The 55685-nt window shown below is 72.3% G+C and carries 55 protein-coding genes and 1 tRNA gene (2 of these 56 cut by a window edge); 34 read left to right on the forward strand and 22 right to left on the reverse strand.

Features of this window, described 5'->3' with window-relative positions:
* The 4 genes from ABEE00_RS18010 to ABEE00_RS18025 form a co-directional block, all read left to right on the forward strand.
* A protein-coding gene (locus ABEE00_RS18010; RefSeq protein ID WP_345746550.1) for a M18 family aminopeptidase crosses the window boundary here: on the forward strand, positions 1-1070 show its 3' portion. Its footprint begins 244 nt before the window's first position; the window shows 1070 of its 1314 coding nt (coding positions 245-1314); the start codon falls outside the window, past its left edge; its stop codon occupies positions 1068-1070.
* Between the two features lie 180 nt (positions 1071-1250).
* On the forward strand, positions 1251-1472 hold the full coding sequence (locus tag ABEE00_RS18015) for a hypothetical protein (protein ID WP_345746551.1): 222 nt from the start codon (positions 1251-1253) through the stop codon (positions 1470-1472).
* Positions 1473-1826: 354 nt separating this feature from the next.
* A complete protein-coding gene (locus tag ABEE00_RS18020) occupies positions 1827-2783 on the forward strand; it encodes a C40 family peptidase (RefSeq protein ID WP_345746552.1) in 957 nt (318 codons plus the stop codon).
* A gap of 140 nt (positions 2784-2923) precedes the next feature.
* Positions 2924-3808 (forward strand): helix-turn-helix transcriptional regulator, encoded by an 885-nt coding sequence (locus tag ABEE00_RS18025; RefSeq protein ID WP_345746553.1) that lies wholly within the window; start codon positions 2924-2926, stop codon positions 3806-3808.
* A 23-nt stretch (positions 3809-3831) separates the two neighbouring features.
* Here the strand turns inward: ABEE00_RS18025 and ABEE00_RS18030 are convergent, their stop codons facing one another.
* On the reverse strand, positions 3832-5688 hold the full coding sequence (locus ABEE00_RS18030) for an NHL domain-containing thioredoxin family protein (RefSeq protein WP_345746554.1): 1857 nt from the start codon (positions 5686-5688) through the stop codon (positions 3832-3834).
* Between the two features lie 236 nt (positions 5689-5924).
* Between ABEE00_RS18030 and ABEE00_RS18035 the strand changes: the two genes are divergently transcribed.
* The 3 genes from ABEE00_RS18035 to ABEE00_RS18045 all read left to right on the forward strand — a co-directional run bounded on the left by ABEE00_RS18035 (position 5925) and on the right by ABEE00_RS18045 (position 8093).
* A complete protein-coding gene (locus tag ABEE00_RS18035; protein ID WP_345746555.1) occupies positions 5925-6167 on the forward strand; it encodes a hypothetical protein in 243 nt (80 codons plus the stop codon).
* A 210-nt stretch (positions 6168-6377) separates the two neighbouring features.
* Positions 6378-7514 carry a Nickel transporter NicT gene (nicT, locus tag ABEE00_RS18040; protein WP_451918609.1) on the forward strand — a complete coding sequence of 379 codons (1137 nt, stop codon included), beginning with the start codon at positions 6378-6380 and terminating at the stop codon, positions 7512-7514.
* Positions 7515-7865: 351 nt separating this feature from the next.
* Positions 7866-8093 carry a hypothetical protein gene (locus ABEE00_RS18045; RefSeq protein WP_345746556.1) on the forward strand — a complete coding sequence of 76 codons (228 nt, stop codon included), beginning with the start codon at positions 7866-7868 and terminating at the stop codon, positions 8091-8093.
* A gap of 58 nt (positions 8094-8151) precedes the next feature.
* On the opposite strand, the gene ABEE00_RS18050 is transcribed toward ABEE00_RS18045, so the two are convergent.
* The gene (locus ABEE00_RS18050) at positions 8152-8349 is read right to left on the reverse strand and encodes a DUF397 domain-containing protein (RefSeq protein WP_345746557.1); all 198 of its coding nucleotides are present in this window, start codon (positions 8347-8349) and stop codon (positions 8152-8154) included.
* Positions 8346-9167: a helix-turn-helix domain-containing protein gene (locus ABEE00_RS18055; protein ID WP_345746558.1), complete on the reverse strand. Its 822-nt coding sequence runs from the start codon at positions 9165-9167 to the stop codon at positions 8346-8348. The genes ABEE00_RS18050 and ABEE00_RS18055 overlap by 4 nt, the downstream gene beginning before the upstream one ends.
* 103 nt (positions 9168-9270) lie before the next feature.
* Here ABEE00_RS18055 and ABEE00_RS18060 point away from each other — a divergent pair, with 103 nt between their 5' ends.
* On the forward strand, positions 9271-9495 hold the full coding sequence (locus ABEE00_RS18060; protein ID WP_345746559.1) for a hypothetical protein: 225 nt from the start codon (positions 9271-9273) through the stop codon (positions 9493-9495).
* A gap of 237 nt (positions 9496-9732) precedes the next feature.
* On the opposite strand, the gene ABEE00_RS18065 is transcribed toward ABEE00_RS18060, so the two are convergent.
* On the reverse strand, positions 9733-10158 hold the full coding sequence (locus tag ABEE00_RS18065) for a hypothetical protein (RefSeq protein WP_345746560.1): 426 nt from the start codon (positions 10156-10158) through the stop codon (positions 9733-9735).
* A 509-nt stretch (positions 10159-10667) separates the two neighbouring features.
* Here ABEE00_RS18065 and ABEE00_RS18070 point away from each other — a divergent pair.
* Positions 10668-11498 (forward strand): maleylpyruvate isomerase family mycothiol-dependent enzyme, encoded by an 831-nt coding sequence (locus tag ABEE00_RS18070; protein WP_345746561.1) that lies wholly within the window; start codon positions 10668-10670, stop codon positions 11496-11498.
* Positions 11499-11743: 245 nt separating this feature from the next.
* On the opposite strand, the gene ABEE00_RS18075 is transcribed toward ABEE00_RS18070, so the two are convergent.
* From ABEE00_RS18075 to pdhA (ABEE00_RS18100), 6 genes are all read right to left on the reverse strand, one after another.
* The gene (locus tag ABEE00_RS18075) at positions 11744-11965 is read right to left on the reverse strand and encodes a hypothetical protein (protein ID WP_345746562.1); all 222 of its coding nucleotides are present in this window, start codon (positions 11963-11965) and stop codon (positions 11744-11746) included.
* A 278-nt stretch (positions 11966-12243) separates the two neighbouring features.
* The gene (locus ABEE00_RS18080; protein ID WP_345746755.1) at positions 12244-13542 is read right to left on the reverse strand and encodes an MFS transporter; all 1299 of its coding nucleotides are present in this window, start codon (positions 13540-13542) and stop codon (positions 12244-12246) included.
* Positions 13543-13589: 47 nt separating this feature from the next.
* Positions 13590-14276, reverse strand: a complete 687-nt coding sequence (locus ABEE00_RS18085) for a GntR family transcriptional regulator (protein ID WP_345746563.1) — start codon at positions 14274-14276, stop codon at positions 13590-13592.
* A gap of 90 nt (positions 14277-14366) precedes the next feature.
* On the reverse strand, positions 14367-15872 hold the full coding sequence (locus ABEE00_RS18090) for a dihydrolipoamide acetyltransferase family protein (protein ID WP_345746564.1): 1506 nt from the start codon (positions 15870-15872) through the stop codon (positions 14367-14369).
* A 15-nt stretch (positions 15873-15887) separates the two neighbouring features.
* Complete coding sequence (locus tag ABEE00_RS18095; protein WP_345746565.1) at positions 15888-16904, reverse strand: alpha-ketoacid dehydrogenase subunit beta; 1017 nt, start codon at positions 16902-16904, stop codon at positions 15888-15890.
* Between the two features lies 1 nt (position 16905).
* On the reverse strand, positions 16906-18207 hold the full coding sequence (gene pdhA, locus ABEE00_RS18100; RefSeq protein WP_345746566.1) for a pyruvate dehydrogenase (acetyl-transferring) E1 component subunit alpha: 1302 nt from the start codon (positions 18205-18207) through the stop codon (positions 16906-16908).
* A 394-nt stretch (positions 18208-18601) separates the two neighbouring features.
* Between pdhA (ABEE00_RS18100) and ABEE00_RS18105 the strand changes: the two genes are divergently transcribed.
* Positions 18602-19279 carry a response regulator transcription factor gene (locus ABEE00_RS18105; protein WP_345746567.1) on the forward strand — a complete coding sequence of 226 codons (678 nt, stop codon included), beginning with the start codon at positions 18602-18604 and terminating at the stop codon, positions 19277-19279.
* 51 nt (positions 19280-19330) lie between these two features.
* Here the strand turns inward: ABEE00_RS18105 and ABEE00_RS18110 are convergent, their stop codons facing one another.
* Complete coding sequence (locus tag ABEE00_RS18110) at positions 19331-20383, reverse strand: phosphotransferase (protein ID WP_451918610.1); 1053 nt, start codon at positions 20381-20383, stop codon at positions 19331-19333.
* A 159-nt stretch (positions 20384-20542) separates the two neighbouring features.
* Positions 20543-22159 (reverse strand): protein kinase domain-containing protein, encoded by a 1617-nt coding sequence (locus ABEE00_RS18115; protein ID WP_345746569.1) that lies wholly within the window; start codon positions 22157-22159, stop codon positions 20543-20545.
* Between the two features lie 531 nt (positions 22160-22690).
* Between ABEE00_RS18115 and ABEE00_RS18120 the strand changes: the two genes are divergently transcribed.
* A complete protein-coding gene (locus ABEE00_RS18120; RefSeq protein WP_345746570.1) occupies positions 22691-24331 on the forward strand; it encodes a protein kinase domain-containing protein in 1641 nt (546 codons plus the stop codon).
* An 88-nt stretch (positions 24332-24419) separates the two neighbouring features.
* Here the strand turns inward: ABEE00_RS18120 and paaN are convergent, their stop codons facing one another.
* Entirely contained in the window at positions 24420-26120 is a 1701-nt protein-coding gene (gene paaN, locus ABEE00_RS18125) for a phenylacetic acid degradation protein PaaN (protein ID WP_345746571.1), read from the reverse strand.
* Positions 26121-26262: 142 nt separating this feature from the next.
* Between paaN and ABEE00_RS18130 the strand changes: the two genes are divergently transcribed.
* A complete protein-coding gene (locus ABEE00_RS18130; protein ID WP_345746572.1) occupies positions 26263-26871 on the forward strand; it encodes a TetR/AcrR family transcriptional regulator in 609 nt (202 codons plus the stop codon).
* Positions 26872-27019: 148 nt separating this feature from the next.
* On the opposite strand, the gene ABEE00_RS18135 is transcribed toward ABEE00_RS18130, so the two are convergent.
* Positions 27020-27511 (reverse strand): Lrp/AsnC family transcriptional regulator, encoded by a 492-nt coding sequence (locus ABEE00_RS18135; protein WP_345746573.1) that lies wholly within the window; start codon positions 27509-27511, stop codon positions 27020-27022.
* Between the two features lie 189 nt (positions 27512-27700).
* Here ABEE00_RS18135 and pdhA (ABEE00_RS18140) point away from each other — a divergent pair, with 189 nt between their 5' ends.
* The 11 genes from pdhA (ABEE00_RS18140) to ABEE00_RS18190 all read left to right on the forward strand — a co-directional run bounded on the left by pdhA (ABEE00_RS18140) (position 27701) and on the right by ABEE00_RS18190 (position 39830).
* Positions 27701-28861, forward strand: a complete 1161-nt coding sequence (gene pdhA, locus ABEE00_RS18140; RefSeq protein WP_345746574.1) for a pyruvate dehydrogenase (acetyl-transferring) E1 component subunit alpha — start codon at positions 27701-27703, stop codon at positions 28859-28861.
* Between the two features lie 53 nt (positions 28862-28914).
* A complete protein-coding gene (locus tag ABEE00_RS18145) occupies positions 28915-29916 on the forward strand; it encodes an alpha-ketoacid dehydrogenase subunit beta (RefSeq protein ID WP_345746756.1) in 1002 nt (333 codons plus the stop codon).
* Positions 29916-31250 carry a dihydrolipoamide acetyltransferase family protein gene (locus ABEE00_RS18150; RefSeq protein ID WP_345746575.1) on the forward strand — a complete coding sequence of 445 codons (1335 nt, stop codon included), beginning with the start codon at positions 29916-29918 and terminating at the stop codon, positions 31248-31250. Before ABEE00_RS18145 ends, ABEE00_RS18150 begins: the two co-directional genes overlap by 1 nt.
* 3 nt (positions 31251-31253) lie before the next feature.
* Positions 31254-32258: an NTP transferase domain-containing protein gene (locus ABEE00_RS18155; RefSeq protein ID WP_345746576.1), complete on the forward strand. Its 1005-nt coding sequence runs from the start codon at positions 31254-31256 to the stop codon at positions 32256-32258.
* A 488-nt stretch (positions 32259-32746) separates the two neighbouring features.
* Positions 32747-34129, forward strand: a complete 1383-nt coding sequence (locus tag ABEE00_RS18160) for a molybdopterin molybdotransferase MoeA (RefSeq protein WP_451918620.1) — start codon at positions 32747-32749, stop codon at positions 34127-34129.
* A 58-nt stretch (positions 34130-34187) separates the two neighbouring features.
* Entirely contained in the window at positions 34188-35252 is a 1065-nt protein-coding gene (locus ABEE00_RS18165) for a potassium channel family protein (RefSeq protein ID WP_345746758.1), read from the forward strand.
* A gap of 44 nt (positions 35253-35296) precedes the next feature.
* A complete protein-coding gene (locus ABEE00_RS18170; protein WP_345746577.1) occupies positions 35297-36475 on the forward strand; it encodes a helix-turn-helix domain-containing protein in 1179 nt (392 codons plus the stop codon).
* A 77-nt stretch (positions 36476-36552) separates the two neighbouring features.
* Positions 36553-36771, forward strand: coding sequence for a hypothetical protein (locus ABEE00_RS18175; protein ID WP_345746578.1), 219 nt, complete (start codon positions 36553-36555; stop codon positions 36769-36771).
* Positions 36772-37026: 255 nt separating this feature from the next.
* A complete protein-coding gene (locus ABEE00_RS18180; protein WP_345746579.1) occupies positions 37027-38004 on the forward strand; it encodes an NAD(P)H-quinone oxidoreductase in 978 nt (325 codons plus the stop codon).
* Between the two features lie 111 nt (positions 38005-38115).
* Positions 38116-39081, forward strand: coding sequence for a hypothetical protein (locus ABEE00_RS18185; protein WP_345746580.1), 966 nt, complete (start codon positions 38116-38118; stop codon positions 39079-39081).
* Between the two features lie 164 nt (positions 39082-39245).
* The gene (locus ABEE00_RS18190; protein WP_345746581.1) at positions 39246-39830 is read left to right on the forward strand and encodes a bacterial proteasome activator family protein; all 585 of its coding nucleotides are present in this window, start codon (positions 39246-39248) and stop codon (positions 39828-39830) included.
* 74 nt (positions 39831-39904) lie between these two features.
* On the opposite strand, the gene ABEE00_RS18195 is transcribed toward ABEE00_RS18190, so the two are convergent.
* From ABEE00_RS18195 to ABEE00_RS18205, 3 genes are read right to left on the reverse strand one after another with little or no spacing between them, the layout of a single operon-like run.
* Positions 39905-40624 (reverse strand): TrmH family RNA methyltransferase, encoded by a 720-nt coding sequence (locus tag ABEE00_RS18195; RefSeq protein WP_345746759.1) that lies wholly within the window; start codon positions 40622-40624, stop codon positions 39905-39907.
* 49 nt (positions 40625-40673) lie between these two features.
* The gene (locus ABEE00_RS18200; protein ID WP_451918611.1) at positions 40674-42032 is read right to left on the reverse strand and encodes an HTTM domain-containing protein; all 1359 of its coding nucleotides are present in this window, start codon (positions 42030-42032) and stop codon (positions 40674-40676) included.
* The gene (locus tag ABEE00_RS18205) at positions 42029-42718 is read right to left on the reverse strand and encodes a DUF5819 family protein (RefSeq protein ID WP_345746582.1); all 690 of its coding nucleotides are present in this window, start codon (positions 42716-42718) and stop codon (positions 42029-42031) included. The genes ABEE00_RS18200 and ABEE00_RS18205 overlap by 4 nt, the downstream gene beginning before the upstream one ends.
* A gap of 236 nt (positions 42719-42954) precedes the next feature.
* Between ABEE00_RS18205 and paaA the strand changes: the two genes are divergently transcribed.
* The 6 genes from paaA to ABEE00_RS18235 all read left to right on the forward strand — a co-directional run bounded on the left by paaA (position 42955) and on the right by ABEE00_RS18235 (position 47897).
* Positions 42955-43983 (forward strand): 1,2-phenylacetyl-CoA epoxidase subunit PaaA, encoded by a 1029-nt coding sequence (gene paaA / locus ABEE00_RS18210; RefSeq protein WP_345746583.1) that lies wholly within the window; start codon positions 42955-42957, stop codon positions 43981-43983.
* Entirely contained in the window at positions 43980-44270 is a 291-nt protein-coding gene (gene paaB / locus ABEE00_RS18215) for a 1,2-phenylacetyl-CoA epoxidase subunit PaaB (protein ID WP_345746584.1), read from the forward strand. The genes paaA and paaB overlap by 4 nt, the downstream gene beginning before the upstream one ends.
* Positions 44267-45031: a 1,2-phenylacetyl-CoA epoxidase subunit PaaC gene (gene paaC, locus ABEE00_RS18220; RefSeq protein ID WP_345746585.1), complete on the forward strand. Its 765-nt coding sequence runs from the start codon at positions 44267-44269 to the stop codon at positions 45029-45031. The genes paaB and paaC overlap by 4 nt, the downstream gene beginning before the upstream one ends.
* Complete coding sequence (gene paaD / locus ABEE00_RS18225) at positions 45025-45516, forward strand: 1,2-phenylacetyl-CoA epoxidase subunit PaaD (RefSeq protein ID WP_345746586.1); 492 nt, start codon at positions 45025-45027, stop codon at positions 45514-45516. The genes paaC and paaD overlap by 7 nt, the downstream gene beginning before the upstream one ends.
* Before the next feature lie 45 nt (positions 45517-45561).
* The gene (locus ABEE00_RS18230; protein ID WP_345746761.1) at positions 45562-46623 is read left to right on the forward strand and encodes a 2Fe-2S iron-sulfur cluster-binding protein; all 1062 of its coding nucleotides are present in this window, start codon (positions 45562-45564) and stop codon (positions 46621-46623) included.
* 149 nt (positions 46624-46772) lie between these two features.
* Positions 46773-47897 carry an acyl-CoA dehydrogenase family protein gene (locus tag ABEE00_RS18235; RefSeq protein WP_345746587.1) on the forward strand — a complete coding sequence of 375 codons (1125 nt, stop codon included), beginning with the start codon at positions 46773-46775 and terminating at the stop codon, positions 47895-47897.
* Between the two features lie 18 nt (positions 47898-47915).
* Here the strand turns inward: ABEE00_RS18235 and ABEE00_RS18240 are convergent, their stop codons facing one another.
* From ABEE00_RS18240 to ABEE00_RS18255, 4 genes are all read right to left on the reverse strand, one after another.
* Complete coding sequence (locus ABEE00_RS18240; RefSeq protein WP_345746762.1) at positions 47916-48260, reverse strand: rhodanese-like domain-containing protein; 345 nt, start codon at positions 48258-48260, stop codon at positions 47916-47918.
* 37 nt (positions 48261-48297) lie between these two features.
* A complete protein-coding gene (locus ABEE00_RS18245) occupies positions 48298-49191 on the reverse strand; it encodes a J domain-containing protein (RefSeq protein WP_345746588.1) in 894 nt (297 codons plus the stop codon).
* Positions 49192-49215: 24 nt separating this feature from the next.
* Complete coding sequence (locus ABEE00_RS18250; RefSeq protein ID WP_345746589.1) at positions 49216-50616, reverse strand: DUF2252 domain-containing protein; 1401 nt, start codon at positions 50614-50616, stop codon at positions 49216-49218.
* Positions 50617-50792: 176 nt separating this feature from the next.
* Positions 50793-51185, reverse strand: a complete 393-nt coding sequence (locus ABEE00_RS18255; RefSeq protein ID WP_345746590.1) for a winged helix-turn-helix transcriptional regulator — start codon at positions 51183-51185, stop codon at positions 50793-50795.
* A gap of 133 nt (positions 51186-51318) precedes the next feature.
* Between ABEE00_RS18255 and ABEE00_RS18260 the strand changes: the two genes are divergently transcribed.
* On the forward strand, positions 51319-51972 hold the full coding sequence (locus ABEE00_RS18260; RefSeq protein ID WP_345746591.1) for an FMN-dependent NADH-azoreductase: 654 nt from the start codon (positions 51319-51321) through the stop codon (positions 51970-51972).
* A gap of 216 nt (positions 51973-52188) precedes the next feature.
* On the opposite strand, the gene ABEE00_RS18265 is transcribed toward ABEE00_RS18260, so the two are convergent.
* Positions 52189-52275: transfer RNA gene (locus ABEE00_RS18265), tRNA-Leu, on the reverse strand.
* Positions 52276-52604: 329 nt separating this feature from the next.
* Between ABEE00_RS18265 and ABEE00_RS18270 the strand changes: the two genes are divergently transcribed.
* From ABEE00_RS18270 to ABEE00_RS18285, 4 genes are all read left to right on the forward strand, one after another.
* Positions 52605-53408 (forward strand): DUF3662 and FHA domain-containing protein, encoded by an 804-nt coding sequence (locus ABEE00_RS18270; RefSeq protein ID WP_345746592.1) that lies wholly within the window; start codon positions 52605-52607, stop codon positions 53406-53408.
* A 10-nt stretch (positions 53409-53418) separates the two neighbouring features.
* On the forward strand, positions 53419-53937 hold the full coding sequence (locus ABEE00_RS18275; RefSeq protein ID WP_345746593.1) for an FHA domain-containing protein FhaB/FipA: 519 nt from the start codon (positions 53419-53421) through the stop codon (positions 53935-53937).
* A gap of 67 nt (positions 53938-54004) precedes the next feature.
* The gene (locus tag ABEE00_RS18280) at positions 54005-55591 is read left to right on the forward strand and encodes a Stp1/IreP family PP2C-type Ser/Thr phosphatase (protein WP_451918612.1); all 1587 of its coding nucleotides are present in this window, start codon (positions 54005-54007) and stop codon (positions 55589-55591) included.
* A 16-nt stretch (positions 55592-55607) separates the two neighbouring features.
* Positions 55608-55685, forward strand: partial view of an FtsW/RodA/SpoVE family cell cycle protein gene (locus ABEE00_RS18285; protein ID WP_345746595.1) — the start only. It continues 1347 nt past the right edge of the window; 78 of the gene's 1425 nt are visible here — the first part of the coding sequence; its start codon is at positions 55608-55610; its stop codon lies beyond the right edge, outside the window.

A 55685-nucleotide genomic window follows, 5' to 3' on the forward strand; every position in this document is an offset into this window, starting at 1 on the left:
CGACGCCCGCCACCCCCTTCCGGATCGTCGGCGCGCACACCGACTCCCCCAACCTGCGCGTGAAGCCGGTCCCCGACACCGGCGCGAACGGCTGGCGGCAGCTCGCCGTCGAGGTGTACGGGGGCACCCTGCTGAACACCTGGCTGGACCGCGACCTGGGCCTCGCGGGGCGGCTGTCGCTGCGCGACGGCAGCACCCGGCTGGTGAACGTGGACCGCCCGCTGCTCCGCGTACCCCAGCTCGCCATCCACCTGGACCGGCAGGTCAACGACGGCCTGAAGCTGGACCGCCAGCGCCACATGCAGCCGGTGTGGGGCCTCGGCACCCCGCGCGAGGGCGACCTGGTGTCCTTCCTCGCCGAGGAGACCGGCCTGGCGGCCGGGGACATCGCGGGCTGGGACCTGATGACGCACAGCGTCGAGCCGCCCGCCTACCTGGGCCGCGACCGCGAACTGGTCGCCGGGCCGCGGATGGACAACCTGCTGTCGGTGCACGCGGGAGCCGCGGCCCTCGCCGCCGTGGCCGAAAGCGGCGGCGGCTCGTACATCCCGGTCCTCGCCGCCTTCGACCACGAGGAGAACGGCAGCCAGTCGGACACCGGCGCCGACGGGCCGCTGCTCGGGAACGTGCTGGAGCGCTCGGTGTTCGCGCGCGGCGGCGGGTACGAGGACCGGGCGCGGGCCTACGCGGGCACCGTCTGCCTCTCCTCCGACACCGGCCACGCGGTGCACCCCAACTACGCCGAGCGGCACGACCCCGGGCACCACCCGATGCCCAACGGCGGCCCGATCCTGAAGGTGAACGTCAACCAGCGGTACGCCACAGACGGCCCGGGCCGCGCGGTGTTCGCTGCGGCCTGCGAGCGCGCCGACGTGCCGTGGCAGAGCTTCGTGTCCAACAACGCGATGCCGTGCGGCACGACGATCGGGCCCATCACCGCGGCGCGGCACGGCATCACGACCGTGGACATCGGCGTGGCCATCCTCTCCATGCACTCCGCGCGCGAGCTGTGCGGCGCCGAGGACCCGTGGCTGCTGGCCAACTGCCTGACCTCGTTCCTGGGCGGCTGAGAAGCCGGACGGCCGGTCCCGCGGGGCGCACGCCGGTGGTGTGTGCCAAGTGGGCGCGTGCTTCCGGCCGTTGCGCGGCGCAGGGGATGTGCGGCCGATTGCCTCCCCTCCGGCCGGGTACCCGGTGCGCCGTACGGGCCCGCAGAGCCAACCGGCGACTCCGGCAGGGGAGGCCATTCGATGGGCATCGTCATCTGCATCGGCATGATGGCCGTGGGCGCGATCCTCACGTTCGCCGTCGACTTCAACACCAGCGCGGTCAACCTCGACGTGGTCGGGATGATCCTGCTGCTGGTCGGCACGATCGGACTGTGCTCCTTCATCAGCATCTTCAAGCGCCGCCGCATGCAGCCGCCGTCCCCGGCGGCCAAGGTGGAGGAGGAGATCCACCGCATCGAGTGAGCGGAGACCTTCACCGAGCCGAGGCGCACCCGTGCCCCGCACCGCATGGTGCGGGGCACAGCCGTGTGGGCGTCCGGGCGCGCGTACGGGTGTGCCGCGGGACGGTCCGTACGTCCCGACACGTCCCGGCAACTGCCGCCGTACGTCTCGCCGTTGGCGTCCCATGTGTACGTCTCAGCAGGTCAGAGCCCTGAGACGTACGGGCTTGTCCCATGGGACGGCGGAGCGCCGGAAACCCCCTGATCCGGCTCACAGGATGGTTCACGTCGCCGAGGAGGCCGGTCGCCGCACCGGCCGGGCGGCCCCACCATTCGCAGGCCGACGCCCGTCGGCCGGACCTCAGGGGGAAGTCCCATGCGCACCACCCAGACCTCACGTATCCGACGTACGGCGCTGAAGCGCGTGCTCCCGGCCGTCGCCGCCGCCTCGGTCGGCATCACCGGACTCGTCGGCTGCTCCTCGGCCGGCGCGGCGGGCACCGACGACGCGAAGGCGGACTCGGCGGCCAAGTCGACGGTCACCAGCCGGGACACCAAGGCGGACGCCGGGAAGCAGAAGGCGGCGCAGGGCGTCAGGAAGATGGCGGCCGGTACGGAGTTCCCGACCTGGGGCACCGACTGGGTGGTGCACCAGACGCCGGACACCAACTCGCCCAAGGTGGGCACGCTCAACGCCGGAGCGCCCGGCAAGGACAAGATCGTCGCCGATCACCAGGTGGACACCGGCAAGAAGGTCTGCGAGGGCGACGCCTGCTCGACCTTCATGGCGCACATCACCGGACCGGTCAACGGCTATGTGACCGTCGTCGCCGCCGACATCCCCGAGGACCGGCTGCCCGGCGTACCGGTGCAGGGCGGCGGCCAGCAGCCCCCGCCGCCGGCGCCCGCGCCCGGCGACCGCGGCGAGGCGCTCAAGCGCGCGGCGACCTGGCTCACCGCCAACAACGGCCGGCAGGTCCCGTACTCGCAGACCGCGCGCTGGAAGGACGGCTACCGCCAGGACTGCTCCGGGTACGTGGCGATGGCGCTCGGCCTCAAGGCGCCGGGCCCGAACACCGTGGGCCTGACCGACCCCGCGTTCACCAAGCCCATCGCGCTGAACGACCTCAAGCCCGGTGACCTGCTCATCGACGCGGCGGGCGACAACAACACGCGGCACGTCGTGATGTTCGAGAAGTGGGACAACCCGCAGCACTCCTCGTACACCGCCTACGAGCAGCGGGGCGAGCACGGCACGGACCACCGCAGCCTGACGTACGGGCTGAAGAACCCGGAGTACAAGCCGGTCCGCCCGGTCGTCTTCAAGGACTGACGCCGGGAACGAGGAGAAGGGGACCAGCGGGCCCGCCGCGCCATCGGGGGAGCGGCGGGCCCGCTTCCGTGTGCGCGGACTTCTTCACTTCACGGCGATGACCGCACGGCGCCGCGGCGACTGTGCTGAAATGCAGTGTTGTGCATGACAAGTCGAACCGCGATGCGGCACCCTCCCGAGCGTCCTCGCGCAGGAAGCCGCTGAGCCCGCTTCCGGACGATCTCGCCCCCGAGGTACGGGACTTCGCGACAGCCCTGCGCCGGATGCACGGCGAGCTGGGCTACAGCCTCAAGGCGCTGGAGGGCCGCCTGCCCGCCAGCCGCTCCTCGCTCTCGCGCTATCTGCGCGGCGAGAGCCTGCCGGACGAACGGCTGCTGGTGCAGTGGTGCAAGCAGTCCTTCACCGGCGAGGACCGCCTGCCGGAACTGGTGGGGCTGCTGCACAGGGCGAACGCGGCGAACGAGGCCGGTGCGGCGAGTGCGGCGGACCAAGCGCCGGTTGAGGAACCCGCCGCCCCCGAACCCGTCGTGCTGAATGCCCCGGAGAGCGCAGGCGGTACGGGCCGTACGCACCGACCCCGCCGCTCCCGCGTCCTGCTGGCCACCCTCGGCGTGGCCGCCGTCGCAGCGGCGGCGGCCGGCACGGTGTACGGCCTCAACCACGGGGACGACGGCGCCGGTTCGGACAAGGGCGCCGAGGGCCCCACCCTGCAGCTCACCGTCTACAACGTGGAGACGAGCTGCCAGCGGAGCCACCGCCGCGAGTGCGCGCTCGGCCTCGCCAAGGACCCGTACGTGCCCTACCGGCCCTCCAACATCGCGGGCCGTGTGTGGCACGACGACCATCTGCGCGCGCTGTGCCGCATCTCCAACGGGACGACCGTGACCAGCGAGGACGGCGGGCACAGCAGCATCTGGTTCAAGGTGGGCTGGAAGGGCGGGAAGGACGGGCACGCCTGGATGCCCGGCATCCGCGTACGCCCCGAGCACCTCAAGGACACCTCGCTGCGGCGCTGCGACACGTGAGCCACGTAACCGCTCTGGGGCCGTTACGCGTCCAAGCCCGCCAGCACCAGCGGCAGCCGGGCCGTCCCGTCCTCCGTCACGCGCACAGGGACGCCCCAGTCCTGCTGGTGGACGTGGCAGGCCGGGTACTCGTTGTCGGGGTCGTCGTCGCAGCTCGCGGCCATCGCGGACACGTGCAGCACGCCCTCCGTGACGCCGTCGGCGAGAGTCACGTCTCGTGCGAGGTCGGTGCCCTGCCCCTCGCCGTCCGCGAGGAGTTCCGGCGGGGTGGCGCTGACCAGGAGGCGGGTCGAGGGGCCGTACCGCTCGTCCAGCTTCTGGCCCGCGGGCGCCTGGAAGACCACGTCCACGCGCAGCTTCCCCGGCGCGACCTCGGTCGCCGCGCGCTGGGTGCGGTGCGCGACGGACTCGACCTCGACGGCCTCCTCCGGCAGCTTGAGCCGGGTCAGCCGGTGCCGCGCGGACTCCACAACGACGATCTGTGACGTGCCGTCCTCGGCGAGCACCGCGTCCGAGGGCTCCCGCAGGTCGGTCGCGAGCGTGGTGACGGCGCCGCTCTCGGGCTCGTACCGGCGCAGCGCGTGGTTGTACGTGTCGGCCACCGCGACCGAGCCGTCCGGCAGCGCGGTGACGCCCAAGGGGTGCTGGAACAGGGCCTGACCCGCGTCGCCGTCCCGGTGCCCGAAGTCGAAGAGCCCGGTGCCGACGGCCGTACGGACGGCGAAGCCCTCGCCGTCGCCCTCGCGCTCGACCCAGCGCAGCGCGCTCGTCTCCGAGTCGGCGATCCACAGCCTCTCGCCGTCGGCCGAGGCGGAGAGCCCGGACGGCTGCGCGAACCACGCTTCCGCCGCCGGTCCGTCGACCAGCCCCTCGTTCGTGGTCCCCGCGGCCGCCGCGACCTCGCCCGTCTCCGGGTCGTACGTCCACAGCTGGTGCACACCGGCCATCGCGATCCACAGCCGGCCGGCGAACCAGGCCAGGTCCCACGGCGAGGACAGCGCGACCTCGCGCGCGGGTCCCGCGTCGGGCGAGCCCTGCCACCACTGCTCGCCGGTGCCGGCCAGGGTCGTGGTCTCGCCCGTGGCCGGGTCGAAGCGGCGCAGCAGGTGGTTCACGGTGTCGGCCACGGCGACCCCGCCGTCCGGGAGCAGCGCGAGGCCCTGCGGCTCGCTGAACCGCGCCGCCTCCGCCGGGCCGTCCTGGGCACCGCGCTCGCCGGTCCCGATGCGGCGTACGACGGTCGTGCCGTCCGCGTCCAGCTCGACGAGCTGGTGCCGGGTGGTGTCGGTGACCAGCAGGTTTCCGCCGCTGCCCGCGGTACCGCCGGCCGGGAGCCGCAGCGCCTTGCCGGGGAAGCGGAGGTCGGTGGGGACCGGCTCGGGGGGTACGTAGGGGCCGTCGCCGCGGTGCAGCGTGCCCTTGGCCGCGTGCTCCTCCTCGAGCTGCTCGACCAGCGCCTCGATGGCGTGCGCGTGGCCCTCGCCCGCGTGCTGCGCGACCACGTACCCCTCGGGGTCGATCACGACGAGGGTGGGCCAGGCGCGGACCGCGTACTGCTTCCAGGTGGCGAGCTCGGGGTCGTCGAGCACGGGGTGGTGCACCTCGTAGCGCTCGACGGCGTCGACCACGGCCTGGTGCTCGGCCTCGTGCACGAACTTCGGGGAGTGCACGCCGACGATCACCACGGTGTCGCTGTGCCGCTCCTCCAGCTCCCGAAGCTCGTCCAGGACGTGCAGGCAGTTGATGCAGCAGAAGGTCCAGAAGTCCAGGACGGTGATCTTCCCCCGCAGGTCCGTGAGGGAGATGTCCTTACCGCCGGTGTTGAGCCAGCCGCCCTTGCCGGTGAGCTCGGGCGCCCGTACGCGCGCGTGTGCAGCCATACCCGTGTCCAACAGCGCGTTCCCGTGTCCGCATTCCCCGGAGGCAACATCTGTCACACCGTGTCAGTGGTGTGACAGAGGCGCGTAACAACGCCCCCTGACGGCTTGGGGTGCGCGGCGGCGGCGTGCTGGAGTGACACGTGTTCGAGGGCCCTCGCACACACACTCTGACCTGATGCGGAGGGAGCGCGCCTTCCGGTGTGCTCCCTCCGCGTACATGCGAAAAGAGGGGAAACATGCGCACGTTCAAGCGCGCGGCGCTGCTCGGCGCCACCGTCGTGGCCGCCACCGGTCTCGCCGTCGGAGGGGCCCAGGCGGCCGAGCAGCACGAGACGATGACGCAGGGCGACTACAAGAAGGACTGCCACACCGAGCAGACCCAGAAGGAAAACGACATGGCGCAGGGCGCCAAGACCGTGATCGACAAGTGCACGCCCGACGGGCCGGGCAGCATGGTGATCCACTGGCACTACGCCTGATACAGAGCGCCTGACACAGCGCTCCGAACGGCGGCCCCGCCGTCCCCTTCACCGGGGGCGGCGGGGCCGCTTTCGTACGCATCGCCGCCCGACGCCTCGTTCCGGGCATCCATGGGCTTCCGGCGTCCGAACCTTTACTGCACGTTGATTGCAGGTACGGACAGCCCACTTCTAGCGTGGCGGCGCAAGCCCGCCGGAGCGAGAGAAGCCATGACCAGCACCGATACGCAAACCCCCGCATCCACCACCGCGGAGGGCTCCGGCTCGGCGCTCTCCCGCATGCGCCGCTCCATCACCCGCGAGGAGTGGACCCGGCTCGGCGGCATGGGCGCCTTCATCCTGGCCCTGCACGTGATCGGCTGGGGCACCCTGGTGTGGATCGTGGCCCCGCAGCACTACAGCGTCGGCACCCAGACGTTCGGCATCGGCATCGGCGTCACCGCGTACACGCTCGGCATGCGGCATGCCTTCGACGCCGACCACATCGCGGCGATCGACAACACCACGCGGAAGCTGATGGCCGAGGAGAAGCGGCCGCTGTCGGTGGGCTTCTGGTTCTCGCTGGGCCACAGCAGCATCGTGTTCGCGCTGGCCGTGCTCCTGTCCCTCGGCATCAAGGGCCTGGCGGGCCCGGTCAAGAACGACAGCTCGGGCCTGCACGAGATCACCGGACTGATCGGCACGACCGTCTCCGGCGTCTTCCTCTATGTCATCGCCATCCTCAACCTCCTCATCCTGGCCGGGATCTGGAAGGTCTTCCGCAAGATGCGCGGCGGGCACTACGACGAGGCCGAGCTCGAGGAGCAGCTCAACAACCGCGGCTTCATGAACCGGCTGCTCGGCCGCGTCATGAAGTCGATCACCAAGCCCTGGCAGATGTACCCGCTGGGGCTCCTCTTCGGCCTCGGCTTCGACACCGCGACCGAGATCGCGCTCCTGGTCCTGGCCGGCTCGGGCGCGGCCTCCGGCCTCCCCTGGTACGCGATCCTGTGCCTCCCCGTCCTGTTCGCGGCGGGGATGTCCCTGCTCGACACGATCGACGGTTCCTTCATGAACTTCGCGTACGGGTGGGCGTTCTCGAAGCCCGTACGGAAGGTCTACTACAACCTCACGATCACGGGGCTCTCGGTCGCGGTGGCCCTGATCATCGGCACGGTCGAGCTCCTGGGCCTGCTCGCCGAGAAGCTGGAGCTGCACGGCGCGTTCTGGGACTGGATCGCCGGCCTCGACCTGAACACGGTCGGGTTCGTCATCGTCGGCCTGTTCTTCGCGACGTGGATCGCGGCGATGGTGGTGTGGCGGGTGGCGCGGATCGAGGAGAAGTGGTCGGCGGACATGCGGGAGTGAGGTTCGCGTGTGTGGTTGCTCTGCGTTGTGACCGCCGGTCGGGTGCGCTTCTGGTTGCTTCCCGCCGCGGCGGGGTCTGGGTTTGTGGTTGCGCCCGGCTTGTGAGTGACGGCCCGCCCTACGACGCTTCGCGCCTCCGGCCGGGCCTTGCTCCGGTCTGCGGCGTCCGGCTGGGTGGCGTACGAGCCGTCGCCCTGCGCTCTCCTCGCCTGCGTTCCCGGGCGGAAACGGCTGTCACGGGGCGGTAATAGGGCGGTACAGCCCTTGGCCGCGGGGGCTCCCCGGTGATCGACTCGCAGTGGTCCGGACCGAATTGACCACTCGACTCGACGACCACAACCGGGGAAACACATGAGCTCGTTCCGCAAGAAGGCCGCCGTCGTGGGGGCCGGCCTCGTCGCCGCCTCCGGCCTGTCCCTCCTCGGCGCGGGCACCGCGTCCGCCGAGGGCGGCCACTACCCGTCCGAAGAGGCGTGCATCCAGTCCATCAAGAACGACGACCACGGCAACGGCCGCTTCACCTGCGAGAAGCAGCCTGATGGTTCCTACACCGTCGTGAAGACGGGCGACTTGGGCTGAGCGCCCCTGCGTGCCTGACGGCCGCCACGGTTTGCGCGCACCGTGGCGGCGGTCGCGTCTACGCCGTGCGGGCGGAGGCGTACGCGACGAAGGCGCGCCACGCGGGGGTGGGGACGCACAGGTGCGGCACAGTGTCGGGGCGCTTCGAGTCCCGGATGTGAACGGTGGGCGCCCCCGCACACCCCGCCACTTCAACGCAGTTGCCACCCTCGCTGTCGCTGTGGCTGGACTTGAACCACTCAAGTCGCTCGCTCATAGCTCTCCCACCATCTGCTCGATGAGCCGCGCAGACCCCTCCGCGCTGAGGGCCTGCATGCGGATCTTGCCATAGCGGCGCAGCAGCGTATTGGTGTCTGCCGGATCCGAAGTGAGGCTGCTGACCATGTGGACTTCCATGTACCCGTAGAGCTCCTGGCTCCTGGTCTCCAACACCACCATAGGCCCGGTCATCGCAGCCGCAGTTACTCGGTCGAAGGGCAATACCTGGACTGAGACGTTACGTTGCTGACCCACCTCGAGCAGGCGCTGCAACTGACGCCGATACGTGTCCCGACCACCTACGGGTACACGGAGCACCGCCTCTGAAAGTACACAGCTGTACTCCGCTAGCGGCGCGGCATCCTGGGACAACAACGCCTGCCGCTCAATCCGCGCCGTGACACGCTGTTCCACAGTCTTGTTGTCCAGCGGCGGGCAGTGGTCCTCGATCAGCGCCCGCGCGTACTCCTCTGTCTGCAGCAGGCCCGGTACGTGTGAGCTCTCGTACGTCCAGAGGCAACTGGCCTGCTGCTCCAGAGCGATGAAGTCCTGCGCTTTCGGCGCGAACTTCTGCGGCTCCTGATACAGCAACCCCGCCTTCAACTTGCCGTTCGCACCGAACAGTTCGTCGCCCCGCTCGGCCATCGCCGGAGGGCACTTGCGGCGGCCCGTTTCGACCGACTTCAAGGTGTCGAGCGAGTAGCCGACCGCCTCAGCCGCGGTTTCCCGGCCTATGCCCACGTCCTCGCGCCACAGCCGGAACTGGTTGCCCAAGTACCGAAAGTTCGCTGGTAGTTCGCCGTTCGCTTCGGACATGGGCGCACCGCCTCCGTGTACAAGGGGTGTACAGGACCCACAACCCGGATTTGTACACCCTCAGTCACTCCCAGATTAGGCACTGCTCCACAACGGTGTCCGTATGACGGACGAACACGTATATGCGGACCCTGTCGCGGACACCCAGCGCGCAGTCGACGAACTGCGCGCGGCCCTCCACGCCGTGGGCCTCACGCTCCCCTCGCTCGGGATCGACCTCATCTCGTACGCGCAGCAGACGCCGGACCCCCTGGTCGCGCTGGGCCGCTGCAACCGCGAGACCGCGCGACGCCTGGCCTCCGTACTGCGAGGGCGGGCACCGCGATGAAGTGGCTCCGCAACCTCCTGACCCGGCGGCCACGAACCGCAGCACCGGAGCCGGCCGCCCCACCACCCGCGTTCAGCCGCCCGAAACACAGCGAACCCCTCCGCGGCGAGGACTCCCCCCTCGTACGCCCCTACCTCGTCGCCCACGAACAACGCATGCGCCGCCGCGAGCTGGCCCTCGCCGCACTGGGCCAGGACCCGCCGGGCCCGACATGGGCACACGGCGTGGAACTCACCCTCAGCAACGCAGCAGCTCACTCCGCCGCCGCGCCTCCCACTCGCCGGGAGCCAGCGGCCGGCACCACTGCCACAGCAGTACGGGAAAGAGCCCGAACGCGATCGGTACGCACACCACCATGACCACCGCCCCCACGCCGCCCAGCCCGGACATCGCGTACCCGACGGTGCCCCCGAACCGCCCCCGGGGCGACGTCCGGCCGCCCTCTCCCGTCCACGCCGAAGCGGAATGCCAACTGCTCGCCGCGCCCAGCAACACCACCACGGGGACGACAGCCCACGCGGGCAGCCCGCTTCCGATCGCGCCCATGGCGATGCCCACCGTCATCGCGCCCACCAGACACGTCATGGCCAGCAGAAACACCACGACCCAGGCCCGCCGGAGCCAGTACGAGGTGCCGCGCCGATACCACGACGTACCCAGCATGCGTACGGGCTCAATGCCGGGACGACCACCTCGCGTTGCGCCCTGGGACGGCATGACTCCGAGCGTGGGGCTCGCGGTTGGGGCCGTGGGGGTGTCCGTGCTCGTGACCGGGATCAATCCCCGGGTCTTCGGGGCGTACGGGGAGCGGACGCGACGGATGAAGTGGGCGTTGTCCGGGGTCACGCCGCGCAGCGCTCCATGGCACGTGCGGCGGTGGATGCTGTGGGGCGCGCTGGGACTCCTCGTGCCGAGCCTCGCGTTCGGGGTCGGTACGCGGTAGCCGTACGCAGTGGGGCGGGGATCGCCAAGGTCTAGCGGAATGCCCGGATTTGGGGTGCGGGGCGTGCGGTGGGCGGCACCGCGCCTGTCGGCGCGCGGGGCGAGCGAGGGATAATCGGAACCGTCAACGCCCCCTAGCATCGTCACTCAAAAGCACTGCCGGGGTGCCCGCACGCAGCGTAACTTGAGAGCACTCAGTCCGCGAACGTCCGTAACGCCCGAGGGGTCCCGTGACCGACCACCCAAGCCTGCAGCCCTACATCGACGCCTGGACCGAGTCCATCGAAGCGATATCCGCGCTGGTGACGCCGCTTGCCGAGGGCGAGTGGAACCGGCCGACCGCTTGCACGGGATGGTCCGTACGGGATGTCGTCTCGCACATCATCGGCATCGAGTGCGAACTGCTCGGCGATCCCCGCCCGATACACAGCCTGCCCCGCGACCTGTACCACGTCGTCGACGACCGCAGCCGGCACATGGAGGTGCAGGTGGACGTCCGCCGGCACCACACGGGGCCCGAGATGACGAGCGAGCTGGAGTACACGGTCATCCGCCGCTCGCGGCAGCTGCGGAACGAGAAGCGGGGGCCGCAGGACGCGGTTCCGCACGTCCTGCCGGGCAAGGAAAAGATCACGCTGGAGCAGCTGCTGCAGCTCCGGGCCTTCGATGTGTGGGTGCACGAGCAGGACATACGCCGGGCTCTGGGCAAGCCGGGCAATCTGGATTCGGCGGGCGCGTACGTCGCACGGGACGTGCTGATCGCCGGGTTGCCGAAGGTGGTGGCCAAGGAGGCGGCCGCGCCGGCCAATTCGGCGGTGGTCGTGGATGTGAGCGGTCCGGTGGAGTTCCTGCGGACCGTGCGGGTTGACGGGGAGGGGCGGGGGTCCGTCGACGGCAGCCCCTCGCTCGGGCCCGCGGTGACCCTGTCCCTGGATTGGGAGACCTATGTGCGGCTGGCCTGTGGGCGCGTGCGGGTCGATGCGGTCGCGGATCGCGTGAAGATCGAGGGCGACGCCCCGCTGGCCACGGCGATCCTCAACAATTTCGCCGTCACGCCCTGAGCAGGTAACGGCCTAGATGAAAACATGTTCCCCGGGCCTCCACGAAGACCCGGGGAACATATCCGCTCTGGCGTGAAGCTACTTCAAAGCCGCCCTTCAGGGCCGCTCTCAATTCCGCCACAAAGGCCGCCGCCATACGACGCCTCAATGCGACGCCTTAATGCGACGCCTTAATGCGACGCCTTAATGCGACGCCTTAATGCGACCCGGAAAATTCGGCCTGGAAGCGCTCATTGCGAGCTATGTCAGTCGTTGCCGACTTCGAGCAGCCAGCCGTCCTTCTGCTCGGTGCACATGAAGCCGGCCTTGTGGCCGTTGTCCGTCAGCTTGTTGCCCTTGTCCATGCATGCCTTGTGGCTGGGGAGGCCGCGGTACTCGTCCGCCGCCTGCGCCGTCGCCGCGGTGGCGCCGGTGATCGCCGCGAGCGAGGCCATGACAACTGCTGCCTTCACGAACCTGTTACGCATTTTGCCTCAATCATGTACGACTCGTGCGAGTTCACGCCGAGCCATGAATTACATCGGTCAGGGGTGCCCAGTCCACTCGAGACGGAAAGCGAATCCGCTTTCTTCCCCCGGCACCCGAGAGAAAACTATCAGTGCCCCCTGCAACGAGAACAGTTTCCTGGCCTTTCTGTTACAGCACCAGGATTTCCATGACAGTCCCGGAACACCCCACACGCGCCCGCCCTGCCCGGCCCCTCGCATAGCTTCTGGTTCGCATAGCTTCTGGCCGAAGGGGTGCTTCACGCCGGGACGTGGACCGCCTCCACCCTGCTCGCCACCACCCGCTCGCGCTCGCGGCGGACCGCCCGCCCCCGCAGGCGGAGGATCTGGGTCACGCCCACCGCCTCCAGGACGAAGATGCTCGCGAAGGCGATGCGGAAGTCGTCCGCGGTGAGGTCCAGCAACACACCCACCGCCAGCAGCGTGGTCATGGACGCCGTGAAGCCCCCCATGTTCACGATGCCGGACGCCGTCCCCTGCCGCTCGGGCGGATTCGCCGGACGGGCGAAGTCGAAGCCGATCATGGAGGCGGGGCCGCAGGCGCCCAGGACCGTGCACAGCACGACCAGGAGCCAGCCGGGCGCCTGGCCCGGCCACGCCAGGACGGAGGCCCACGCCGCCGCCGTCACCCCCACCGTGCCCAGCGCGATCGGCGTGCGCGCCGCGTGGTGCCGGGCGATCACCTGCCCGTACACGAGGCCCACCGCCATGTTGGACAGCACGACGAGGGTGAGGAGTTCGCCCGCCTCCTCGCGCCGCATCCCCTGCGCCTGCACCAGGAACGGCATGCCCCACAGCAGCAGGAACACCATCGCCGGGAACTGCGTCGTGAAGTGCACCCACATGCCGAGCCGGGTGCCGGGCTCACGCCATGTCTCGGCGATCTGGCGGCGTACGTACCCCCGCCCCACCACAGGCGGCGCCGTGGACACCGCGTACCCCTTCGGCTGATCGCGCAGGAAGAGGGCGCTCAGCACGAAGATCAGCACGCCGCCCAGCGCGCTCCCGGCGAAGGTCGGCAGCCAGCCGAACTCGTCGAGCAGGCGGGCCAGTACGAGCGTGGTGACCAGGTTCCCTGCCATCCCGATCAGCGCGGCGATCTGCGCCACCAGCGGCCCGCGCCGCGCGGGGAACCACCGCGAGCCCAGCCGCAGCACGCTGATGAACGTCATCGCGTCCCCGCACCCCAGCAGCGCACGGCAGGCCAGCGCCGCCGCGTACGAGGAGGACAGCGCGAAGCCGAACTGGCCCACCGTGAACAGCACGACGCCCAGCAGCAGCACCTTCTTGGTGCCCCACTTGTCCACCAGCAGGCCGACGGGTATCTGCATCCCCGCGTACACGAGGAGTTGGAGTATGGAGAAGGTGGAGAGCGCCGAGGCGTTGATGTCGAAGCGGTGCGCGGCGTCCAGGCCCGCGACGCCGAGGCTGGTGCGGTAGGTGATCGCGATGAAGTAGACGGCGACGCCCAGGCCCCAGACGGCGACCGCACGGGCACCGCCCGGCGGGTCGACGGGTCCGGGCCCGGGACCGGGTATGCCGCGGGGAGATCCGGACCCCGACGACCCCGCGGAATCGGCGACGCTCACCGCTCATCACCCTGCACCAGACTTCGCACCCGGCCGACGTGCCCGCGCACGGCGTCCGCAGCGGCCTCCGCGTCGCCGGCCCGCAGCGCGGCCAGGATCTCGGCGTGCTCGGTGATGTTCTTGGTGACCCGGTCGGGCAGCGCGTGCATCACCGCGACGCCCATCCGTAGCTGCCGGTCCCTGAGCTGGTCGTACAGCCGGGTGAGGATCTCGTTGCCGGTGGCCTTCACGATCTCGGCGTGGAAGCAGCGGTCGGCCCCGGCGAGCGCCGCCAGGTCGCCCGCCTCCGCGTGCGCCCGCTGCTCGTCCAGGAGCTCTTCCAGGCGCGTGATCAGCGCGTTCGACGGCGGGGTGCACTTGCGTACGGCGTGCTCCTCGACCAGCAGGCGGGTCTCCACCACATCGGTGATCTCCTGCGCGGAGACCGGCAGCACCAGGGCGCCCTTCTTGGGGTAGAGCCGCAGCAGGCCCTCGGCCTCCAGGCGCAGCAGCGCCTCGCGTACGGGGGTGCGCGAGACGCCCACGGCCTCCGCGAGCTCGCCCTCGGTCAGCAGGCTTCCGCCCTCGTAACGCCGCTCCAGCACCCCCTCTTTGACGTGTGCGTAGACGCGTTCGGCGGCGGGCGGCTGCTTGGGAGAGGGGGACGAGGGCGGGGTGGCCGGAGCGGCGGACGCGACAGGCATGTGCACACCTTAGATACAACACGCACGCAAAAGGGAGCCCCGTTCCGCATCGCGGACGGGGCTCCCCGGGACTTCTGCGCGCTGTGTCGCTTACGTCCAGGTCATCAGCCGCTTCGGGCGCTCCAGTACGGCGGCGACGTCGGCCAGCACCTTCGAGCCCAGCTCACCGTCGACCAGCCGGTGGTCGAAGGAGAGCGCGAGGGTGGTGACCTGGCGCGGCTTCACCTTGCCCTTGTGCACCCAGGGCTGCTCGCGCACCTGCCCGAAGGCGAGGATCGCGGACTCCCCGGGGTTGAGGATCGGCGTGCCGGTGTCCACGCCGAAGACCCCGACGTTGGTGATGGTCACCGTGCCGCCCTGCATCGCGGCCGGGCTGGTCTTGCCCTCGCGGGCGGTGGTGACCAACTCACCCAGTGCGGATGCCAGTTCGGGCAGGGTCTTGGCCTGGGCCTCCTTGATGTTCGGGACGACCAGTCCGCGGGGCGTGGCCGCGGCGATGCCGAGGTTCACGTAGTCCTTGCGGACGATCTCCTGATTGGCCTCGTCCCAGGCGGAGTTGACCTCCGGGTTGCGCCGGATGGCCACCAGGAACGCCTTGGCCACCAGCAGCAGCGGGTTGACCCGCACGCCCGCCATGTCCGGGTCCTGCTTGAGGTCCTGGACGAGCTTCATGGTGCGGGTCACGTCCACCGTCACGAACTCGGTGACGTGCGGCGCGGTGAAGGCGCTGTTGACCATCGCCTGCGCGGTGGCCTTGCGCACCCCGCGGATCGGCGTGCGCGTCTCGCCCTCGCGCTGGTGCCGCGCGAGCGGCGACTCGGCAGCCGCCGGCGCGGGCTCCGCCTCGACGGGCTGCTCGGGCTCCGCGACCTGCGCGGGCTGCGGCGGCGCCGCGGCGGCCGTCACGTCCTCGCGGGTCACGATCCCGCCCTCGCCGGTCGGCGTGACCGAGGCGAGGTCCACGCCGAGGTCCTTCGCCAGCTTGCGTACGGGGGGCTTCGCGAGGGGGCGTACGGGGGCTCCGGCGGGGGCGCCCGCAGCACCGGCGGCGGGCTGCGCGGTGGTCTGCGCCGAGTGCCCGTTGAGCCCGGGCGCCGCGCCCGTGCCCGCCGAAGTGCCCTCCTGAGCGGGCGCGCCGGCCTGCGAACCCACCTGCGGCGCGGGCTGCTGGTCACCCCCACGGGGCTTGCGCGGCCGCCGCTTCGTGGAGCTCTGCGAGACCCCGTACCCGACCAGCACGGGCTGGCGGCCCTCGGAGGCGCCCTCCTCGGCGGGGGTCTCCTCGGCAGCGGGAGTCTCCACAGGTCCGTCGGCCCCCTCGCCGGAGGCGGAACCCGTGTTCACCGCGATGATCGGCGTGCCGACATCCACGGTCGTACCCTCGTCGAAGCGCAGCTCGTGCACCGTGCCGTCGAACGGGATCGGCAGCTCGACGGCCGCCTTCGCCGTCTCCACCTCGCACACGACCTGTCCGTCGGTCACGGTGTCACCGGGCCCGACGTACCACTTGAGGATCTCCGCCTCCGTCAGTCCCTCGCCCACGTCGGGCATCTTGAACTCACGGATTCCGGTCGTCCCACTCGCGCTCTCGGTCATCGTCACGGCTCTCCCTCAGTACGCCAGCGCGCGGTCGACGGCATCGAGCACCCGGTCGAGACCCGGCAGGTACTCGTCCTCCAGCCGGGCCGGCGGATACGGCGCGTGGAAGGCTCCGACGCGCAGTACGGGCGCCTCCAGATGGTAGAAACACCGCTCGGTGATCCGCGCGGCGATCTCCGAACCCGTTCCCAGGAAGACCGGTGCCTCGTGCACCACGACCAGCCTGCGGGTCTTCTCGACCGAACGCTGGACCGTGTCGAAGTCGATCGGGGACATCGAGCGGAGGTCCACGACCTCCAGCGAGTTGCCCTCCTCCTCGGCCGCCGCGGCAACCTCCATGCAGGTCTTCACCATCGGCCCGTACGCGGCGAGCGTGAGGTCGGTGCCCTCGCGCACGGTCTGCGCCTGGTGCAGCGGGGCGGGCACGGCCGACGTGTCGACCTCGGCCTTGTCCCAGTAGCGCCGCTTGGGCTCGAAGAAGATGACCGGGTCGTCGCACTCGATGGCCTGGCGCATCATCCAGTACGCGTCCGAAGCATTGGAAGGAGACACGCACTTGAGGCCCGCGACGTGCGCGAACAGCGCCTCGGGCGACTCGCTGTGGTGCTCCACGGCGCCGATGCCGCCCGCGTACGGAATGCGGATCACGATCGGCAGCTTGATCTTGCCGAGCGCCCGCGCGTGCATCTTGGCGAGCTGGGTGACGATCTGGTCGTACGCGGGGAAGACGAAGCCGTCGAACTGGATCTCCACCACGGGCCGGTAGCCGCGCAGCGCGAGCCCGATCGCGGTGCCCACGATGCCCGACTCGGCCAGCGGGGTGTCGATGACCCGCTCCTCGCCGAAGTCCTTGAGCAGCCCGTCGGTGATCCGGAAGACGCCGCCGAGCTTGCCGACGTCCTCGCCCATGATGAGGACCTTGGGGTCGCTCTCCAGGGCCGAACGCAGCGCCTCGTTCAGGCCCTTGGCCAGCGGAAGCTTCTGCACGGTCTGCGGTGCGCCCGACGCGGGCGCTGTGGCGGTCGCCATCTCAGCGGCCCTCCTCGGTGTCGGCGAAGGACGCTTGGTACTCGGCGAACTGCGCGCGCTCCTCGTCCACCAGCGCGTGCCCGTCCGCGTAGACGTTCTCGAACATGGCCATGGTGTCCGGGTTGGGCATGGTGCGGATGGACTCGCGCACGTGCTTGCCCATCTCCTCGCTCTCCGCCTCCAGTTCGTCGAAGAAGGCGGCGTCCGCGAGCCCCTCCTTCTCCAGGTGGGTGCGCAGCCGCAGGATCGGGTCCTTGGCCTCCCAGGACTCGCGCTCCGCGTCCTCCCGGTACCGCGTGGGGTCGTCGGAGGTGGTGTGCGCGCCCATGCGGTAGGTGTACGCCTCGATCAGCATCGGGCCCTCGCCGGTGCGCGCGCGCTCAACTGCCGCGCGGGTCACCGCGAGGCAGGCCAGCACGTCGTTGCCGTCCACGCGCACGCCGGGGAAGCCGAAGCCCGCGGCGCGCTGGTAGAGCGGGACGCGGGACTGCTTCTCGACGGACTCGGAGATCGCCCACTGGTTGTTCTGGCAGAAGAAGACCACCGGCGCGTTGTAGACCGAGGCGAAGGTGAAGGACTCGTTCACATCGCCCTGGCTGGAGGCGCCGTCACCGAAGTACGCGATCACCGCGGAGTCCGCGCCGTCCTTGGCCACGCCCATCGCGTAGCCGGTGGCGTGCAGGGTCTGCGAGCCGATGACGATCGTGTACAGGTGGAAGTTGTTGGTGTTCGGGTCCCAGCCGCCGTGGTTCACGCCGCGGAACATGCCGAGCAGGTTCGTCGGGTCGACGCCGCGGCACCAGGCCACGCCGTGCTCACGGTAGGTGGGGAAGACGTAGTCGTCGTCGCGCAGCGCGCGGCCGCTGCCGATCTGCGCGGCCTCCTGGCCCAGCAGCGAGGCCCACAGACCCAGTTCGCCCTGGCGCTGCAGTGAGGTCGCCTCGGCGTCGAAGCGGCGGGTGAGGACCATGTCCCGGTACAGGCCGCGGAGCTCTTCTGCGGAGATGTCCAGCGAGTAGTCCGGGTGCTCGACCCGCTCCCCCTCGGGGGTCAGGAGCTGTACGAGGTCGGCGCCGTCCTGGCCCGTGCCCTCCGCAGCGGGCCGGCTGGAGCGCGCCGCGTTCTTCCCGGAGGCGGCCTTCCCGGAGGCGGCGCGGGTGTTACGGGTGCTGCGGGTCTTGCTCGAAGCGGTGGTGCCCTTTGCGGCGGTGCCCTTGGCGGCCGCCGGTTTGCCGGCTGCGCGCTTCTTCCCGGTGCCGCCGCCGCGCGCCGCGTCGCGGGCGGCAGTGCTCTCCACGGTCACTTCTGCTCCTCTGTCTGTCCGGCCCCCGGGGTCGCCGGCGGCCTGGGGTCCCCACCCGGAAGGCGAGGGGAGGCTCGCCCTATCCCGTACGGCGCACGGGGTGGGTGCGGCGCGGACGGAATCGAGCGGTGACTGATGTCCCTTTTCCCGATGGCCCGCGGGAGCCAAGCCCAGAACTCCATACACGCACGAAGCCGCCGTGACCTGCAACTTTGTTCGGATATCCAATAAAGAACTCGGAAATCCAAACAACTCGTCCCGATCGGGGACATCACTGGTCACGGGATCGCACGGTCCGCGGACATCCGCACGTTATCCCGCGGCATACGAGTGCGGGAAGGGTTGCGAGGCGCACTGAGGCGCAGCGCGGAGGCCCGTATGTGAGACTGAGCGCGTGCGCGAAGACGGAAAAATCAGGGTATTCCTCCTCGACGACCATGAGGTGGTCCGTCGCGGCGTCCACGACATGCTGTCCATGGAATCGGACATCGAGGTGGTGGGTGAGGCCGGTACGGCCGCGGACGCGCTCTCCCGCATCCCCGCGACCAGGCCCGATGTGGCCGTGCTCGATGTGCGGCTGCCGGACGGGAGCGGGGTGGAGGTCTGCCGCGAGGTCCGTTCGCGCGACGAGGGGATCAGGTGTCTGATGCTCACCTCGTTCTCCGACGACGAGGCGCTCTTCGACGCGATCATGGCCGGGGCCTCCGGCTATGTGCTCAAGGCGATCCGCGGCCAGGAGCTGCTGACCGCGGTACGGGATGTGGCGGCCGGCAAGTCGCTGCTGGACCCGGTGGCCACCCAGCGGGTGCTGGAGCGGCTGCGGCACGGCGGCCGCACGCAGCAGGACGAGCGCCTCGCCTCGCTCACCGAGCAGGAGCGCAGGATCCTCGACCTGATCGGCGAGGGCCTGACCAACCGCGCGATCGGCGAGCGCCTGCACCTCGCCGAAAAGACGATCAAGAATTACGTCTCCAGCCTGCTCTCCAAACTGGGAATGGAACGCCGCTCCCAGGCGGCGGCATATGTGGCCCGCATGCAGGCGGGGCACCCGCAGGAGGGCTCGGGCTCCTGAGAAACCGGGTCGCCGCCGTACGGGGTGCCACCTGGGGTTTTCGGCTCGCTCTCAGTCCGCGAACGCGTTGCGTACCGGGTCGTAATGCGTCGTCCACCACTGGACCAGGGCCGCCGCCGGGGGGAACAGGGGGTCGGCCCTGGGGTCGCTGAGCTGGTAGCGCCAGCGGAGCATCCAGAAGTCGTTCAGGCGCTCCCACCACACGCGGTGCACCGCCGCACCCAGTTCCCCGGCGTCCGCACCGGCCGCTTCGCGGTAGGCCCGCGCGTACGCCCGCACCCGGCGCAGGTCCAGCGTGCCGTCGGGGCGCAGGAAGAAGATGACCGCGGCGCGCACCGCCTCCTCGGCGCGCGGCTGCACGCCGAGCCTGTCCCAGTCGACGATGGCCACCGGGTCGCGCCCCTCACCCGCGCCGCTGCCGTCCGGCGCGTCCTCCCCATACAGCAGGTTGAGCGGGTGGAAGTCGCCGTGCACCCAGCCCGCCACCGGCTCGCCGCCCTCCGGCGGGCGCTGCCCGGCGCAGCGGCGCAGCAGCGCGCGGCGCTCCACGAGCCGCCGCTCGGCGAGCTCGTCGAAGGCGTCCGGCGCCGAGCGCGCCCGCACCCGCGCGAGGAGCTCCCCGATGACCTCGTAGGAGTCCTCCGGGTCGGCGCTGGGGTGGGGCGGCGCCGGCTCCGCCGGTATGACCCGGGCGAGCTGGGTGTGCACACGGCCCAGCAGCGCGCCGAGCCGCCGCGACTGGGTGCGGCTCAGCTCGCAGCCGTGCCGGTGCCGCCCGTCGATCCAGGGGTGCAGCGCGAAGCAGTCGCCGCCGAGCACGGTGACGGTGCCGCCCTCCGCGTCCGGCACGGGCGGCACCACGGGCAGCCCGTGCGCGGCGAGCCTGGCCGTCGCGTGGTGCTGGCGGCCGATGGCCTCGGGTTCCCCGTCCAGGTGGTGCTTCAGGAAGAACCGGCCGCGGGTGGTGGCCAGTTGGTACCCGCGGTTGAGCAGGCCCTGTGCGACGGGGCGGCAGGACAGCGGCTGTCCGGCGGCGTACCGGTCGACGAGCGTGCGCAGGGTGTGCGCGGGGAGCGGAGGGTGCGAGGGCTGCACGGGCGGCATCGTAGAGGATGCGGGCGACCCTGCGTAAAAGACCCGTAACAGCCCCCCGGAGAGAGGCTGTTACGGGTACGGGGCGGAGGCGGCGCCGGGCCGCGTACTCCTTGCTCGCCGAGTGCTCGCCGAGTACTCGCCGAACGCTTGCCGAGTGCCGGCCGCGTGCTAGCCGAGCGGGCCGGCGCCGCCGTCGGCGCCCGCGGTCTGGCCGCTGTCGGTGCCGCCGTCGGTCGGGCCGCCGTTGTTGCCGCCGGTGTCGGTCGGCTGGTCGGTCGGCTGGTCCGTGGGCTGGTCGGTCGGCTCGTCAGTCGGCTGGTCGGTCGGCTGGTCGGTCGGCTGGTCGGTCGGCTGATCCGTGGGCTGGTCGGTCGGCTGATCCGTCGGCTGGTTCGTGGGCTGGCGAGTCGGCTCGTTGGTCGGCTCGTCCGTCGGGTAGTTGCCCGTGTCGCCGGTGCTGGTGCCGTCGTGCTCGGTCGGCGTCGGCGTCGGCTCCTCGGACGTCTTCTCGTCCTTCGGCGAGGAGCTGGACGGCGAGGGCTTGGCCGGGGGCTTGTCGCCGCCGCCGCTGCTGTTCACCGCGATGAAGACGCCGGCCGCGATGGCGATCACCGCGAGGAACGCGATCAGCGCGTACTTGAGGCCCTTGCGCCCACCGCCACCGCCGCGGTGCGAGCCGGTCTCGAAGCCGCCGTCGTCGTCCCGCGGAGCGCCCATCAGCAGCGGCGGACCGAGCTGCGAGGTGTCGCTGTGCGTGGGGTGCTGCTGCGCGCCGGGCACGCCCATGGCCGGGGTGGTGGCGCTCGCGTGGCCGGCGGCCGGGCCGGTGTTCCACATGCCGCCGGTGTGGCCGCCCTGCTCGTGGAGCATCCGCAGCGCGTACTGCGTCAGGCCGCGCATCTCCTCGGCGGACTGGAAGCGGTCGTCGGGGTCCTTGGCGAGCGAGCGCATCACCAGGCCGTCGAGCTCCGGCGGCACCTCGGGCGACATCTCCGAGGGCAGCACCGGGTCGTCCTGCACGTGCTGGTAGACCACGGAGAGCGGGGTCTCGCCGGTGAACGGCGGGCGCAGGGTGAGGAGTTCGTACAGCAGGCAGCCCGTGGCGTACAGGTCGGAGCGGGTGTCCACGGTCTTGCCGAGGGCCTGCTCGGGCGACAGATACTGCGGGGTGCCCATCACCATGCCGGTCTGCGTCATGGTGTTGGACGCGCCGTGCAGCGCGCGGGCGATGCCGAAGTCCATCACCTTCACCGCGCCGGTGTTGGTGATGATGACGTTGGCCGGCTTGATGTCCCGGTGCACGATGCCGTGCTGGTGGCTGTAGGCCAGCGCCTCCAGGACGCCGGACACGATGATCAGCGCCTGGTCGGCGGGCGGCGACTCCGCGTTCAGCAGCAGCTCGCGGATCGTGCGGCCCTCGACCAGCTCCATCACGATGTACGGCGTGATGTTGCCGCCGATCATCTCCTCGCCGGAGTCGTAGACCGCGACGACGGAGTGGTGGTTGAGCCCGGCGACGGACTGTGCCTCGCGGGTGAAGCGGGCCTTGGAGACCGGGTCCTCGGCGAGGTCGGAGCGGAGCAGCTTCACCGCGACCGTGCGGCCCAGCCGCAGGTCCTCGGCGCCGAAGACCTCTGCCATGCCGCCGCGCCCGAGCCGCCGGGTAAGCCGGTACCGGCCGTCGCCGACCAGGCCGTTGTTACCCCACAGCTCCGGCGAATCGGGCATGGAGCCGCCCGTCTCGTCGGGGTCCGGAGGGCCCCCGGCGGCCTGCGTCTGTGCCATCAGTCCTCGCCGTCGATTCGGTCCGCGCGGTGCGCGGGACGTCCTCCCCCGCGTCTCGCCGGGGAGATGCTCACGGGGACGCCGCGTTCCCTTTATCAGAGCGATCCCCGTAGTGGAGGCTACAGGCTCGGGAGAGGTACATGGATGGGGACGGAGGAGCCATCCAAGCGCCCGCGCGGACCCGATGGCAAGTTCGCTCTCCGTGGGCGCTCCACGGGCCCCGCGCCGATCCTGCGCGGCGCGCCCACCGCGCCCGCACCGCGCGCCCGCCCCACCCGCGGCGCCCCGGCACCGCCCCCGCGCCGCCCGCGCGCACGTCTGTGCGCACAGGATGGGCATCCGGTTACGGAACGGGCAACGAGCTTGACGTGTCACCGCCCTTCGGCAGACTTGGGCCAGCATGGGACCACTGGGCCGACTGAGGCCCGGTGGTGAACGGGGCCCTTCGGAGAAAACGCCTGGTCCCCGCAGCCGTAAATCAGCACAAGCAACTTGCACGGGGGCACCGCCGCCGAGGGGGAGCAGTCAAGGATGAGCGACGACGGCGGACAGGCAGCCGCGCAGTATCTGGGGCGCACCATCGGCGGCAGGTTCCAGTTGCAGAGCCTTCTCGGTGCCGGCGGCATGGCCTCCGTCTACCTCGCGTACGACTCCGTGCTGGACCGCCAGGTCGCGGTCAAGACGCTCCACACCGAGCTGGGCCGCGAACAGTCCTTCCGCGAGCGCTTCCGCCGCGAGGCGCAGTCGGTGGCGAAGCTCACCCACACCAACATCGTCTCGGTCTTCGACTCCGGCGAGGACGAGATCGACGGGGCGATGGTCCCCTACATCGTCATGGAGTACGTCGAGGGCAAGCCGCTGCGCAACGTGCTCGACGAGGACATCGCGCAGTACGGCGCGATGCCCACCGAGAAGGCGCTGAAGATCACCGGTGACGTGCTGGCCGCGCTCGAGGTCAGCCACGAGATGGGCCTGGTCCACCGGGACATCAAGCCCGGCAACGTCATGGTGACCAAGCGCGGCGTGGTCAAGGTGATGGACTTCGGCATCGCGCGCGCCATGCAGTCCGGCGTCACCTCCATGACGCAGACCGGCATGGTCGTGGGCACGCCGCAGTACCTCTCGCCCGAGCAGGCGCTGGGCCGCGGCGTGGACGCCCGCTCCGACCTGTACTCGGTCGGCATCCTGCTCTTCGAACTGCTCACCGGGCGGCTGCCCTTCGACGCCGACTCCCCGCTAGCCATCGCGTACGCGCATGTGCAGGAGGAGGCGCCGGCGCCCTCGGCGATCAACCAGGCGCTGCCGCCGGCCGCCGACGCGCTGGTGGCGCGGGCCCTGCGGAAGAACCCCAACGAGCGCTTCCCCAGCGCCGAGACGATGCACGAGGAGTGCGCGCGGGCCGGCGGCTCCGGCGCCGCGCCCTCCATCGTGGGCGGCCCGCCCGCGGCCAACAGCGGCGCGGGCGTGGGCCAGGCGGTCTTCCCGCCGGTCGCCGGCCAGGGCACCCCGCCGCCGCAGGGCGTGCAGCAGCCGTACCAGCAGGGCCAGTTCGGGGGCTTCGGGCCCTCGACTCCGCCCCCTGGCCCCGGCGGCTATCCGACGCCCGCGCCCGCCTCCCCGTACCAGCCGGCCGTCGGCCAGCACACGCCGCCGCCTCCGACCGTGACCCCGGGCGCCGGGGGCGGGGGCGGCGGACGTGGCGGCGGCGGCAAGAACGTCGTCGTGATCGTCGTCTCCGCCGCTGCGGCCGTGCTGGTGGTGCTGGTCGTGCTGGGGATCGTCCTCAACGCGGGCGGCGCCGGCCCGACCCAGGCGGGCGGCGGCGCCAAGCAGGCGCAGCCGAGGGACGACGACGCGGGCGAGGCAGGCAAGGGCAAGTTCAAGCCCGAGGACAAGAGCAAGACCATCGACACCGACGAGTGCACCGACGCGACGCCGGTGTACGACGACAAGTCGAAGGTGATGGTGCCCGAGCTCACCTACAAGAACCTCGCCTCCGTGAAGAAGTGCATCAGCGCCGCCGGGTGGAAGGTCGGCGAGATCACCAGGGAGGACGAGAACGTCTGGGGCAAGAACATGGTGCTGGAGCAGAGCCCGGACACCGCGGACGAGTTCAACCCCAAGAAAGACTCCATCGACCTGACGGTCTCCACCGGCAGGCCGGAGCAGTGAGCCGCGCGCAGCGGTAGACAGCAGCAGACGGCAGGGAACGGCCCCCGGAGCGTGCGCTCCGGGGGCCGTCGTCATGTCCGCGCTCCCGTCACTTCACCGGGCGGCGCACCTCGATCGTGCGGAAGCGGTCGGCGACGAAGGCGGGGTCGCACAGGGCCGCGTTCGCCGCGGGGTTGCCGCCCGAGCCGTGGAAGTCGGAGAAGCCCGCGGTCTGGTTCACGTACACCCCGCCGGTCAGATTCAGCGAGAGCTGCGCGCTCTCGTCCAGGCAGACGTCCTCGACCAGCCGCTCGACCTCGGGCGAGGTGGTCCAGGCACAGACCGTCATGGCGCCCTTCTCGCGCACGGTGCGGCGCAGCAGCTCGGCGGCGGCCGCCGTGTCGTCGACGGCCACGGCGAAGGAGACCGGCCCGAAGCACTCGGCGAGGCACACCGCCTCGCTCTCCGGCTTGGCCGCGTCCAGCCGGACGATCACCGGGGTGCGGACCGTGGCGCCGGGGAAGTCCGGGTTGGCGATCTCCCGTGAGGCGAGGGCGACCTCGCCGAACGAGCGCGCCGACTCCAGGCGCTCCAGCACCCGGTCGCTGACGATCGCGCCGAGCAGCGCGTTGGCCCGCGCGTCGTCGCCGAGGAGCTTGTCCACCGCGCCCGCGAGGTCGTTCACCACGTCCTCGTACGACTTGTGCCCGGCGTCGGTCTCGATGCCGCCGCGCGGGATCAGGAGGTTCTGCGGGGTGGTGCACATCTGGCCGCTGTAGAGGGAGAGGGAGAAGGCGAGGTTGCCGAGCATCCCCTTGTAGTCGTCGGTGGAGTCGATGACGGCGGTGTTCACGCCCGCCTTCTCGGTGTAGACGCGGGCCTGCGGCGCGTTGTTCTCCAGCCAGTCGCCGAACGCGGTCGAGCCGGTGAAGTCGATGATCCGGACCTCGGGCCGGGTGGCCAGCTCCTTGGCGATGCCCTCGCCGTCCTGCTCGGCCGCCAGCGCCACGAGGTTGGGGTCGAACCCGGCCTCGGCCAGCACCTCGCGCGCGGCGCGCACGGTCAGCGCCAGCGGCAGCACCGCGCGCGGGTGCGGCTTGACCAGCACCGCGTTGCCGGTGGCGAGGGAGGCGAAGAGGCCCGGGTAGCCGTTCCAGGTGGGGAACGTGTTGCAGCCGACCAGCAGCGCGATCCCGCGCCCCGCCGCGGTGAACTCCTTCTCCAGCACCAGCGGTTCGCGCTTGCCCTGCGGCTTCTCCCAGCGCGCCTTCGCGGGTACGCGGGTCTGCTCGGCGTACGCGTAGGCCACCGCCTCCATGCCGCGGTCCTGCGCGTGCGGGCCGCCCGCCTGGAACGCCATCATGAACGCCTGGCCGCTGGTGTGCATGACCGCGTGCGCCATCTCGTGCGTGCGGGCGCTGATGCGGGCGAGGATCTCCAGGCAGACGGCGGCGCGTACCTCGGGGCCCGCCGCGCGCCAGGCGGGGAGGGCCGCGCGCATCGCGGGGAGGAGCGCGTCGGCGTCGGGGCGCGGGTACTCGATGCCCATGTCCAGGCCGTACGGGGAGACCTCGGTGGCGGCCCAGCCGTCAGTGCCGGGCTGTCCCGGCAGCTCGAAGCGGGTGCCGCGCAGCGCGTCGAAGGCGGCCTGGCCCTCCTCGGCGCTCAGCGTGCCGTTCTCGCCGTACGCCTTGGGGTGCTCGGGGTGCGGGGTCCAGAACTCCCGGGTGCGGATCGCCTCCAGGGCGCGGTCGAGGGTGGGGCGGTGCTTCTCGGTGAGCTGAGCGGTGCTGCTGCTTCCGGCGGTCACGACGACCAACTCCTCGGTGGGGTCTCGGCGGCTCTGGGAGTGCCTCGGCTGGACTTCCTGCGGACTTCCTGCGGACTTCCTCGGCACCAGATACTGCTACCGAACGATCGGTCGGGACAAGGGGACTCCTAGACTTGCTGCCATGCCAGCGAACAGGGACACCCACAAGCGCGACACCTACACGCCGGACTCACTGCTGACGGTCGCGGTGCGGGTGTTCAACGAGCGCGGCTACGACGGCACCTCGATGGAGCACCTGTCCAAGGCGGCGGGCATCTCCAAGTCCTCCATCTACCACCACGTACGCGGCAAGGAGGAGCTCCTCGGGCGCGCGATAACGCGGGCGCTGGACGGCCTGTTCGCCACGTTGGAGGAGCCCGGGGCGCGGGAGGGGCGTGCCATAGCGCGGCTGGAATACGTCACGCGCCGGACCGCCGAGGTGCTGATGGCCGAGCTGCCCTATGTGACCCTGCTGCTGCGGGTGCGGGGCAACACGGAGACCGAGCGCTGGGCGATGGCGCGCCGGCGGGAGTTCGACCAGCGGGTGGCCGCGCTCCTGAAGGAGGCGGCGGCCGACGGAGACCTCCGCCAGGACGTCGACGTCCGCCTGGCGACCCGCCTCCTGTTCGGCATGATCAACTCCATCGTGGAGTGGTACAGGCCCGCTCGCGCGGGGCGTGACGGCCACGCGGCGAGCGAGGAGGTGGCGGAGGCCGTGGTGCGGACGGCTTTCGCGGGCCTGCGGACCTGAAAGGTCCTCCGCCGCAGCGGCGGGCGACCGGCCTCGGCAGCCGTCGGCGGTGACAGCGCGGGCCGCGCACGAACCGCCGGTCAGACCCGCTCGGCTCGCGTACCGCTGCGGCGGACAAGGGGTTTGCGGTGAGCCGAGGGCGAAGCCCTCAAATCTCCGGTTCCAAGTCGGTTTCCTCGAAGACCAGCAGTGTGCGGGTGCTCAGCACCTCTGGGATGGACTGGATCCTGGTCAGGACCAGGTCACGCAACGCCCTGTTGTCGGGGGTGTGGACCAACAGCAGGACGTCGAAGTCGCCGCTCACCAAGGCCAGGTGTGTCGCGCCGGGGAGCTGCCGCAGCTCCTCGCGCACTGTGCGCCAGGAGTCCTGGACGATCTTCAGCGTGATGTACGCGGACGCCCCGTGACCAGCGCGTTCCTGGTCGATGCGGGCGCCGAAGCCGCGGATCACGCCGTCCTCGATGAGCCGGTTGATGCGCGCGTACGCGTTGGCGCGGGACACATGGACCTGCTCGGCCACCGAGCGTATCGACGCCCTGCCGTCCGAGCGGAGCAGCCGCAGGATGTCCCTGTCGACCGAGTCGAGCGGACGGGCGGGCGGCCGGGACTGCGCCCCTCCGGCCATCTGTTCCTCCGCCATCCCCTGCGGCCTCCCCTCCGTGGACGTCCTGCTGCCATCGAACGCATCCCGGAACCAATTGTCCACAGGCGCCCGACCCCTGTAGTCAAAATGTGCTGGCGACCGAACAATCGGTAGGGGATCACGGGCGGCGAGCGGGCCACCCGTACCCCGCCGACTGACGCATTCCCGCACGAGGAGGTGCTGGACATGACGGTCCTGGAGCAGCCCGGCGACCGGCGGGTCGCGCCGCCCCCGGCCTGGCGCCCGCGCCACGACCCCGCCCCGCTGCTGCCCGACCGCGAGCCGTACAGGCTGCTGGGCACCGGCGCCGACCTGGCGCGGGAGCCCGGCGCCCCGCTGCTGCGGGAGCTGCACGGCTGGCTGGTGCGCGGCCGCCGCTACAACGAGCAGGCCACCGCGCTGACCCGGCAGGGCAGGCTCGCGGTGTACCCCTCCTCCACGGGCCAGGAGGCGTGCCAGGTCGCGGCGGGCCTGGTGCTGGAGGAGCAGGACTGGCTGTTCCCCAGCTACCGGGACACGCTGGCCGCCGTGGCGCGCGGGCTCGACCCCGTACAGGTGCTCTCGCTGCTGCGCGGCGACTGGCACTCCGGCTACGACCCGCGCGCGGCGAGGGTGGCCCCGCTGTGCACCCCGCTGGCGACCCAGCTCCCGCACGCCGTGGGGCTGGCGCACGCGGCGCGGCTGCGCGGCGACGACGCGGTGGCGCTGGCGCTGGTCGGCGACGGGGGCTCCAGCGAGGGCGACTTCCACGAGGCGCTGAACTTCGCCGCCGTGTGGCAGGCCCCGGTGGTGTTCCTCGTGCAGAACAACGGCTTCGCGATATCCGTACCGCTCGCGAAGCAGACCTCCGCGCCCTCCCTCGCGCACAAGGCCGTCGGCTACGGGATGCCGGGCCGCCTGGTGGACGGCAACGACGCGCCGGCGGTGCACGACGTGCTGGCCGAGGCCGTGCGGCGGGCCAGGAGCGGGGGCGGTCCGACGCTGGTCGAGGCGGTCACCTACCGGGTGGAGGCGCACACCAACGCCGACGACGCCACCCGCTACCGCACCGAGGACGAGGTCACCGCCTGGCGCGAGCACGACCCCGTGCTGCTGATGGAGCGCGAGCTGCGCGGCCTCGGGCTGCTGGACGACGCGGGCGTGAAGGAGGCGGGGGAGCGGGCCGAGGAGCTGGCCGCGGACCTGCGGGAGCGGATGAACCGCGACGCGGAGCTGGACCCCGGCGACCTGTTCTCGCACGTCTACGCGCGGCCGACGCAGCAACTGCGCGAGCAGGAGCGGCAGTTGCGCGACGAGCTGGCGGCGGAAGAGGAGCGGCCCGCGGCGGAAGAGGGGGAGCGCGCGTGAGCACGGCTGTGGAGCGGCGGCGGCCCGAGGCCGAAGGCCGCAAACCGGTGAGCATGGCGCAGGCGCTCAACAGGGCGCTGCGCGACGCCATGGCCGACGACCCCACGGTGCACCTGATGGGCGAGGACGTCGGCGCGCTGGGCGGGGTCTTCCGGATCACCGACGGGCTGACGGCGGAGTTCGGCGAGGAGCGGTGCACGGACACGCCGCTCGCGGAGGCGGGCATCCTCGGCAGCGCGGTGGGGATGGCGATGTACGGGCTGCGGCCCGTGGTGGAGATGCAGTTCGACGCCTTCGCCTACCCCTCGTTCGAGCAGCTCGTCTCGCACGTCTCGCGGATGCGCAACAGGACGCGCGGCGCCCTGCCGATGCCGCTCACGGTGCGGATCCCGTACGGCGGCGGCATCGGCGGCGTCGAGCACCACAGCGACTCCTCCGAGGCGTACTACATGGCGACGCCGGGGCTGCACGTCGTGACCCCGGCGACGGTGGCCGACGCGTACGGGCTGCTGCGGCAGGCCGTGGCCAGCGACGACCCGGTCGTCTTCCTGGAGCCCAAGCGGCTGTACTGGGGGAAGGCCGACTTCTCCCTCGACGAGCCGGAGGCCGTGCCGGAGATCGGCCGCGCGGTCGTACGCCGCCGGGGCACCGACGCCACCCTGATCACCTACGGGCCCGCGCTGCCGGTCTGCCTGGAGGCTGCCGAGGCGGCGGCCGAGGACGGGATCTCGCTGGAGGTCGTGGACCTGCGCTCGCTGGTCCCGCTGGACGAGGAGACCGTGGCGGCCTCGGTACGGCGTACGGGCCGGGCCGCCGTGGTGCACGAGTCACCCGGCTTCGCAGGACCCGGCGGCGAGATCGCCGCGCGGATCACCGAGCGCTGCTTCCACCACCTGGAGGCGCCGGTGCTGCGGGTGGCGGGCTTCGACATCCCGTACCCGCCGCCGATGCTGGAGCGGCACCACCTGCCGGGCGTGGACCGGGTGCTGGACGCGGTGGACCGGCTCCAGTGGGAGAGCACCTATGTCGAGCCTGCCGAGGGGGACGGGGACTGATGGCTGAGGTACGGGAATTCGCCCTGCCCGACCTGGGCGAGGGGCTGACCGAGGCCACGATCGTGCGCTGGATGGTGGACGTCGGCGACGTGGTCGCCGTGGACCAGCCGGTGGTGGAGGTCGAGACCGCGAAGGCCCTGGTCGAGGTGCCGTGCCCGTACGCGGGCGTGGTCACCTCGCACGCGGCGGAGGAGGGCGCGGAGCTCCCGGTGGGCGCCGCGCTGCTGACGGTCGCGGGGTCGGAGGGGGCCTCGGACTCCGGGGCCTCGGACTCCGGGGGCGCGGACGCCGACGAGCCCGAGCAGGAGAGTTCCGGGTCCGGGAACGTGCTGGTCGGGTACGGGACGCAGGACACTCCCCGGCGGCGACGCCGTACGGGGCGCCGCGCGGCACCCGCGCAGCCGGCCGAGCCCGCACGGCCCGCACGGCCCGCGAACGGCACCGCGACCGGTCCCGGCCCCGGCCCCGGCCCCGTTCCGGTGATCTCGCCCCTCGTACGGCGCCTCGCCCGCGAACAGGGCGTCGACCTGCGGGAGTTGACCGGCAGCGGGCCCGAGGGGCTCATCGTGCGCGCCGATGTGGAGCGCGCGGCGCGGGAAACGGCGGCTTCCCGTACGGCGGCGGCCCCGCGCACGGAGGCCCCGGCCGAGACCCGTACACCCCTCACCGGCATCCGCGGCGCCACAGCCGCCAAGCTGACCCGCGCGCACACCGAGATCCCCGCCGCGACCTGCTGGGTGGACGCGGACGCGACCGAACTGCTGGCCGCGCGCGAGGCCATGAACGCGGGCGGGCGCACGCGCGTCCCGCTGCTCGCACTGCTCGCGCGCATCGCGGTCGCGGGCCTCGCCCGCTTCCCCGAGCTGAACTCGACCGTGGACACCGAGCGCGGCGAGGTGGTCCGGCTGTCCTCCGTACACCTCGGGTTCGCGGCGCAGACCGAGCGCGGTCTGGTGGTCCCCGTCGTGCGGGACGCGCACGCGCGCAGCACCGAGCAGCTCGGCGAGGAGATCGCCCGGATCACCGGCGCGGCCCGCGAGGGCGCGCTCACCCCGGGCGACCTGTCGGGCGGGACGTTCACGCTGAACAACTACGGGGTGTTCGGGGTGGACGGTTCGACGCCGCTGGTCAACCACCCCGAGGCGGCCATGCTCGGGGTCGGCCGCATCACCCCGAAGCCCTGGGCCCACCAGGGCGAACTGGCCCTGCGCCAGGTCGTCCAGCTCTCCCTCACCTTCGACCACAGGGTGTGCGACGGCGGCACGGCGGGCGGCTTCCTCCGCTACGTCGCGGACTGCGTGGAACAGCCCGCGCTGCTGCTCCGTACGCTCTGAGGTGTGAGGGAGACACCAGAGCACCCGTACGACCACGAACCGTGCGGCCACGAACCGTACGACTACGACGCCGTCGTCCTCGCGGGCGGCGGCGCGCGTCGTCTGGGCGGCGCCGACAAGCCCGCCGTGACGGTCGGCGGGCGCACGCTGCTCGACCGCGTGCTGTCGGCGTGCGCGGGTGCGGCGCGCACCGTGGTCGTGGGGCCGCGCCGCCCTGCGTACCGGCCCGTCGAGTGGGTGCGCGAGGACCCGCCGGGCGGCGGCCCGCTCGCCGCGCTCGACGCGGGGCTGCGCGGGACCACCGCGGACACCGTGCTGGTCCTCTCCGCCGACCTGCCCTTTCTCGGTACGGGGACGGTGCGGGAGCTGCTGGGGGCTGAGCGCGACGGTGCGGGGTCCGAGGACTCTTCGGCGGACGGCTTCGAGGGTGCGGTGCTGTGCGATGCCCAGGGCCGGGACCAGCCGCTGGTCGCCGCGTACGGGGCCGAGGCGCTGCGCCGTGAACTGGCGCTGCTGCGGACCGAGTACGGCTCGCTCGGCGGTCTTCCCTTGCGGCTGCTGCTGCCGGAGCTGAGACTGCGGCGCATCACCGTCGGCGCCCCCGGCGCCGGTGCGGGCCCGTCTGCCGCGCTCGACTGCGACACCTGGGACGACATCGCCGCCGCGCGGGCAAGGATCAGGGAGCATGGCACCGTGCTGGACGAATGGACCGCCGCAGTGAAGGCCGAGCTCGGGATCGAGGACCTCGAGTTCGACACGGCCGCACTCCTCGACCTGGCCCGCGACGCCGCGCACGGCGTCGCCAGGCCCGCAGCCCCGCTGACCACCTTCCTCGCCGGTTACGCGGCGGCCCGCAGAGGCGGCTCGCCCGAGGACGTCGCCGAGTGCGCCCGGATCGCCGCCCGGCTGGCCGAACGCTGGGCGGCCGAGGGCGCCGAGGGCGAGGGGCCGGGTGATGGCGCGGCACCCCGCGGCGACGAGGGAAAGGGCACGGACTCAGGACGATGAGCGGCGCGGACGAGCTCGACGAGGCCATCGCACTGGCCAACGCCCACGGCGACGGAACGGACAAGCGCCGCGCAGGCCCCGGCCCCGCGTCCGGCGCCGGCCCCTCCCCGGACGCGCAGGAGACCCAGCGCCTGGACGTACGCGCGGAGCCCCGGCGTCCCGAACCCCCGGAGCCCGCGCCGTGGGCAGGGCCCTGGGCCGATCCGTGGACCGACCCCTGGACCGAGGAGGACGCGCGGCGCCGCGCCCCCGAGGACGGCAGCCCCTCGGGGTCCGAACCGACCTTCCCCGAGGGGCTGTTCACCGAGAGCACGCCGCGTACCGGGGACAAGCCCCGTACCACCGCGGAATCGGCCGCCGGCGGCCCCGGCAAGGAGCCCGGGAAGGAGCCCGAGCGCGAGGCTTCCCGACGGAAGAGCCCCCGGGAGCTGTACGACGAGGAGCCGTACGACCAGGAGCCCTACACCGACGAGGAGTTCGGCCCGGTCATCGGCCTCAGCCAGGCGGGCGGGTCTCCCGGGCAACCGAGCCCGCAACCCGGCCCGCGACCGGGAGCCCAGCAGAGCCCGCAGCCGGACCCCGCGCCGCACTCCGTACCGGACCAGGGCTCGGCGCACACCCACCAGCCGTCCCCCGCCCAAGCCCAAGCCCAGCCCCAGCCGCAGGCCAAGGCACACGCGCACGCCCACCCCCGCGCGCTCCCCTGGCCCGAGGCGCGGCTGCTCGCCTCCCGTACGGGGCGCGGCCTCGACCCGGTGACCCTCCCCCTCGACAAGGCGCTCCAGCACACCCTCGCCGAACCGCTCGCCGCGCTCACCGACCTGCCCTCCTTCGACACCTCGGCCATGGACGGCTGGGCCGTCTCAGGGCCCGGGCCCTGGCAGGTGGCGGAGGACGCCTCGGAGCACGGCATCCTCGCGGGCGACCGCTCCGAGCCGCGCCCGCTGCAGGACGGTCACGCCGTACGGATCGCCACCGGCGCCCGTGTGCCGCCCGGCACCAGCGCGGTGCTGCGCTCGGAGTACGCGGAGCTGGACGGCGCCCGGCTGCGTACGGCCCACCCGCCGCAGCCCGGCACCGACATCCGCCCGCGCGGCCAGGAGTGCCGCAGCAGCGACCGGCTGCTGCCGCCCGGCACCCGGGTCACGCCGGCGGTGCTGGGCCTCGCGGCGGCCGCCGGGTACGACGAGCTGGCGCTGGTACGCAGGCCCCGCGCCGAAGTCCTGGTACTCGGCGACGAGTTGCTGCACCGCGGGCTGCCCAAGGACGGCAGGATCAGGGACGCGCTCGGCCCGATGATCGGCCCGTGGCTGACCGCGCTCGGCGCAGAGGTGCTGGTCACCCGGCGGCTCGGGGACGACGCCGAGGCGCTGCACGAGGCGGTATCCACCACACGCGCCGACCTCGTGGTGACCACGGGCGGCACCGCCTCGGGCCCCGTCGACCACCTGCACCCCACCCTGGAGCGGATCGGCGCGCGGCTGCTGGTCGACGGCGTACAGGTGCGGCCGGGACACCCCATGCTGCTGGCCCGTCTCCCGGAAGGCGCGCACCTGGTGGGGCTGCCCGGCAATCCGCTGGCCGCGCTGTCGGGGCTCGTCACCCTCGCCGAACCGCTGCTGCGCACGCTCTCCGACCAGGGCCCGGCGCAGGACCCGTGCGTGCCGCTCTCCTCCGAGGTGCACGGTCACCCCCGTGACACGCGTCTCGTGCCGGTCACGTACGCTCCCGCGGAGTCTCTTGCCCATCCCCTGCACTACAACGGACCCGCCATGCTCCGCGGCATCGCGACCGCCGGCCATCTCGCCGCCATTCCCCCGGGAGGCGCCCGAAGCGGCGCCGGTGTACCGCTGTTGACCCTTCCGTGGTGAGGGAGGCGGCGTGAACGAGCAGCACCAGATCGTCCTTCCCCGCCCCGAAGTGGGGCCGATGCGCCAGGTGGTGCGGAGGCTGCTGGCGGCCTTCGCCGTGCTGTGGCTGACGGTGTTCCTGGTGTGGATGGACCGTGCGGACTACCACGACAACGCGGACGGGCACGTCTCGTTCCTGGACTGCGTCTACTACACGACGGTGACCCTCTCCACGACCGGCTACGGCGACATCGCCCCGGTCACCGACGCGGCGCGGATGGTCAACATCCTGCTGATCACCCCGCTCCGGGTCATCTTCCTGATCATCCTCATCGGCACCACGCTCGAGGCCCTCACCGACCGCACCCGCGAGCAGTGGCGCCAGAACCGCTGGAGGTCCAAGTTGCGCGACCACACCGTCGTCGTCGGCTTCGGCACGAAGGGGCGCTCGGCCGCCCAGACGCTGCTGTCGACCGGCGTGGCCCGCGACCAGATCGTGATCATCGACCCCAACCACCATGTGGTGAAGGCGGCGACCGAGGAGGGGTACGCGGGCGTGCTCGGCGACGCGACGCGCAGCGAGGTGCTGGCGCGGGCCGAGGCGCGGCGGGCCAAGCAGATCGTGATCGCCACGCAGCGGGACGACACCGCCGTACTGGTCACCCTGACGGCACGTCAGCTCAACGCCCGCCTCAAGATCGTGGTCGCGGTGCGCGAGGAGGAGAACGCGCATCTGCTCCGGCAGTCCGGCGCCGACTCCGTGATCACCAGCGCGAGCGCGGCAGGCCGTCTGCTCGGTCTCTCCGTCCTGAGCCCCAACGCCAGCTCCGTGATGGAGGACCTGATCCAGCAGGGCAGCGGCCTCAGCCTGAACGAGCGCCCCGTGACCCGGCAGGAGGCGGGCCGCTCCCCGCGCGAGATCAAGGACCTGGTGGTCACGGTCGTACGCGGCCACCGCCTCCTCGGCTACGACGACCCCGCGGCCGACCCCCTCCAACCGACCGACCGCATCGTGGTGATCCACCGCTCCCCGGCCCCCCACCCGGGCGGCGAGCGCACCCCGGGAGCCCCCACCGCAATGGGCCCCGCGGAGGGCCGACGCGGCGGGCCCGCGGAGGGGCGCGGGGGGCGGCGGCCGGAGTAGCCAACGCCCCTCGACTCCGGGGTACGCGGCGTACGCTCGGCCGCATGGGTGCCGACGTTGGTGCACGGCTGCGAGATGTTCGTAAACGACGGGGCATGACACAGCGTGAGCTGGCCTCCGAGTCCGGCGTCTCCCTCTCCCTGATCCGCAAGCTGGAACAGGGGGAGCGGGAGGACACACGCCTGGAGACCGTCCGGGCGCTGGCCGTGGCCCTGCGTGTGCCGACGACGCGGCTGGTCGCGGCCTCGGCCGAGGAGGCCGCCGAGGACACGGCGACCGACCGTTGGGCGCCGGTCCGGTCCGCGCTCTGGACTCCTCTCCGCCGCGACGACCTGGGCGAGCCCCCGACGGTGGAGGGCATGCGCGATGCCGTCGACGCGGTCCTCCCCCTGTTCTCCGGTGACCGCTTCGCGGAGCTGGCCCCGGTCCTGCCTCCCCTGCTGCGGGACGCGGACGTGCTGGCGGAGACGGATCCGGGAGGCCGGGCCGTACGCATGAGGCTGCTGCAGCTCACCGGGTGGCTGCTGACGCAGACGCGCCAGTTCGAGGCTGCCGAGTCCGCGCTGGAGCGCTCCTTGGACGACGCGACGGACCGCCTGCAGAGGGCGGCCACGGTCAACACGATGTGCTGGCTGCTTTTGCGGCGCGGCCAGTTGGCCGAGGCCCGCGAGCTGGCCACCGGCTGGGCCGACGAGGTGGAACCCCGCATGTCCCGAGCCACGCCGCTGGAACTGAGCACGTGGGGCTGGCTGTTGCTGCGCCTGTCCGCCGCTGCCGTACGGGACAACCGGCCCGGCGAGGCCGAGGACGCGCTGCGGCTGGCGCAGTCGGCTGCCGTCGCCATGGGCCGGGAGTTCGCGCCGCAGGACGACTTCCTGCTCGCCTTCGGCCCGGTCACCGTGAAGCTCAAGCGCACGGAGAACGCGATGGTCGCCGACCGCCCCGACCAAGTGCTGAGGCTGGCCGCGAAGGTGCCGACCGACGGGATGCGCCCCACCTCGAACAACCGCAACCGCCACTTGCTCGATGTGGCCGACGCCCACACACGGACACGGCAGTACGGAGAGGCCGTCGACATCCTCTCGGGCATCCGCGCCGCATCCCCTCAGTGGCTCCCGAACCAGCGCTACGCGAGGGACATCGTGAGCCGCATCATCACCAGGCGCCGCACGCTCACGGGGGAGATGCGCACACTCGCCGACGCGGTGGGCGTACCCATGTGACAGCCCGTGGCACTTCCGGCCCATGGCCGCTCAAAGTGCCATTGAGCAGGGCAAGTTGCCCCCATAACGTCGATCTCATGACGAGAGAAGATCGCAGGGAACGGGCGGCGGACGCGCTGCAAAGCGGCGCTGACGCCGCTCGCGCGCTGCAGGAAGCACTCAAGGAAGCGGGCTTCTGCTTCCCCTCCTTGACCGGCGGCTTTCCCGTGGCGAACAGGGGACACGTCGAGCTGGGCGGCCTGGCCGCCGACGAGGCGCTGCGGCTCGCCGCTCATCTGCGGAAGCCGGGCCGGTGACGGACGCCGAGTCGCGGATGACGCTGCGGGTGTCCCGCGACTCCGGCCGTACGTGGGGGCCGCCGCGCGAAGTGCGGACCGCCGGGCAGCCCGGGGGCGGCTGGCTCGCCTCCTCCCGCTACCCGCCCTGCGCATGCCAAAAGTGCGCGCCAAAGCATCGGGCCGAAGCCCGGCAGGCCGCGTCGCCGCCGTCCTCGTGAAGCACCGGCCCGCGCGTACGGAGATTCCGCGCGCCCGGGGAGTAGCGTCGGGCGCATGTATGCGATCACTATTCCCGAACCCGGTGGGCCCGAGGCTCTGGTCTGGGACGAGGTGCCGGATCCCGAGCCCGGTGAGGGCGAGGTCCTCGTCGACGTGGTGGCCAGTGCCGTCAACCGCGCGGACCTGCACCAGCGCGAGGGCAACTACCCGCCGCCGAAGGGCGATCCGCCCTACCCGGGCCTGGAGTGCTCGGGCCGCATCAGCGCGCTCGGCCCCGGCGTCAGCGGCTGGGCCGTGGGCGACGAGGTGTGCGCGCTGCTGGGCGGCGGAGGGTATGCCCAGCAAGTAGCCGTACCCCAGGGCCAGTTGCTGCCCGTTCCCAAGGGCATGGACGTCCGTACGGCGGCGGCGCTGCCCGAGGTGGTCTGCACGGTCTGGTCGAACGTGTTCATGGTGGCCCATCTCCGCCCCGGCGAGACCCTGTTGATCCACGGCGGCGCCAGCGGCATCGGCACCATGGCGATCCAGCTCGCCAAGGCCGTCGGCGCGCGGGTCGCGGTCACCGCGGGCAGCGCGGAGAAGCTGGAGCGCTGCCGCGAGCTGGGCGCCGAGATCCTGATCAACTACCGCGAGCAGGACTTCGCCGAGGAGATCAAGAACGCCACCGACGGGCACGGCGCCGACGTGATCCTGGACATCATGGGCGCCAAGTACCTGGACCAGAACGTACGGGCGCTCGCCACCAACGGACGGCTCGCGATCATCGGCATGCAGGGCGGCCGCAAGGGCGAGATCGACCTGGGCCGGCTGCTGGTCAAGCGCGGCGCGGTGACCGCCACTTCGCTGCGCGGGCGCCCGGCCTCGGAGAAGGCCGCGATCGTCGCGGCGGTGCGCGAGCACGTGTGGCCGCTGGTCGAGGACGGCCGGGTACGCGCCATAGTGCACCGCGAACTCCCCATGACCGAGGCGCCGGAGGCGCACCGCGCGCTCGACGCGGGGGACCACATCGGGAAGATCCTGCTGACCACCTGAGCCACCCGGGCCACCCGGGCCCGGCGCCACATCCCTCCCGAAATGCCGGATTCGTCGCTCTGTGTGAGCCTGGGATGACCGTTGGACGATCCGGCTCGGGAGGGTCGCACCGTGGCGCACCCGCAACGCAGGAACAGCGCGATCACGTTGCTGACCTGCGTTGCGGTGCTCTTCCCCGCGCCGCTGACGGCTCAAGCCGCCGGAGCGTTCCCCACCGGGTCGCAGGACCCGGGGAGCTCGTCCGGCGCCTCGGGCCGGGGTACTCCCTCCCTCTCCTCCTCCACCCCGGCCCCTGGACCCGGCGGCCGGTACCCCGCGTACCGGTCGCCCACGGCGCGGGAGGAGCAGCAGCCCGGCAGCGGGCTGTCTCCTCCCGGCACGCCGTCCGTACCGGAGCGCCCCGCGGCGCCCGACCCCTCCGACCTGCCGGACCCCGACGCGGGCTCTGGCTCGGAATCGGACTCGGGCCCGGACGCGACGGACGGGTTCCCGCAGCCGCCCTCGGAGCCCTCGTTCCCCACGCCGGGGGACAGCTCAGGCGACACCGGCACCTCGACGCCGGGCAGCGAAGGACCCTCCGGCAGCCCCTCCGACGGCGACTCCTCGACGACCGCGCCCTCCTCGCCCGGCCAGGACTCCGGTACGGGGCAGGCGCCTGTGCCCCCTTCGCCGCCCCGGCCCCCGGACTCCCCGGCGCAGCACGGTGACCGCCCCACGCACGCGGACCCCGGCTCGGACCCGTACGGGAAAAGGCCGTCGCACCCGCACACCTCGCGGCGCCCCGCACCCGAGGCGTCCTCGGCCCAGCACCCGGAGCAGCCGCGGCGGCAGAGCACGCGGCCCGGCGCGCACACGCCCTCGGGGCAGCAGGTGCGGCCGCCGCACGCGGGCGACCAGACCTTCGGCAAGCACAACCTCTACGCCTCCGACAGCCCCTCGCCCGGCAGCTCCAACGGCACCGGGGTCGCCTCCGAGCCTGCGGGGGGCCAGCTCCTCCCCGTACTGCCGCTCGGCACGGGCATCGCCTCCATCGGCCTCGGCCTGGCCTTTCTCGCGCTGCGACTGCGCCGCAGGTGACCGCCCGTGCCGCCGCGGGTGACCGCTCGGGCCGCCGCGGATGACCGCTCGGGGCCACGGCCGGGACCACCCGAGGCCGCCGCGGATGACCGCGCGCGGCCGCCCGGGGTCACGGGTGGGACTCGTCCGCCCGCGACCGGACGCGGGGATGCAGAATGGTGGGTATGACACAGCCGAGCAGTGAACGGTCGCAGGAGAGCCCGCAGGTCCTGGTCGTCGGCCCCGACGGCATGGCTCTCGGCGGCACCGCCAAGGGCGGTGACGGTGATGGCGACGATCAGGCTGAGGTCCCCGTGACGGAAATGGTCGAACAGCCGGCGAAGGTCATGCGGATCGGCAGCATGATCAAGCAGCTCCTGGAGGAGGTGAAGGCCGCCCCGCTGGACGAGGCGAGCCGGGCCCGCCTCAGGGAGATCCACACCAGCTCGATCAAGGAGCTGGAGGACGGCCTCGCGCCGGAGCTCATCGAGGAGCTGGAGAGGATCTCGCTCCCGTTCACCGACGAGTCCGTGCCCACCGACGCGGAACTGCGCATCGCGCAGGCCCAGTTGGTCGGGTGGCTGGAAGGACTGTTCCACGGCATCCAGACGGCGCTGTTCGCGCAGCAGATGGCCGCACGCTCGCAGCTTGAGCAGATGCGCAGGGCGCTGCCGCCCGGCGTGCTCCCGGAGGAGGGCGGCCACCCCGAGGGCGGCGGCGACCAGGAGGCCCAGGCACGCCAGGCCCGCACCGGCGGCCCGTACCTCTGAGCCGCACCGCACCACGTCGTACGTGAGCCCCCGCACCGCACCCGGCGCGGGGGCTCACCGCATGGAAGCGCAGGTCACCGGGGCCGCTGCGCCATCCAGTGGTAGAGCGTCATGGCGACGCTGGTGGCCAGGTTGTAGCTGGAGACCTGCGGCTGCATGGGCAGCGCGACCAGGTGGTCGGCGCGCTCCCGCAGCCCCGCAGAGAGCCCGTGCCGCTCGGAGCCGAAGGCGAGCAGCGCGTCGTCCGGCAGCGGACCGGTCTCGCGCAGGTCGGTGCCCTCCGGGTCGAGCGCGTAGAGCGGCCCGGGGGGCAGGTCGCCGGGGTCGCGCCGCTGCACCGCCGTCGCGAAGTGCAGCCCGGCGCCCGCCCGTACGACGGTGGGATGCCACGGATCGACCGTCCCCGTGGTGAGCACCCCCGCGGCGCCGGCCCCCGCGGCGAGCCGCACCACGGCGCCGATGTTGCCCAGGTGGCGCGGGTTGTCCAGCACCACCAGGGGAGCGGCGCGGTCCAGCAGCGGGTCCTCGCGCCCGCCCGGAAAGGCCAGCGCGGCCACCCCGGTGGGGTGCGGCTTGGGCACCAGGTGGCGCAGCCGCTCGGCGGGGATCTCGCCGAGCAGCCCGTCCAGCTCGGCGGTCAGGTCGGGGGCCAGGTCGCCGGCGAGCGCGAGCGCCGCCGCGCGGTCCTCGGCCACCGCGACCGGCACCCGCGCCCCGAACCGCAGCGCGTGCTTCAGCGCGTGGAACCCGTCCAGCAGCACGCACTCCTCCGCGTGCTCACGCCACCGCCGCACGAGGGCCTCCCCGTCCCGTACGGGGTCTCCGCCCCGTACGAGGGCTTCGTCATCCCCCGTCGGCCGAACTGCCGCGCTCCGCCCGTTCTGCCTGGTCCGCTCGCTCACCCCGCAAGCCTACGGCCGCCAGACCGCCGGCCTCCTGGGCCGGACGGGAGCGCTCGGCGCCCTCCGCGCCCGCGCGCTCGCGGCGTGCCGACGGCGTACGGGAGCGCAGCCGCGCGGTCAGGCCCGAGGCGCGGGCGCCCAGCCACAGCAGTGCGCCCGTGGGCAGGAACACCGCGTCGGCCGCGACCATCGCCAGCGAGAAGAAGGGCAGCCCGAGCAGCACCGCGATCGACAGGTGCTCCATGATCATCGCGGCCAGCAGGACGTTCTTGACCCGGCGGTTGAAGAGTGTGAAGGGGAAGGCGACCTGCACCATCACCGTGCCGTAGGTGATCAGCAGGATCAGCAGCCCGCTGCTCGCCAGCCCCCCGGTCAGCTCGGGCCACGGGGAGAAGTAGTCCAGGTGCATCGGGTAATAGGTGGCGGTGCCGTCCTGCCAGCGGGAGCCCTGGATCTTGTACCAGCCGGCCGTGGCGTAGATCAGGCACACCTCCACGACGATGACCAGCAGCGCCCCGTTGTGCGCGAGGTTCGCCAGCATCCGGCAGACCCTGCGGGGTTCCCCGTACGGGTCGAGCCTGCCCAGCGCCCACCACAGGCCGTGCACCGCCCACAGCGCCCAGAACAGCAGCGCCCAGCCCAGACTGAGCGCGCCCACGGCGGAGGCGCCGACCAGCACGGCGCCGAGCACGGACCAGAGCAGGACGCCCGTGGTGTCCCCCGAGCCGGGGTCGGGGCTCGCGGCGGGGTCGGCCGCGCGGCGCCGTTCCCTCCGCGCGTCCAGCGACCAGACCTGGCCGCAGCGGGTGAACACCAGATACATCGACATCAGGTGGATCACGTTGTCGCCGCCGTCGCCCATGAAGACGCTGCGGTTCTGCAGCCCGAGCACGCCGACCATGAACAGCACCGAGGCCGTACGGGTGCGCCAGCCCAGCAGCAGCGCGACGGACGCGGCGATCGCCAGCACGTAGACGAACTCGAACCAGCCCGCGCTGTCCGACCACAGCAGTACCGTGAACGCGTGGTTGTCCGCCACCAGCTTCCTGGCCATGTCCCAGGACCAGGGGCCGTCGGGCCCGTACAGCTCCTGGCGGTGCGGCCACTCGCGGAGCAGGAAGAAGAGCCAGGTCGCGGCGAATCCGATGCGGACTATGGCGGTCTGGTACGGGGCGAGGGCGCCGCTCGTGACGCGGGTGAGCCCGTTCGCCGCCGAGGCCCTCAACTGCTCGGCCCTGCCCGGCCGTTCCCCGGTCGCCTTCGCGGCCGTCGCGGTCGTGTTCGTCTGCGGCCCGTTCACTTGCCGCCCCCCGGTATGTCGGCGCTGGACACCTGCCACCAGGGCTGTGCCCGGTACTCGGTCTTGGTCTCGTACTTCTCGTCGCTCCACGGCGGCGGCGCCACCGGGGTGACCGCCGAGCGCACCTGGACGCGCTCCACCGTGCCGCCCGCGGTCTCGGCGCCGATGCGGCCCAGCACGATGCGCTTGATGTACCGCTCGGACAGCTCTCCGCGCGTGCCCACCGGCTTCCCCTTGGAGTCGTGGGTGTTGCTGAAGAACTCCCAGCCGCGCCGCAGCTCGTTCTGCTGCGTGTGGCTCGGCGCCAGGCTGTGCCGCACCCCCGCGCCGTCCTGCGCCGAGAGGTCCCACCAGCCGGTGCGCGCGGTCGTGCCGTCCTGCCTGGCGACCTGCGCGCGGGCCTGCACGGCGATGTTCTGCTGGAGCGGATTGGGCGCGAACAGCTTCCAGTTCTGCTCGAATTCGGGGAGTACGTAGTCCTGTACGGCCTCTCCGTGCTGCTTGGTGACCGTGTTCTCGGGCGCCACGTGCAGGAAGACCATCGCGAGGTGGACCGCCACCACGACGGTGACGACCGCGACGGCTATCGCCACGACGATGCGGGCCGGCAGCGAGAGCGCGACGATCCCGGGGCCCTCCCCGGCCCCGTCCGCCCCCTCCGGCGCCCCTTGCTGTTCTGGCTGCATGCCCTCCTGCTCTCCGTGCGCTGCGTGTGCGTGCGCCGCGGGCGCCGCCGTGCGGTGCCGTACGTGCCGCTCGTGCTGTACGTGAGGGGCGGGCCGCGTGTGCCAAGAGTGTTCGGGTCCGCTCCGGTGTCCCCTGAGGCTATTCCAGCCTTGACACCCCGTGGGAGCTCAGCCGACCATTGAACCGAACGATCGGTCGGTTGGTGGCGGCGCGGGATCGGGAGCGAGGGGTGGCGATGACGGCGGTGCGGCAGGCGACGGAGCAGCGCACGGCGGAGAACGGCGGGGCCGGGCCAGAACCGGGGGACACGGCGGCCCTGGAGGCGGCCTTCGACGCGGCGGTCGCGGCGGAGGAGCGGATCGAGCCGCGCGACTGGATGCCGGACGCGTACCGGGCCTCCCTCGTGCGGCAGATCGCCCAGCACGCGCACTCCGAGATCATCGGCATGCAGCCGGAGGCGAACTGGATCACCCGCGCCCCCTCGCTGCGCCGCAAGGCCATCCTGATCGCCAAGGTGCAGGACGAGGCCGGGCACGGGCTGTATCTCTACAGCGCGGCCGAGACCCTGGGCACGGGCCGCGACGAGCTCCTGGACAAGCTGCACACGGGCCGCCAGAAGTACAGCTCGATCTTCAACTACCCCACCCTGACCTGGGCGGACGTCGGAGCCATCGGCTGGCTGGTGGACGGCGCCGCGATCACCAACCAGGTGCCGCTGTGCCGCTGCTCGTACGGCCCCTACGCGCGGGCCATGGTGCGGATCTGCAAGGAGGAGTCCTTCCACCAGCGCCAGGGGTACGAGCTGCTGCTGGAGCTCGCGCGCGGCACGGACGAGCAGAAGGCCATGGCGCAGGACGCGGTGGACCGCTGGTGGTGGCCCTCGCTCATGATGTTCGGCCCGCCCGACGGTGAGTCGCCGCACAGCGCGCAGTCGATGGCCTGGCGCATCAAGCGGCACACCAACGACGAACTGCGCCAGCGCTTCGTCGACATCTGCGTGCCGCAGGCCGAGGCGCTCGGGCTCACCCTGCCCGACCCCGACCTGACCTGGAACGAGGAGCGCGGGCACTGGGACTTCGGGGAGATCGACTGGAGCGAGTTCCAGGCGGTGCTGAAGGGCAACGGGCCCTGCAACGAGCAGCGCATGACCCAGCGCAGGCGCGCCCACGAGGAGGGCGCCTGGGTGCGGGAGGCGGCAGCGGCGTACGCCGCGAAGCACGGGGACAGGCCCGGAGCCGGGCACGGGACGGAGGAACGGCGATGAGCGAGCGCACCGACTGGCCCCTGTGGGAGGTCTTCGTCCGCAGCAGGCGCGGGCTCTCCCACACCCACGCCGGCAGCCTGCACGCGCCGGACGCCGAGATGGCCCTGCGCAACGCGCGCGACCTCTACACCCGGCGCTCCGAGGGCGTCTCGATCTGGGTGGTACCGGCCGAGCGGATCACCGCCTCCTCGCCGGACGAGAAGGACCCCTTCTTCGAGCCCGCGGCCGACAAGCCGTACCGCCATCCCACCTTCTACGAGGTCCCCGAGGGGGTGCAGAACCTGTGACCAGCACGGACACCACCGCGCTCGGGCTCGCACCCGAACTCGCCCTCGCCGACGACGCCCTGGTCCTCTCCCACCGGCTCGCCGAATGGGCGGGCCACGCCCCCGTACTCGAGGAGGAGCTGGCCCTCGCCAACATCGCGCTGGACCTCCTCGGCCAGGCCCGCGCGCTCTACGCGGGGCTGAGCGAGCACGGCACCGAGGACGAGCTGGCGTATCTGCGCGAGGAACGGGCCTTCCGCAACTGCCAGTTGGCCGAGCAGCCGAACGGCGACTTCGCGCACACCATGCTGCGCCAGCTCTTCTTCTCCACGTACCAGGAGCTGCTGTACAGCGAACTCGCCGCGCTGGAGCACTCCTCGGCCACCTCATCGGTCGGCCCGCTGGCCACCAAGGCCCTGCACGAGGTGGCGTACCACCGCGATCACGCCGAGCACTGGACGCTGCGCCTCGGCGACGGCACGGAGGAGAGCCGCGCGCGGGCGCAGCGCGCGGTGGACGCGCTGTGGCGCTACACCGGCGAGCCCTTCCGCCCGCTGGACGGCCTCGGCCTCGAAGACGCCACGTGGCAGGACATGGACGCGCGCTGGCTGACCGCCGTCACCGGCGTGCTGGAGCGCGCGACCCTCACCGTTCCCGAGGGCTCGCGGCACGGCGCGTGGAAGGCGGGCGCCGGGCGGGAGGGCCTGCACACCGAGTCCTTCGGGCGGATGCTCGCCGAGATGCAGCACCTGCACCGCAGCCACCCGGGGGCGTCGTGGTGACCGCGCCGGCCCTGGAGGAGCTGCGCGCCGCGGCCGGCGCGGTGCCCGACCCCGAGCTGCCCGCGGTCTCGCTGGCCGAGCTCGGCGTGCTGCGGGACGTGCGCGAGACCGCGCCGGGCCGCGTGGAGGTGGACCTCACGCCCACCTACACCGGCTGCCCCGCCATCGAGACCATGGTCACCGACATCGAGCGGGCCCTGCGCGAACGCGGCGCCGCCGAGGTCACCGTGCGCACCGTGCTCACCCCGCCCTGGTCGACCGAGGACATCACGCCCGAGGGCCGCCGCAAGCTCGCGGAGTTCGGCATCGCTCCGCCGCGCGCACGAGAGGACGCAGGCCCCGTGCCGGTCGCGCTCGGCGTGCGCTGCCCGCACTGCGGCTCGGCGAGCACCGAACTCCTCAGCCGCTTCTCCTCCACCGCCTGCAAGGCACTGCGCCGCTGCACCTCCTGCGGCGAGCCCTTCGACCACTTCAAGGAGGTGTGAGCGCCGGTGAGTTCGGCCCCCACGGGACCCCCCGCTGAACACCGTCTGCCCACGTTCCACACGCTGCGCGTCGCCGCGGTCGAGCGCCTGACGGACGACGCGGTCGCCGTCACCCTCGACGTGCCGCCCGAGCTGCGCGCCGCGTACGGGTACGAGCCCGGCCAGCACATCGCGCTGCGCCGCCCCGGCGAGGACGGCGCGGGCGTACGGCGCACCTACTCGCTCTGCGACCCGGCGAGCCCGGAGCCCGCGCGGCTGCGGATCGGCATCAGGCGGGTGGAGGGCGGTGCCTTCTCCACGTACGCGGTCAAGGAGATGGCGCCGGGCGACCTGCTCGAAGTCCTGCCGCCCACCGGCAGGTTCGTGCTGAAGCCGCGTGCCGGGCGGTACGCGGCCGTGGTCGGCGGCAGCGGCATCACGCCGGTGCTGTCCATCGCCTCGACGCTGCTGCTCGGGGAGCCGGAGGCGCGGTTCTGTCTGCTGCGCGGGGACCGCACGGCGGCCTCCACGATGTTCCTGGACGAGGTCGCCGACCTGAAGGACCGCTTCCCCGACCGCTTCCAGCTCGTCACCGCGCTGTCGCGGGAGGAGCAGCAGAGCGGCCTGCCCTCAGGCCGGCTCGACGAGGAGCGGCTGTCCGCGCTGCTCCCCGCGCTGCTGCCGGAGCCGGAGTCGGTGGACGGCTGGTTCCTGTGCGGCCCGCTCGGTCTGGTCGAGGGCGCCTCGCGCGCGCTGCGCGGGCTCGGTGTCCCCCGCTCCCGCATCCACCAGGAGATCTTCCACGCGGAGGAGCTGCCGCGGGAGCCGAGCGCCCCCGTGGACACCCCGGACTCGGCGACCGTCACCGCCACCCTCGACGGGCGCTCGGGCAACTGGCCCGTCCAGGACGGCGAATCGGTGCTGGAGACGGTGCTGCGGCACCGCGCCGACGCCCCGTTCGCGTGCAAGGGCGGCGTGTGCGGCACCTGCCGGGTACGGCTGCTGGACGGCGAGGTGCGGATGGACCGCAACTACGCGCTGGAGCCCGAGGAGGTCGACGCCGGATACGTGCTGGCCTGCCAGTCGCACCCGGTGACCCCGGCCGTCACGGTGGACTTCGACGCCTGAGCCTCCCCGTACGACTCTCGTGCGGCTCCCGTACGACTCCCCGTACAGCCCGACGGCGCTGTGGACTTCGGCGGCGGCGCGCCCTAACCTGACGCCCCGTCAGACATGTCGGAACCGCACGCGGTACGCGGCAACCGGAGGGGCGAGCAGTGGACTTCACCTTCACCGAGGAACAGCAGGCGGCCGCCGAGGCGGCGCGCGCCGTCCTGTCGGACACCGCGCCGGACGGCGTCCCCAGCCCCGCGCTCACCCACGGCCCGGTCGCCGGCGACTTCGACCGGGCCCTGTGGCGCAAGCTGGCCGACGCCGACCTGCTCGGCCTGTGGGCGGGCCCCGAGCACGGCGGCTCGGGCCTGGACACGGTCGCGCTCTGCCTGGTGCTGCGCGAGGCGGGCCGGGTGCTCGCCCGCGTACCCCTGCTGGAGACGGGCGCAGCCGCCCTGGTGCTCCAGGAGTACGGGACCGAGGAGCAGCGCGCGGCGCACCTCCCGCCCCTCGTACGCGGCGAGCTGGCCGTGACCGCCGCGGCACACGGGCGCACCGGACACGACCCGGCCGAACTCGCCGTCACCGCACGGCCCTCGGCCGGCGGCACGGGCAGCGGCTCCGACCTCGTACTGGACGGCGTGCAGACCCTGGTCCCCTGGGCGCAGACCGCCGACCTCGTCCTCGTACCCGTGCACACCGGCGAGGGCGCGACCGCGCTCGCGCTGCTCGATCCGAAGGCGGAGGGCGTCGGCCTCGCCGAGCAGGTCTCCACGACGGGCGAGCGCTTCGCGGAGCTGCGCTTCGACTCCGTACGGGTGCCGGAGAGCGAACTCCTGCGGGACGCCGGTGCCGTGGACCGGCTGCGCGCGCTGCTCACCGTCGGCACCTGCGCGCTCTCCCTCGGGCTGGGGGAGCAGGTGCTGAGCATGACCGGCGAATACACCAGCAGGCGCGAGCAGTTCGGGCACCCGCTGGCCACCTTCCAGGCGGTCGCGGTGCAGGCGGCGGACCGCTACACCGACCTGCGCGCGATGGAGGCGACCCTGTGGCAGGGCGCCTGGCGGCTCGACCCCGTGGACGTGGCGGTCGCCAAGATCTGGGCGTCCGAAGGGGTGCGGCGCGTGGTGCAGACCGCCCAGCACCTGCACGGCGGATTCGGCGCCGACACCGACTACGCGCTGCACCGCTTCCACGCGTGGGCCAAGCACCTGGAGCTGTCCCTGGGCCCGGCGGGCGCACACGAGGAGGCGCTCGGCGACCTGCTCGCGGCCCGGCAGCCGGCCTGAGCAGCGGGGGAGTCGGCGTTACGCCACGTACGGGACGTCCGTGCCGTCCGCCGTCAGCGGGCGTCCCGCGCCCTCCCACGCCTGCATGCCGCCGTCGACGTTGACCGCGTCCACGCCCTGCTGGATCAGGTACTGCGCGACCTGGGCCGACCTGCCGCCGACCCGGCACACCACGTACACGCGCTCGCTCTCGCCCGCGCGCTCGGTGAGCTCACCGAAACGCCCGACGAACTCGCTCATCGGAATGTGCAGCGCGCCCTCGGCGTGGCCCGCCACCCACTCGTCGTCCTCGCGCACGTCCAACAGCAGCCCGTCAGCGGGCACATCCGCGGCCGCCACCTGGGGCACCTGACCGAACGACATCATCGACTCGCCTTTCCCGCCGCGTGACCGCGGCCGCTCACTTCTCCGCGCCGTCCGCGCCGGGCGTGCCCAGCGCCAGCAGCTTCGCGAGCTGCTCCTCGCGCTCCTGCACCTGCTCGATGAGCTGCTCGGCGATCTCGTCGAGCAGCCCGTCGGGGTCCTCGGGCGCCATCCGCAGCATCTTGCCGATGGCGCTCTCCTCCAGCTCGGAGACCATCTGCGCCAGCATCTCCTTGCGCTGGGCCAGCCATTCGAGCCGCGCGTACAGCTCCTCGGCCTGGCGGAGCTGCTCCATCGCCGGGTGCGGGGGACCCGCCTCCCACTCCTCGGCGAGCTGGGCGAGGGACTCCGCGTTCCCCTCCGCGTACGCCCTGTTGACCCGGGTCATGAACTCCTCGCGGCGCTCCCGCTCCGCGTCGTCCCGCGCCAGGTCGGGGTGCGCCTTGCGGACCAGCTCCCGGTACGCCTTGCGGACCTCCTCGGAGGGGCGCACCCGCTTCGGGGGCTGCACCGGCTGGTCGTTCAGCATCGCGGTGGCCTCCGGCGGCATGCCCTCGGAGTCCATCCACCCGTGGAACAGCTCCTCGACACCGGGCATCGGCAGCACCGCAGCGCGCAGCTCACCGGCCTTGCGCGCGTCCTCGGGGTCGCCGGTGCGCGCCGCGACCGCCTCGGCGATCTGCGCGTCCAGCTCGTCGAGCCGCGCGTACATGGGGCCGAGCCGCTGGTGGTGCAGCCGGGAGAAGTTCTCCGCCTCCACCCGGAAGGTCTCCACCGCGATCTCGAACTCGATCAGCGCCTGCTCGGCGGCCCGCACGGCCTCCGCCAGACGCTCGGTGTCCACGCCCTCGCCCCCGGCGGCGCCCGAAGCCTTCTCGCCGGCGCCGCCGCCGTCCGGCCGGTCCTGCTCCGCTTCCGGATTCGCGTTCATCGGGCCAACCCTAAGGGGTGCGGCTCACACCCCTTCCTCCGCCGCGATGCGCCCCGAGCGCACCGCCCGCACCAGCTCCGCGTGGTCCTCCTCGGTACGGTCCGCGTACCGCACGGCGAAGGCGGCCAGCGCCCCGTCCAGCTCCTCGCTCTTGCCGCAGTACCCGGCGACCGTACGCGGATCCGCCGAGTGCGCATGGGCGCGCGCCAGCAGCGCGCCGGTCATCCGCCCGTAGTCGTCGAGCTGGTCCGCGGCCAGCTCAGCCGGGTCCACACTGCCCTTCCGGTTCCTGAACTGCCGTACCTGGAAGGGCCGTCCGTCCACGCTCGTCCAGCCGAGCAGGATGTCCGAGACGACCTGCACCGCCTTCTGGCCGAGCACCACCCTGCGCCCCTCGTGCGCGACCTCCGGCACCTTGTACCCCGCCGCCGCCAGCCACGGCCGCAGCACCGAGGGCCGCACCTCCTTCACCTGGAGCACCAGCGGCTCACCCCGGTGATCGAGCAGCAGCACCACGTACGAGCGCGTGCCGACGCTGCCGGTGCCCACGATCCTGAAGGCCACGTCGTGGATCGCGTACCTGGCCAGCAGCGGATGCCGGTCGGGCTGCAGCGAGTCCAGATAGCCGCCGGGACCGGCGCCCAGCGAGGCCGCGACCGCCGCCGCCTCCTTGTCCCGCACCCTGCGCAGCACCGGCGGCGCGTCCGTGAACACCCGCGACCCGTCGGGCAGTTCCTCCGTCGCCTTCGCCGCGAACCGCGCGCTGGTGTTCCGCCGCGCCTTCGCGCCGACCTTCTCCAGGGTGCCCAGCAGATCGCGCGCGTCGGTGTGCGAGACCAGCTCCTCGTCGGCGATGGCGTTCCACGCGTCGGCCGCCGGCATCTTCGCCAGCAGCCGCATCGTCCTGCGGTATGCGCCCGCCGCGTCCCGCGCCGCCTCCCGGCACGCGTCCTCGCCGGCCCCGGCCTCGCGCCCGGCCAGCACCAGCGAGGCGACCAGCCGCTTCAGGTCCCACTCCCAGGGCCCGTACGCCGTCTCGTCGAAGTCGTTGAGGTCGATGACGACCTCGCCCCGCGCGTCCCCGTACAGCCCGAAGTTCCCCGCGTGCGCGTCCCCGCACAGCTGCGCCCCGATCCCGGTCGCCGGGGTGCCGTGCGCCAGGTCGTACGCCATGAGCCCGGCCGAACCACGGAGGAACGCGAAGGGGCTCGCCGCCATCCGCCCCACCCGTATCGGCGTCAGCTCGGGCAGCCGCCCCGCGTTGCCCCCCTCCACGGCCTCCACGGCGCTCGGCCGCGCCTCACCGGGCTCCAGCCGCGCGTGCCCCTCACGCGGCACCGACCCGCGCAGCGCCTTGCCCGCGCGCTTCGCCGAGCCCTGCGGCGGCCAGGGCGCGAAGCCCTCCACGTACGGAATGCGTCCCACGGCGCCCTCCCCGTCCCCGGTACCGGCCTCTCCGCCACCGGCGCACCGACGCTACCGGCACCCCGCAGGAGCCGGAACTCCCGGGCGGCGCCGTCCCGTTCGGGTACGAGACCCCGTACGGCGCCCTGGCGCACTCCGAGGAGGAGCGGTCGGCCGCCGAGGACCGCTCAGCCGGGTCAGCCGCGGAACTCCGAGGGGCAGCCCCGCCCCTCGTCCGGCAGATACGTGCCGGCCCAGCGCGCCAGCTCCCCCATCGCGGGCTTCAGCGCCTGCCCGGCCTCGGTGAGCCGGTAGCGCACCCGCAGCGGCGGCCCCTCCTCCACGGAGCGCACGACGAGCCCGAGCTCGGTCAGCTCGGTCAGCCGGTCCGAGAGCATCCGCTCGCTGATCCCCGGGGTCGCCCTGCGCAGCTCGGCGAAGTGCCCGGGGCCGTTCATCAGGGCCGCCAGGATCAGCCCCGTCCAGCGCTTGCCCAGCAGCTGGAAGACCCGCGTGATCCCGCCCTCGGGCTCCGTACACGCCCCGGCGGCCTCCGCGCTCTCCCGCGTCCCTGCCCGCTCCTCAGCCATGCCCCCAGGGTACTGCGGCGAGACAAGGGGGTGCAAAAAAGTAAGTAGCTGTGTTATCAATAGGTACGAAGCCGAGTTACGGCCCCCGGGAGCCTCCGCCCCCGTGGAAACGACAGATCTGGAGTGACCCCGCATGGCCACGCTGCTGCACATCGACTCTTCCGTCTGGTCCCGCGAGGGCTCGGCATCCCGCGACGTCGCCGCCTCGTTCCGCGCCGCCTGGGAGGCCGAGCACCCCGAGGGCACGGTGATCTACCGGGACCTGGCCGCCGACCCGCTGCCCCACCTGGACGGCACGGCCGCCGCAGCGGGCTTCGCCCCGGCCGAGCAGCACACCCCGGAGCAGGCCGAGGCCTTCAAGCTCCGCGACGAGCTGGCCAGGGAGCTGGAGGAGGCCGACGCGGTGCTGATCGGCGCCCCCATGTACAACTTCTCGATCCCCTCCACCCTCAAGGCGTGGCTGGACCAGGTGATCCTCATGGGCCGCACCATGGGCGGGCAGACGAGCGTCGCGGGCACCCCGGCCACCGTGATCACCAGCCGCGGCGGCGGCTACGCGGCCGGCACCCCGCGCGAGAGCTTCGAATTCGCCCAGAGCTACCTGGCCAAGGTGCTCGGCGAGGGCGGCATGGGCCTGGACGTCCACTTCATCGTGCCGGAGCTCACCCTGGCCCCCAGCACCCCCGGCATGGAGTCCCTCATAGAGCAGTCCCGGGCCTCTCGCGCCCAGGCGCACGAGCAGGCGGAGGCCCGCGCCAAGTCCCTCGCGACCCGCGCCGCGGCCTGAGCCCCCGGCGGCCCCCGCTGTGGTACGGCTCACCCCGGGCCCACCATGCGCGGGGCCACCCCGGGACCGCACCGGGGCCGCAATCGGGGCAGCTCGGGCGCCGCGGGGCCCAACTCCCGGCCACACCGCCGCAGATGGGCCCCCGCCCCGGCCGGGCTCCGAGCACTTTCGGACAACGCAAAAAAGGTGCCCCTCCGAGGAGGGGCACCTTTTCTGTGGTGCGCGAGGGGGGAGTTGAACCCCCACGTCCTTTCGGACACTGGAACCTGAATCCAGCGCGTCTGCCTATTCCGCCACCCGCGCATTGGGTGTGTCGCCTAGTCCCTGCCCTGGCGGGCCGTTCCCTTGCCGACGTCGAAAACAGTAGCACGCTGCCGGGGGTGGCTTCACATCCGTTTGCTCAGCGCTCTGCGAGACACTGGCCACAGCCCCCTACGATCCATGCGAGGGTGGTCCGGCGAAACGTGCCGGTGTGAGGGGTGACACTCCAAGCACCCGGCCCCCTCGGGGAACCAGCCGATTTCCCCGCGCGTGGATACGATCAGTAAGCAGTACCGCAGGGCGGCTCGCGCGCGCCCAAGCGACACTGGGAGCCGCACTAGAGGCGACGGCATCTGGGAAGGAGGTGCACCGTGGGAGTTCTGAAGCGCTTCGAGCAGCGACTCGAGGGTCTCGTCAACGGCACCTTCGCGAAGGTGTTCAAGTCGGAAGTGCAGCCCGTGGAGATCGCGGGGGCCCTCCAGCGCGAATGCGACAACAACGCGACCATCTGGAACCGCGAGCGGACCGTCGTGCCCAACGACTTCATCGTCGAGCTGAGCGCGCCCGACTACGAGCGCCTCAGCCCGTACTCCGGGCAGCTCGGTGACGAGCTGGCGGGGATGGTCCGCGAATACGCCAAGCAGCAGCGCTACACCTTCATGGGCCCCATCAAGGTCCACCTGGAGAAGGCCGAGGATCTCGACACCGGGCTGTACCGGGTCCGCAGCCGCACCCTCGCATCGAGCAGCAGCAGTTCACAGCAGCCGCAGCGCGGCCAGGCCGGAGGCCAGCAGGCGCCGGGCGGATATCCGCCGCCCCCCGCCTCGGCGCCCCCGCCCCCGGGCTACGCACCGGGCGCCGGCGCCGGCGCGGGAGGGGCGCTCCCGCAGGCCGAGACGCGGCGCTGGGTCGAGATCAACGGCGCCCGCCACCAGATCTCCGGATCGACGCTGGTGCTGGGGCGCAGCACCGAGGCGGACGTGCGCATCGACGACCCCGGCGTCTCCCGGCGCCACTGCGAGATCCGCGCGGGCAGTCCCGCCTCCGTTCAGGACCTCGGGTCGACGAACGGCATCGTGGTGGACGGACAGCACACCACGCGCGCTACGCTCCGCGACGGCTCACGCATCGTCGTGGGCAGCACCACGATCATTTACCGGCAAGCCGAAGGGTGAAGCGGGGGCAATGTCAGAGCTGACCCTGACGGTCATGCGGCTGGGCTTTCTCGCCGTACTGTGGCTGTTCGTCATCGTGGCCGTTCAGGTCATCAGGAGCGACCTGTTCGGCACGCGGGTCACGCAGCGTGCTGCGCGCCGCGGCGAGGGACAGCGTCCCCAGCAGCGGCAGCAGCCGCAGCGCCAGCAGCAGTCCTCGGGCCGCCGCGGCGGCCGCGGGGGCGGCGGGCGCAACGCCCCCACCAAGCTGGTGGTGAGCGAGGGTTCGCTGACCGGGACCACGGTCGCGCTCCAGGGACAGACGATCTCCCTGGGCCGCGCCCACGACTCCACCATCGTGCTGGACGACGACTACGCCTCCAGCAGGCATGCCAGGATCTACCCGGACCGTGACGGCCAGTGGATCGTCGAGGACCTCGGGTCCACCAACGGCACGTACCTGGGCAGGAACCGACTCACCACACCGACGCCGATCCCGCCCGGAGAGCCGATCCGCATCGGCAAGACGGTCATCGAGCTGCGGAAGTAGTTACAGACATGACGACCGGAGGGTGGGCATCGTGCGGATGTACCCGGAGCCGACAGGCGAGGTGCGCATGAGTCTGTCACTGCGCTTCGCGGCCGGATCACACGACGGCATGATCCGCGAGCACAACGAGGACTCCGGCTACGCGGGCCCGCGGCTGCTCGCCGTGGCCGACGGCATGGGGGGACAGGCGGCCGGCGAGGTCGCCAGCTCCGAGGTGATCTCCACGATCGTCCAGCTCGACGAGGACATCCCGGGCTCGGACATCCTCACCTCGCTCGGCGACGCCGTGACCCGCGCCAACGAGCAGCTTCGCGTCATGGTCGAGGAGGACCCCCAGCTTGAGGGCATGGGCACCACGCTCACCGCCCTGCTGTGGACGGGCCAGCGCCTCGGCCTCGTACACGTCGGCGACTCCCGCGCCTACCTCCTCCGCGACGGGCAGCTCACCCAGATCACGCAGGACCACACCTGGGTGCAGCGGCTCGTGGACGAGGGCCGGATCACCGAGGAGGAGGCGACCACCCACCCGCAGCGCTCCCTCCTGATGCGCGCGCTGGGCAGCGGCGACCACGTGGAGCCCGACCTGTCGATCCGCGAAGTACGCGCGGGCGACCGGTACTTGCTGTGCTCCGACGGTCTGCCCACGGTCGTCAGCCAGCAGACCATCGAGGAAGCCCTCGGCAGCTACCAGGGCCCGCAGGAGACCGTGCAGGAGCTGATCCAGCTCGCGCTGCGCGGCGGCGGCCCGGACAACATCACCTGCATCGTCGCCGACGTCGTGGACGTGGACGGCGACGACACCCTCGCGGGCAGGCTCAACGACACCCCCGTCGTGGTCGGCGCGGTCGCCGAGTCGCAGAACGGGCTCGGCGACGGCCTCGGCGCCATGGCCACCCCGGCGGCCCGCGCCGCCGAACTCGGCCGCGGCGCCGGGCAGTCGGTGCCCCAGCAGGCGCCGGCCGGCGTGCCGCAGGAGGGCTTCGGCCCGCCCGGGAGCGGCGACGTCCCGCCGCCCGGCGGATACGGCCTGGGGTACGCGGATGAGGACCTGTCCAAGCCGCACCGGCGCCGCAACCCCTGGATCGGCAGATCGCTGTGGATCGTGCTGGCGCTGGCCCTGGTCGGCGGCGGCCTCTACGGCGGCTACGCCTGGACCCAGTCGCAGTACTACGTGGGCACGAACAAGCAGAACGTCGCCCTGTACCGCGGCATCAACCAGGAGCTGGTCGGTGTCAGCCTGCACGAGATCTACCGGGACAGCCCCAGCATCGAACTGAAGTACCTGCCGGTCTACCAGCGCAAGCAGGTGCAGGAGACCATCGCGGCCAAGAACCTCACCGAGGCCCAGGACAAGGTCAAGGAGCTGGGGGAGCAGGCGGGCGCCTGCAAGAAGGCCGAGCAGCGCAAGCAGTACGAGGACTTCAAGAAGCGCGAAGAGGCCAAGAAGAAGGAAGAGCAGAAGAAGCACGACCAGGCCGGCGGCGGCGCCTCCGGCAGCCCCCAGCGCCAGTCGGCGGGCGGCAGCGCCACGGCGGGGCAGGCCGCCTTCGTCAGCGACCACGACAGCACTCAGCGGAGCAACGGCTCTCCCACACCCGTCCCCAAGCTGACGGACCGGGAGCAGGACCTCGCCCAGCAGTGCACCGCGCTCTAGGGGGCTCCGAAGCGGTATGAGCAGCACCACCAATACCGGCAGCAACACCACGGTCTCCCCCGGCGGACTGCCCAGCAGGCGCAACACCGAGCTC

This window comes from Streptomyces odontomachicola (assembly GCF_039605595.1).
Taxonomy (GTDB): Bacteria; Actinomycetota; Actinomycetes; order Streptomycetales; family Streptomycetaceae; genus Streptomyces.

What these genes read in the sequence shown, in the direction of transcription:
- ABEE00_RS18130 (WP_345746572.1), top strand. Translation starts at nt 26,263, where the DNA reads ATGCCAGCGAACAGGGACACCCACAAGCGCGACACCTACACGCCGGAC.
- pdhA (WP_345746574.1), top strand. Translation starts at nt 27,701, where the DNA reads ATGACGGTCCTGGAGCAGCCCGGCGACCGGCGGGTCGCGCCGCCCCCG.
- ABEE00_RS18280 (WP_451918612.1), top strand. Translation starts at nt 54,005, where the DNA reads ATGAGTCTGTCACTGCGCTTCGCGGCCGGATCACACGACGGCATGATC.
- ABEE00_RS18075 (WP_345746562.1), bottom strand. Translation starts at nt 11,965, where the DNA reads ATGCGTAACAGGTTCGTGAAGGCAGCAGTTGTCATGGCCTCGCTCGCG.
- paaA (WP_345746583.1), top strand. Translation starts at nt 42,955, where the DNA reads ATGACGGCGGTGCGGCAGGCGACGGAGCAGCGCACGGCGGAGAACGGC.
- ABEE00_RS18145 (WP_345746756.1), top strand. Translation starts at nt 28,915, where the DNA reads ATGGCGCAGGCGCTCAACAGGGCGCTGCGCGACGCCATGGCCGACGAC.
- ABEE00_RS18085 (WP_345746563.1), bottom strand. Translation starts at nt 14,276, where the DNA reads ATGCCTGTCGCGTCCGCCGCTCCGGCCACCCCGCCCTCGTCCCCCTCT.
- ABEE00_RS18170 (WP_345746577.1), top strand. Translation starts at nt 35,297, where the DNA reads ATGGGTGCCGACGTTGGTGCACGGCTGCGAGATGTTCGTAAACGACGG.
- ABEE00_RS18020 (WP_345746552.1), top strand. Translation starts at nt 1,827, where the DNA reads ATGCGCACCACCCAGACCTCACGTATCCGACGTACGGCGCTGAAGCGC.
- ABEE00_RS18135 (WP_345746573.1), bottom strand. Translation starts at nt 27,511, where the DNA reads ATGGCGGAGGAACAGATGGCCGGAGGGGCGCAGTCCCGGCCGCCCGCC.
- ABEE00_RS18180 (WP_345746579.1), top strand. Translation starts at nt 37,027, where the DNA reads ATGTATGCGATCACTATTCCCGAACCCGGTGGGCCCGAGGCTCTGGTC.
- ABEE00_RS18150 (WP_345746575.1), top strand. Translation starts at nt 29,916, where the DNA reads ATGGCTGAGGTACGGGAATTCGCCCTGCCCGACCTGGGCGAGGGGCTG.
- ABEE00_RS18050 (WP_345746557.1), bottom strand. Translation starts at nt 8,349, where the DNA reads ATGAGCGAGCGACTTGAGTGGTTCAAGTCCAGCCACAGCGACAGCGAG.
- ABEE00_RS18205 (WP_345746582.1), bottom strand. Translation starts at nt 42,718, where the DNA reads ATGCAGCCAGAACAGCAAGGGGCGCCGGAGGGGGCGGACGGGGCCGGG.
- ABEE00_RS18090 (WP_345746564.1), bottom strand. Translation starts at nt 15,872, where the DNA reads ATGACCGAGAGCGCGAGTGGGACGACCGGAATCCGTGAGTTCAAGATG.
- ABEE00_RS18045 (WP_345746556.1), top strand. Translation starts at nt 7,866, where the DNA reads ATGAGCTCGTTCCGCAAGAAGGCCGCCGTCGTGGGGGCCGGCCTCGTC.
- ABEE00_RS18065 (WP_345746560.1), bottom strand. Translation starts at nt 10,158, where the DNA reads ATGCTGGGTACGTCGTGGTATCGGCGCGGCACCTCGTACTGGCTCCGG.
- nicT (WP_451918609.1), top strand. Translation starts at nt 6,378, where the DNA reads ATGACCAGCACCGATACGCAAACCCCCGCATCCACCACCGCGGAGGGC.
- ABEE00_RS18115 (WP_345746569.1), bottom strand. Translation starts at nt 22,159, where the DNA reads ATGGCACAGACGCAGGCCGCCGGGGGCCCTCCGGACCCCGACGAGACG.
- ABEE00_RS18175 (WP_345746578.1), top strand. Translation starts at nt 36,553, where the DNA reads ATGACGAGAGAAGATCGCAGGGAACGGGCGGCGGACGCGCTGCAAAGC.
- ABEE00_RS18015 (WP_345746551.1), top strand. Translation starts at nt 1,251, where the DNA reads ATGGGCATCGTCATCTGCATCGGCATGATGGCCGTGGGCGCGATCCTC.
- ABEE00_RS18245 (WP_345746588.1), bottom strand. Translation starts at nt 49,191, where the DNA reads ATGAACGCGAATCCGGAAGCGGAGCAGGACCGGCCGGACGGCGGCGGC.
- ABEE00_RS18095 (WP_345746565.1), bottom strand. Translation starts at nt 16,904, where the DNA reads ATGGCGACCGCCACAGCGCCCGCGTCGGGCGCACCGCAGACCGTGCAG.
- ABEE00_RS18165 (WP_345746758.1), top strand. Translation starts at nt 34,188, where the DNA reads ATGCGCCAGGTGGTGCGGAGGCTGCTGGCGGCCTTCGCCGTGCTGTGG.
- ABEE00_RS18060 (WP_345746559.1), top strand. Translation starts at nt 9,271, where the DNA reads ATGACGGACGAACACGTATATGCGGACCCTGTCGCGGACACCCAGCGC.
- ABEE00_RS18275 (WP_345746593.1), top strand. Translation starts at nt 53,419, where the DNA reads ATGTCAGAGCTGACCCTGACGGTCATGCGGCTGGGCTTTCTCGCCGTA.
- ABEE00_RS18055 (WP_345746558.1), bottom strand. Translation starts at nt 9,167, where the DNA reads ATGTCCGAAGCGAACGGCGAACTACCAGCGAACTTTCGGTACTTGGGC.
- ABEE00_RS18035 (WP_345746555.1), top strand. Translation starts at nt 5,925, where the DNA reads ATGCGCACGTTCAAGCGCGCGGCGCTGCTCGGCGCCACCGTCGTGGCC.
- ABEE00_RS18120 (WP_345746570.1), top strand. Translation starts at nt 22,691, where the DNA reads ATGAGCGACGACGGCGGACAGGCAGCCGCGCAGTATCTGGGGCGCACC.
- ABEE00_RS18240 (WP_345746762.1), bottom strand. Translation starts at nt 48,260, where the DNA reads ATGTCGTTCGGTCAGGTGCCCCAGGTGGCGGCCGCGGATGTGCCCGCT.
- ABEE00_RS18255 (WP_345746590.1), bottom strand. Translation starts at nt 51,185, where the DNA reads ATGGCTGAGGAGCGGGCAGGGACGCGGGAGAGCGCGGAGGCCGCCGGG.
- ABEE00_RS18110 (WP_451918610.1), bottom strand. Translation starts at nt 20,383, where the DNA reads ATGCCGCCCGTGCAGCCCTCGCACCCTCCGCTCCCCGCGCACACCCTG.
- ABEE00_RS18190 (WP_345746581.1), top strand. Translation starts at nt 39,246, where the DNA reads ATGACACAGCCGAGCAGTGAACGGTCGCAGGAGAGCCCGCAGGTCCTG.
- ABEE00_RS18260 (WP_345746591.1), top strand. Translation starts at nt 51,319, where the DNA reads ATGGCCACGCTGCTGCACATCGACTCTTCCGTCTGGTCCCGCGAGGGC.
- paaB (WP_345746584.1), top strand. Translation starts at nt 43,980, where the DNA reads ATGAGCGAGCGCACCGACTGGCCCCTGTGGGAGGTCTTCGTCCGCAGC.
- ABEE00_RS18030 (WP_345746554.1), bottom strand. Translation starts at nt 5,688, where the DNA reads ATGGCTGCACACGCGCGCGTACGGGCGCCCGAGCTCACCGGCAAGGGC.